The sequence below is a fragment of the Parabacteroides sp. An277 genome (assembly GCF_002159645.1).
In the GTDB taxonomy this organism is placed as follows: domain Bacteria; phylum Bacteroidota; class Bacteroidia; order Bacteroidales; family Tannerellaceae; genus Parabacteroides.
This window is the reverse complement of sequence record NZ_NFJB01000010.1, coordinates 57,672-108,342: the sequence shown is the minus strand read 5'-3', so window position 1 is coordinate 108,342 and position 50,671 is coordinate 57,672. Positions and strand designations below refer to the sequence as shown.

Sequence of the window (50,671 nt, the reverse complement as noted above, 5' to 3'; positions counted from 1 at the left end):
CCCGTCACGCCGATGGTACTGCGTAACAGTGGGAGAGTAGGTAGCCGCCGTTTTGGGAAGTGAGCCGGTTCAGCAGATTTGCTGGACCGGTTTTCCTGTTTTGGGGGGGAGAGAAAGGGCTTGCCGGGATGGATGAGAATAGCGGCTTTTGGAAGTTTGAAATGATTCGATTTTTCTTGGGTAAATACTCATAAAGTTGTATTTTTGCGACTTGCTAATGTGTTAAGAAATGGATCGGGATGCAAGTAAAATAGGACAGAAGGTACCAGAACCTACGTTACGTCGTTTGCCGTGGTATCTTGCTTTTGTAAAATTGCTGCGAGGAAAAGGCGAGACGATGGTTTCTTCTACACAAATTTCAAAAGAGATAAATGTGGATGCGAGCCAAATAGCCAAAGATTTATCGTTTGTAAATGTGGCGGGAAAAACACGTGTTGGTTATGAAATTGATGCCTTGGTCGACGAATTGAACGACTTTTTAGGTTTTACGTCTCCTCATAAAGCTTTCATATTTGGGGTAGGTAGTTTGGGTGCGGCATTGTTGCAAGATACAGGTTTGCGGCAATATGGATTGGATATTGTGGCAGGTTTTGACGTACGTGAGGATTTGGATGGAGAAAAAATAAATGGGATTCCAGTCTACCATATTCGGCATTTTCAGACTCAACAGAAACGCTGGAACGCGACCATTGGCATCCTGACGGTGCCTGTGGATAAAGCGCAAGAGGTGGCCGATGAAATAGTTGCAGGAGGAATCCGTGGATTATGGAATTTTACGCCTTTCCGTATCCGTGTTCCTGAACATATTGTCATTCAAAATACTTCCATTTATGCACATTTAGCGGTTATGTTTAATCGGTTGAATTCCATAAATCATTGAAATGAAAATAATAGCAGTAGGAATGAATTATGCGGCTCACAATAAAGAGTTGCATCATACGTTAGATTTAACAGAGCCTACGATTTTTATGAAATCCGATTCGTCTCTGTTGAAAGATGGAAAGCCGTTTTTTATTCCGGATTTTTCTTCTGAAATTCATTACGAAACGGAACTCGTAATCAAAGTAGATCGTTTGGGGAAGAATATTGCTGAACGTTTTGCTCATCGGTATTATCATGAGGTGACGGTGGGCATCGATTTCACGGCGCGCGATTGGCAGCGTCGCCTGCGTGCCCAAGGGCTCCCGTGGGAGTTGAGCAAGTCGTTCGACAATTCGGCGGTCATTGGGACGTTTATTCCTCTATCGGAGGCGGGTCATGTAAACGATTTGTCGTTCCATTTGGACTTGAACGGGAAAACGGTGCAAGAAGGTCATACGAAGGAGATGCTCTTTTCGGTCGACCAAATTGTAGCTTACGTCAGTCGTTTTTGTACGCTGAAGATTGGCGACTTGATTTATACCGGGACGCCGGCGGGCGTGGGACCTGTGCACATTGACGATCATCTGCAAGGTTATTTGGGTGACCGGAAATTGCTGGATTTCCACGTGCGGTAGGAAAACGAGCTCCTTGAAATTGCTCAAAATGTCAGTAAAAATGGCTATTTTAGAGCAAAAAGAAACGGAGAATCTCCAAAACAATCTTTATGACGTTTCTTGCATCGAGAAGCATACAAAACGATGTTTTGGTGATGTCGTACGTGAAGGACGCTTCTAAACGATGTTTTAGCTGCTTCTCGCCAGGAGAAAGCCCCAACACGACGTTTGGGCTGTTTCTCGCCTGGCGCAAGTGCCTAAACGATGTTTTAGCCGTTTCGCGCCTGAAAAAAGTACCTAAACGACGTTTGAGGCGTTTCTTGCATCGAGAAAGTTCCCCAACGGGGTTTTAGTTGCTTCTCGCCAGGAGAAGGTTCCAAAACGACGTTTGGAGCAGTTTCTGCATCGAGAAAGCCGGAAAAGATGGTAGGTAAGGTTTTATTTTGAATTGCAAGGTATGAAACGAATATGGGCTATAGTAATCGCGGTTGTTTTGTCGCTGGCCGTCGGCCGGGCGGCAAGCGAGGATTATGCAACGCATTCGGCTTTGTCGTCGGGGCGTTGGGTAAAAATCAGCGTAGATAAATCCGGCGTGTATAAGCTGACGGCTTCGGCGCTTCAGGAAATGGGATTTTCAGATATCGCGCAGGTTTCGGTACATGGCTATGGAGGCTGGATGCTGGACGAGGATTTCTCTGCAACCGGTTATCAAGACGATGTGCCCCAGGTACCGGTCTGGCGTGATGGCGAGACGATTTATTTCTATGCCAAAGGTCCGGTGAAATGGAATTATGAATATGAAGGCGACATTCGGGGCGACATGTTTGTGCATGAGAACAATCCTTACGCGACGGCGGGTTATTATTTCGTGACAGACGCGACAGAGCCCTCCTCCATGCAGGAATTGGCATCCGTAGAGGGTGCGGTACGGCAGATTACGACGTTCGACGATTACCAAGTATGGGAGACAGAAGCTGTGGCGGTGAATGAATCCGGGCGGCAGCTTTTCGGTGAGTCCTTCCAAGTCTCCAATTCGCGAAGCTTTTCTTTCTCAGTGCCTGGCGTTACAGATGACGATGCCGTTATTTCGATGCGTTTTATCGCCAATACGTCGTCTAGCCGCGAGGTGACACTTTCTACAGGCGACGCGGAGTTGCGCCTCCTCGTCCCGGCCAATAATGGAAGTACTTCCTCTTATACGAGAGCTACGGCTGCCGAGGGAGCGATGATATGGAGCGGAGAAAAGCCAGAAACGGTCAATATGGATGTGACGTATGGCGGAACGAGCGACCAAAACGTTTATTTGGATTATATTCGTTTGCAAACCAAGCGCGCGTTGCGGCTGTATGGCGCGGAGACGGCTTTCCGTAGTGTGGATGCGTTGAACAACGTCTCTCGTTTCCAGTTGGAAAATGCTTCTGAATCGACCGTGGTGTTCGATATTACGGATACGCAAGCCCCGAAGCTTGTCCGTACGACGTTGGATGGTACGACGCTCTCTTTCTCTATCTCCTCTTCTGCGTCTTTGCGTGAATTTGTAGCTTTTAATAAGAATACAATTACGAACGAACCTACTATCGTGGGGGAAATTGAAGCGCAAGACCTGCACGGTATCGAGCAACCTAATATGGTTATTATTGCGCCGAGTGCTTTTACGACGCAGGCGGAACGATTGGCTGAAGCGCATAGGCAACGAGATGATTTGCGTGTGGAGGTGGTCAGTCCGGAAGCTATCTATAATGAGTTTTCCAGTGGAACGCCTGACGCTACAGCTTATCGTCGTTTTATGAAGATGCTTTATGACCGTAGCACGGATGCTGTTCCTTTGAAATATCTCCTTCTCTTTGGCGATGGTAGTTATGATAATCGAGGTTTGACGACGGAATGGTCGCAAAACGCCTCTCTGCTTTCCAATATGCTACTGACGTACCAATCGGAAAATTCGATTTCCATTGATTCCTATACGACGGACGATTACTTCGGATTTTTGGAAGACAATAGCGGTGCGTCGATAGCGGGAAGTCGTTTGTGTATTGGCATCGGTCGTTTGCCTATCCGGACTAATGCGGAAGCTCGTGCAGCTGTCGACAAGATTATATCGTATATGGAAAATACTTTGCCAGGAAATTGGAAAAACAACGTTACCTTCGTGGCCGACGATGGTAGTAATGCCGATTTGAGTTCGTCCGACGGTCCGCAACAACACATGGAACATGCCGATGAATTGGCCGAGATTGTCAATACGAACCATCCGGAGTTCCGTGTAAATAAGCTATACTTCGATGCGTATACGAAAGACCGTACGGGAGGAAATGCTTCTTATCCAGATATAGAGGCGAATCTCCAGAAACAATTGCGGAATGGCCTGATGGTATTAAATTACATCGGTCATGGAAATACGACCAGTTGGAGCGACGAGGCAGTCATGACGCAATCTTATATTCAGCAGGCGACCTATCCTTATTTGCCTCTTTGGATTACGGCTACGTGTGATTTTACGCGCTTTGATGCCTTGGCAACCTCGGCAGGCGAATCGGTATTCTTAAATGAGACAAGCGGAGGTATTGCCCTTTTTACCACGACCCGTACGGTTTATTCAGGTCCGAATTTAGAGATTAACCGGGCGATTATCAATAATCTTTTCACTCGGAATAGCGACGGAAGACATCGGACGTTGGGCGAAATCCTCCAGAATGCGAAAACCAGTCTGGGTGGAGATTCCAATAAACTGAAGTTTATGCTTATTGGAGACCCGGCATTGCGTCTTACTTTTCCGGATTATGAAATTGCAGTAACGGAGATAAATGGCGAACCTGTCGATACACTGAACCCTCCGACCATCCAAGCGCTGGAACGTGTGACTGTTTCGGGTGAAATCCGTACACCAGAAGGAACGAAAGATACGCAATTCAACGGTACGTTACGTTCTACCATTTTTGATAGCCGGCAGACGGTTACGACGTTGGATAATTTCGGTACGGGCGAGAAATTTGAATATACTGATTATCCCAATACGCTTTATACGGGCAATGATTCGGTACGCGCCGGAGAGTTCAGCTTTACTTTTACTGTACCGAAAGACATTTCTTATTCTAATGATTTCGGAAAGATGAACTTTTATGCTTTCTCTGCGCAAGATTCTGTGGAGGCGCAAGGTTCGTTCCTCGATTTCCGCGTGGGCGGGACATCGGATACAGGGACGGACGACACGGCTGGTCCGGATATCCGCTACCTTTACCTGAATGATACGACTTTTGTAGATGGAGGAAAGGTCAACCTTACACCTTTGTTTGTAGCCTCGCTTTGGGACCAAAGCGGTATCAACATCACGGGAAGTAGTATTGGACATGATATGATGCTCATCATCGATGGGCAAGTGGCGCAGAGTTATACATTGAATGATTATTATGAGTTGACAGGTGATGATGGTTCAGGTCGTGTTGTTTTCTCCATTCCAGAACTGGAACCGGGCATACATACGGCAGAATTTAAAGTGTGGGATGTGTTAAATAATTCGACAACACGAACTTTTACGTTCGAAGCTGTTAAAGATTTGGATCCGCAACTTATCAATTTATACGCTTCGCCTTCACCCGCTCGTAGTCAAGTGACATTCTATTTGGAGCACAATTTGCCGGAGTCGCAATTGAATGTGCGCATCGAGGTGTTCGATATGGCAGGTCGTCTGCGTTGGAGCCATGAAGAGAATGGTGCTTCGGAAGCATTCGAGTCTTACCAAGTCACGTGGGATTTGATGGGAAATGGAAGCGGGCGGATGCTTCCAGGGATTTATATTTATCGTGCTTCGCTTCGCTCGGGTAATTCTAATACGGTTTCCGACGCGAAGAAAATGATTATCCTCGCACAATAAAAGACGGAAACTTCTGTTATAAATAATGATTTGTAAATAATAAGCATACACAAAAAGAAAGATGATAACGAATCGTAGTTTAAAGGCACTTGCTTGGCTTGTCGCCGGGTGGATTTCTATCAATTCAGCATGGGCGCAGACCAAGGATGGCATTGAATTTGCTCCTATCAACACGGCAGTTCCTTCGCTTTCCATTGCGCCAGATGCACGTGGCGGTGGTATGGGTGATAATGGCGTTTCTACTTTGCCGGATGTTTATTCGCAATATTGGAATCCTGCTAAATATGTATTCAATTATAGTAAGGCGGGCGTAGGGTTTTCGTATACGCCGTGGTTGCGTAAGTTGGTGAATGATGTGGCGTTGATGAACCTTTCGGGTTTCTTCAAGTTGGGAAGCGATGAGCGGCAGGCTATTGGTGCTTCACTCCGTTATTTTACCATGGGCGAGGCGACAAGTTCATTTGGAACAGGTAATGATGTGGGTTACATTGTGAACCCTTACGAAATGGCTATCGATGTAAGTTATAGCCGTATGCTTTCGGAATCTTTCTCGATGGCGGTAGCGTTGCGCTATATCCGTTCGGACCAAGGTGCCGATGCGCAAGACGAGATGGTACCAGGTAATGCTTTCTCGGCCGATATCGCCGGGTATTTGGAGAAATACATCATCATGGGTAATGCCGAGGCGTTGTGGAGTTTTGGTTTTAATGTTTCTAACATAGGTACCAAGATATCTTATGATGCGGGGACGACGAACCAATTCCTTCCAACGAAACTCTCTATTGGTACGGGTCTCCTTTACCCGCTCGACGATTATAATGAAATCGGGCTTTATGTCGATATTAGCAAATACTTGGTACCGAGCGAACCGCAACGTACGGGTTCGACCGAAGAAGACGACCAAGCCTATAATGATGCTGTGAATGAGTACAACACGATGTCTCCTATTACGGGTATTTTCAAGTCGTTTGGCGATTCTCCGCTTGGTTTCAAAGGAGAATTGCAAGAAATTATGGCTTCTATTGGATTGGAATATAGCTATAATCAACAATTTTTTGTGCGTGGCGGATATTATTATGAAAATCAGAACATGGGTAATCGCCAATACTTTTCGTTTGGTGCCGGTTTTCGCATGAGTGTTTTTCAGCTCGATGCTGCCTATTTGTTGAGTACCGTTCCGAGCAATCCATTGGATCAGACATTGCGTTTCTCCCTTTCATTCGACATGGATGGAATCAAGAACCTGTTCAGATAAGCCGAAGAAGTGGAAAATTCATCGTTATGTTTTCGAGGAAATATAACTATGTTTGCAAGGAAATATAACTATAAACGGAAAGCAAATGAAGATACGAGTAGGTTTTGGATATGATGTGCATCGCCTTGTGGCAGGGCGCGAACTTTGGTTGGGTGGTATTAAAATCGCTCATACTGAAGGATTATTGGGGCATAGCGATGCGGATGTGTTGATTCATGCGATTTGTGATGCGTTGTTGGGTGCGGCGAATATGCGCGACATTGGCTATCATTTTCCTGATACAGCGGAGGAATACGAAAACATTGATAGCAAGATATTGCTTCGGAAGACGATGGCACTTCTTCGTGGAGCAGGTTATGAATTAGGGAACATCGATGCCACGATAGCGGCCGAACGTCCGAAACTTAATCCGCATATTCCCGCGATGAAACAAACTTTGGCGTCTGTCTTGGAGGTAGGCGAGGGGGATATTTCTATTAAGGCTACCACTACCGAGCGATTAGGCTTTACGGGTCGTGAAGAAGGTATCGCGGCGTATGCGACCGTGCTGATTACACAAAATTAGGTGAATTTGTGCCGGATTTGATAGGTGTTTGCTTGCAAAAGTGATGTGTTTTTCCGAAATTTGCAAACAAAATGAAATGATACGCCTATGTGGATTACCCTTGTTATATTAGTGCTTGCTGCCATCTTCTTTGTGAATGGCAAATTACGTTCGGACGTCGTGGCGCTTTGTTCGCTAACGGCGTTGCTTATTTTTCAGATATTGACACCCGAAGAAGCGTTGTCTGGCTTCTCCAATTCGGTCGTGATTATGATGGTCGGGTTGTTTGTAGTGGGTGGAGCCATCTTTCAAACGGGCTTGGCTAAAATGATCAGTTCGTATATTTTGCGTTTTGCGGGAAATAGCGAATCGCGGCTCTTCCTTTTGGTGATATTGGTGACCTCGGCCATTGGTGCGTTTGTGAGCAATACGGGAACGGTGGCGTTGATGTTACCGATTGTAGTGAGCCTAGCTGCGAGTTCAGGGATGAATTCCAGTCGCCTCTTGATGCCTTTGGCGTTTGCCAGCAGTATGGGCGGTATGATGACGCTTATCGGTACGCCTCCCAACTTGGTGATTCAGGATGCGCTCACGTCGGCTGGCTATCCCGCGTTGTCGTTTTTCTCATTCTTGCCGGTGGGCTTGGTGTCGGTTCTCGTAGGTATTGTGGTGCTGATGCCTTTGAGCAAATGGTTCCTTTCCGGCCGGGGAAAGAAAAAAGATGCGCGGAAGAGGAGTAAATCCTTGACGCAATTGGTCAACGAATATGGCCTGTCGAGCAGCCTGTTCCGTATCCGTGTGACAGAGCATTCCGGTTTGTATGGCAAGACCATTCTTGATTTGGATATTCGCCGTAAATATGGGTTGAATATCCTCGAAGTACGTCGGGGCGATTCCTCCAAGCACCGTTTTCTCAAGACCATTACGCAGCAATTGGCTTCGGCTGATACGGTGATGGAAGAAGATGATATCCTTTATCTTTCGGGAGACTTTATGCAGGTGCGCCAATTTGCTACGGATTATGCGGCCGATATGCTCGACGAGCATGAGACGGAAGAAACGCGCGCGGCGGCCAATACGTTAGCTTTCTATGACATTGGCATCGCGGAAATCGTCTTGATGCCTACCTCCAATATCATTAACCGTACCATCAAGGAAGCCGGGTTCCGGGATAAGTTCAATGTGAACGTGCTCGGTATCCGTCGGGGGAAAGAATACTTGTTGCAGAATTTGGGAAATGAACGCGTCCATAGCAACGACGTGTTGCTCGTGCAGGGGACGTGGGCGAACATAGCCCGCCTGAGCAACGAAGGTTCGGATTGGGTGGTATTGGGGCAGCCGTTGACGGAAGCTGCGAAGGTGACGCTGGATTACAAGGCTCCCATCGCTGCCTTTATCATGCTTTTGATGATATTCCTCATGGTGACGGACTTTGTGCCTATTGCACCGGTGACGGCCGTCATCATCGCCGCTTTGTTGATGGTGTTGACGGGGTGCTTCCGCAATGTCGAAGCGGCTTATAAAACCATTAACTGGGAGAGCGTCGTCTTGATTGCGGCGATGCTCCCGATGTCGTTGGCGTTGGAAAAGACGGGTGCTTCGACCTATATATCAAACTCCTTGGTGGCCGGGTTGGGGGCGTTCGGGCCTTTTGCCTTGATGGCGGGTATCTATTTCACCACTTCGCTCATGACGATGTTTATCAGCAATACGGCGACGGCGGTCTTGTTGGCCCCGATTGCTTTGCAAAGTGCGGAGCAGATTGGCGTGAGTCCCGTCCCGTTCCTCTTTGCCGTGACGGTGGGTGCCAGCATGTGTTTCGCTTCGCCCTTTTCCACGCCGCCGAATGCGTTGGTCATGCCGGCGGGTCAGTATACCTTTATGGATTACGTGAAGGTGGGTTTGCCTTTGCAACTAATTATGGGAATTGTGATGGTGTTTGTCTTGCCTTTGCTTTTCCCCTTTTAAATAAGCAGGAAATGTATGAAAAATAACGACTGGAAGAACCGTCTGGGTGTGCTGTATTCGACGAACCCGGACTTTCAATACGAAACAAACGAAGTGCCGGAGGTGGAAACCCTTCCCAAGGCGCAACAACGTCTCCGGGTTTCGCTCGATAAGCGGAACCGGGGCGGGAAAATGGTGACGCTCGTCACGGGCTTTCAGGGTACGGCCGACGACCTTTCCGCGTTGGGTAAGATGCTCAAGGTAAAGTGCGGCGTAGGCGGCTCGGCCAAGGAGGGTGAAATCATCATCCAAGGCGATTGGCGGGAAAAAGTGTCTGAAATCTTGCGGAAGGAAGGATATACGCAGGTGAAAATCGGCTGACCGGGTGACAGAAAAATGGGACACAGGTTGGAAAATCAGCCGCAGCGCAGCAGGAAGCCGGCCAAGTGGTTGGAAAGTCTCTTGCAGCCCTGCGGGACGGTTTCCAAGTGGTTGGAAAGTCTCCTGCAGTGCTGCGCGGAGGTTTCCAAGCTGTTTGAAAGCTTGCCGCAGGGCGGCGGGAAGCCTCCCAAGCAATGGGTCGGGCTGCCGCATCGCTACGGGGCGTTTTCCAATGGGTTGGCGGGTTTCCCGTAGCGTTGAGTGAGGTTTTCCAATCTGTTTTAATAAAAGGATAAGGATATGTTGACAATCTATCGAGCATCGGCCGGGGCCGGAAAGACGCACCGTTTGACGGGCGAATATTTGCTCCTGCTCTTTAGCCAGCCGGGCGCGTACCGGCGCATCTTGGCTGTGACCTTTACGAACAAGGCGACGGACGAGATGAAGGGGCGCATTGTCGAGGAGTTGTTCAACCTTTCGTCGGGACGAAAGTCGGACTACGTGGAGCTGCTCGCGGCGCGGTATGGTTTGAATGAAGCGCAAGTGAGGGCGCAAGCGCAGCAAATATTGGTGGCGATTTTGCACGATTACTCCGCCTTCAACATCTCGACCATCGACCGCTTTTTCCAACAGACGATGCGGGCTTTTACACGCGAAATCGGCTTGCAGGGCGGATATGGCATCGAGATGGACCAGGAGTTGGTGTTGCAAGAGGCGGTAGACCGCTTGTTGGGCGATTTAGAAAAACCGGAGAACCGCGAACTCTTAGGCTGGTTGCTCCGTTTTGCCGAGGATAAAATAGAAGATAGCGGCGAGTGGCATTTGCGGAATGATATTTTGCGGCTGGGGCGCGAGGTGTTTAAGGAGAGCTATAAGCTGTTTAGCGAAGAGGTGGCGAAGGATATCCAAGACAAGCAAGCGTTGACCCAATACCGCGAACGGTTGCAGGGCTTGGTTCGCGGGGTCGAGAAAGAGGTACGCACGCTGGGCGAACGGGGCTTGGCGTTGCTGGCGGCGTATGGATTGGAACCATCGGACTTCAGCGGCGGGAGCCGTTCGCCCTTGTTCCTGTTCCAGCGTTGGGCGAAGGGCGAGATGAAGGAGCCGACCGCCACCTTTTGTAATCTGGCTGATAACGTGGAGAAGTGTTTCACGAAGAAGACCGAGCCCAGTGTGAAGGCCATCATAGGCACTCTGTTTGAGGATGGACTGAACGATTGCATCAAGGCGGTGGTGGCGCGTTTCGGGGATTTGACGGCTTACCAAACGGCCAAAGAGATTATCCGTTATTATTACACGTTGGGTATTTTGACGGATTTGTCGCGCGAGATTGCTTCCTATCGCGAGGAAAAGAACGTGATGCTGATAGCTGACACGACGGAATTGTTGCATCGGGTCATTGCCGGGAGTGATGCCCCTTTCATCTACGAGAAGACGGGAACGCGCATCGACCATTATATGATAGACGAGTTTCAAGACACGAGTAACATGCAATGGGATAACTTCCGCCCGCTGTTGGAAGAGAGTTTGGCGCACGACCGGGAGAACCTCGTGGTGGGCGACGTGAAGCAGAGCATCTACCGTTTCCGCAATTCAGACTGGAAGTTGCTCGACGAACAGCTCCCGCGTGATTTTGCTCCAGAGGAGGTGCGGGAAGAGACCTTGAAAGATAATTGGCGTAGTTGCAGGCATATTGTCGAATTCAACAATGCCCTGTTTGCCATCGCCCCTTGTCTGTTGCAGCAAATGTATAATGCGGCTTTGGAGGAATCCTCGTTGGGCGAAGAAGAGCGGACTCTGTTTGCTACGCGTATTTTGTCTGCTTATCATCAGGCTTACCAACACATCCCTAAGCCGTTCCAACAAAAAACCGGGCATGTACAAATCGATTTCATACCCCAAGAAGATACAGATTGGCGGGAAGAGGCGTTGTCCCGTTTGCCTGCGGCCTTGCAACGGTTGCAAACCAATGGATATGCGTTGAAAGATATAGCTATCCTGGTGCGTACCAATCAGGAAGGGGCTTCGGTGGCGGATTATCTGTTAAATTATAAGGAGACGCACCCGGACGATGGTTTCCGCTATGATATTATCTCTGATGAGGCATTGTATGTGAATAGTGCGTCGTCGGTTCGCTTCCTGGTTTTATTGCTAAGGCATTTGAAGAATCCGGAAGAGGAGACGTATGCGGCTATGGCTTGTTTTGCTTATCGTATCCTGATGCAAGGCAGGGATTACACCTTAAAAGAGATGCAGGCATTGAAACATTTGGCGATTTTGCCACTTTATGAAATGATGGAGGAGCTCTTTCGTCAGTTTTCTCCTTATATTCCGGCCAAAGAATCTGTTTTTGTGCAAGCGTTTTTGGATATGGCATTGGAATTCGCCCAGAAAGAGCAGGCTGATTTAGGTAACTTCCTTGCTTGGTGGGATGAATCCGGATGCCGGAAAACAATAATGACTCCCGACGGGCAAGACGCTATCCGCATCCTTACGGTACATAAATCGAAAGGATTAGGGTTTCGGGCGGTTTTGCTTCCGTTTGGTGATTGGGAAACTGACCATAAGCCTTCCAAGCCGGTCATCCTTTGGTGTCATCCGACCGAGAAGCCTTTCGACCAATTGCATTTGGTACCAGTTCGGTATAGTATGGCGTTGGGGAATACCTTTTTTGCCCGGGATTATTTCCAAGAGAAATTACATGCCTTCATCGATAACCTGAATACGCTCTACGTAGCACTGACGCGTGCGAAAGAGGAATTGATACTTTGGGCACCCCGTCCGAAGAAAGTAAAAGAAGATGGTGGATTGGATAAACTTTCTGGCATGGCGGATTTGCTTTGGTGCGCTTTGCAGCAATCTGCGTTCGATACGTCTGATGGAGAATCGTTTATCCATTTGCCTGAATTCTTTTCGTTGGAAAAGAACCATTTCGAGTTGGGAAGTGGTTGGCTTCCGGATAGGAAAGCGGAATCTTCGCCTAGAGAAGAATTATTTATAACTGAATTGCCTTCCGTTTACAACGATAATCGTTTGCATTTACGCCTGAAAGGAAAAGGGTTCTTCTTTGATAACGAACAACGTAAATATGGCACGTTGATGCACGAGGTTTTGAGCGGTATACGGGTACCGGAAGATGTGCCTGGGGCAGTTCATGGTTATCGGTTACAAGGAATTATCAACCGGGAAGAGGAGGAGTCGTTGATTGCGCGGATTCAATCCTGTCTTTTGCTTCCGGAAGTGCAGCATTGGTATGATGGGAAAGGACGCGTGCTGAATGAAGTGGATATCCTTTCGGCGAATAAAACCTCTAAACGCCCAGACCGAGTGATGATTTATGAAGACGAGGTGGTCGTATTGGACTATAAATTTGGCGAAAAGCCGCAAACGCGTTATCAATCGCAGGTGCGGAATTATATGAATTTAATCGTCCAAATGGGATATAAACAGGTCTCTGGATACTTGTGGTATGTCACATTAGGAAGGATAGAACGGGTGAATGTTTTGTGATATGCATAAAAATGAATATTTTTGCAACCTAATCATCGAACACGCAGAGAAATGAAAGTACATAGAGAAGGAACCGGTTTTTTATTGACGTTGTTTACCCTGTTTTTTATGGTAAATGTCACGTTATATCATACAGTGGGAAAGAACAATCTTTTCTATGGGATTGTTTTGGTGACCTCTGTGTTGTTCTTGTTGGTATTGAACTTCTTTCGGAGTCCTTCGCGTCGTTTTCCGTATGACTCGGAAGGATTGGTGATTGCACCGGCAGATGGGACGATTGTGGCAATTGAGGAGGTGGTGGAGCATGAAATCTTACATCGCCCGTGTTTGCAGATTTCTATCTTCATGTCCATTTTCAATGTCCATGCCAATTGGTTTCCGGTGAATGGGACGGTCAAATATGTGGCGCATCAGGATGGGCGCTTCATGGCGGCTTATTTACCGAAAAGCAGTACGGAGAATGAGCGTTCAACGATTATTATTACTACCCGTAACGGTGTGGAAGTCATGGCGCGCCAGATTGCGGGTGCCATTGCACGGCGTATTGTCACGTATGCCAAGCCGGGCGATACGTGCCATGTCGACGAGCAGATGGGATTCATTAAGTTTGGTTCACGTGTGGATGTCTATCTGCCTGTTGATTCAGAGGTTTTAGTTGAGATGGATCAGAAAGTGACGGGAAACCAGACGCCCATCGCTCGTTTAGTGAAACTTTAAAGAACCTATTTTGTAATGAAAATCTTGAAATATATTCCCAATACGATTACTTGCCTGAATTTGGCGTCGGGATGTTTGGCGATTGCGATGGCTTTGGAGGGGCATCTGCGGGGAGCTATTCTATGGATTATGATGGCTTCTGTCTTTGATTTCATGGATGGTTTAACGGCCCGTCTTTTGAAGGCTTATTCTCCTTTGGGGAAGGAGCTAGATTCGCTTTCCGACATTGTGAGCTTCGGCGTGGCGCCTGGCATGGCTCTTTATGTATTGTTCCGCCAGGCAGTAGCTGTGATGGGCGAGGGCGGAGTTATTGCGTGTTTGCCTTATCTGGCGTTTGTGATTCCGGTCTTTTCGGGTTTGCGGTTGGCGAAATTCAATCTGGATGAGCGGCAAACCACTTCTTTTATCGGGATGCCGGTACCGGCCCATGCGTTGTTTTGGGGTTCGTTGGTTTATTCCGTACAACCTTTATTGCCAGTGGGGGCGATGTGGATATTGTATGGTGGCCTTGTGTTGGCATTTCTCTCTTCTTATTTATTGGTTTCCGAGATTCCCATGTTTTCCATGAAAGTAAAGACATGGGCGTGGAAGGGCAATGAAGTGCGTTATATATTGTTGGCATGTGGTATTTTGTTTATAGTTCTCTTTGGGTTCTTAGGCATTGCGGGTACAGTCGTGCTCTATTTTATCTTGTCGTTGTTTAATAAGTAAGCTATGATTATCAAATTTCTTTTCTTTTTTGTATTTCTCTTTTTTGTGCTCATCTTTTTGTTGGGTTTCTCGGTGCTTCGAGGTATCAAGCGTCTGTTCTTTGGCAATAATCGTGCGTCGCGGAGCGGACGGATGTCGTCGGCTTCCCGTCCGAATGCTTCATCCTCTTCGACGTATGCAGAAGAAGCAGATAATGAGCCGCATGTTCATCGGCGGAAAAAGGTGTATGCCCGTCATGAAGGAGAGTATGTGGATTATGAAGAAGTGAAAGAGTAACGCCTCTTTCATCTCCGTTCTTGGAAAAAGCGTTGCATCGCTTCGGCGCATTCCGTTTCCATCACGCCTTGCCGCACGACGGTTTTCGGGTGGAGTGCTTGTGGGGCGTAGCGGGTAAATCCCCGTTTCGCGTCGGGCGCACCATAAACCACAGCGGCCAGTTGTGCCCATCCGATAGCACCGGCACACATTACGCAGGGTTCGACCGTCACATAAAGCGTGCATCCGGTCAGGTATTTAGCTCCTAATACATTCGTAGCTGCTGTAATGGCCAGCATTTCCGCATGGGCGGTTACGTCGTTCAGGCGTTCCGTCTGGTTGTGGGCCCGTGCCAAGATACGGTTATTGCACACCACGACCGCGCCGACCGGTACTTCTCCCTCTTCGGCGGCCAGTTGCGCTTCTTGGAGCGCCTGCTTCATGAAATAGGTATCGTCGTAGGGTTGTATCATCGTCTCATTTCGTTTTCGTTGAACAGTGTAGGATAGTCTTCTTCCAGTGTCCGCACGATATGTGTCAGGATGGTCTCGCGGTACCAGCGGGATTTGTTCGCAATCTTGTATCGTGCGAGGTATCGTTGCACGGTCTTATGCTCTTCGTCGTTGAGCATGAACGTGACTTTATGGACGCGCGGATGGTTCGGCTGGGCGGCCGAGTATTTCTTGGTCTGCTTCTTCATCTATCCTTTTACTTCGTGGTGCAAAGGTAGGGTTTTTAGGGGAATAAATGACAGGGAATGGCATTTATTCGCAAAAAAGATGTACTTTTGCGCCTCAATTTAAAATAGACGGATTAAATGAAGAGCAAGTTAGATTTTCATCCCAAGTTGTTTTCCGCGCTAAAGGCTTATACGAAAGCAGACTTTACGACGGACCTGATGGCGGGGATCATCGTGGGAATTGTGGCGTTGCCCTTGGCCATTGCCTTTGGCATCGCGTCGGGCGTGAGTCCGGAGAAAGGAATCGTGACGGCCATCGTGGCGGGTTTTCTCATCTCGCTTTTGGGTGGCAGCAAGGTGCAGATAGGCGGACCGACGGGCGCGTTTATCGTGATTATTTATGGTATCATCCAGGAGTATGGCGTCGAGGGGCTGATGGTGGCGACGCTCATGGCGGGCGTGTTGCTCGTGGTGCTGGGGGTATTTCGGTTGGGGACGGTGATTAAGTTCATTCCTTATCCGATTATCGTCGGGTTTACGAGCGGTATTGCGGTGACTATCTTCACGACGCAGATAGCCGATGTCTTTGGGTTGCGTTTCGGGGGAGAGGCGATTCCGGGTGATTTTATCGGGAAATGGATGCTCTATGCGCGGCATTTCGATACGGTGAACTGGTGGAACGTGGTTGTTAGCCTCTTGAGCATTGGGATTATTGCCCTCACGCCGAAGTTCTCGAAAAAGATTCCTGGCTCGTTGGTGGCGATTGTCGTGGTGACGTTGGGCGCGTATTTCCTTAAGCTCTATGGCGGCGTGACGGCAATTGATACCATCGGCGACCGTTTCAGCATCCAGTCTCAACTGCCCGGCGCTGCGGTCCCGGCCTTGGATTGGGAGGCGGTCAAGAATCTGTTTCCCGTCGCGGTGACGATTGCCGTCTTGGGCGCCATCGAATCGCTCCTCTCGGCCACGGTGGCAGACGGTGTGATTGGCGACCGCCACAACTCGAACACCGAATTGATTGCGCAGGGCGTGGCTAATATCGTCTCGCCCATCTTTGGCGGCATCCCCGCCACAGGCGCCATTGCCCGCACGATGACCAACATCAACAATGGCGGCCGTTCGCCCGTCGCCGGTATCGTCCATGCGGCGGTGTTGCTTTTGATTCTGGTTTTCCTGATGCCGTTGGCGAAATACATCCCGATGGCCTGCCTGGCGGGCGTGCTCGTGGTGGTTTCTTATAATATGAGTGGATGGCGGACGTTCAAGGCGCTCTTGCGCAATCCCAAGGCGGATGTGACGGTCTTGCTGATTACTTTCTTTCTGACGGTTATCTTCGACTTGACGGTGGCCATCGAAGTGGGCCTCCTGATTGCCTGCGTCCTCTTCATGAAGCGCGTGATGGAAACCACGGAGATTTCGGTGATTCGCGACGAGATAGACCCGAACCTCGAGTCCGACCTCGAAGTGCACGAAGAGCACCTGATGCTTCCCCGCGGCGTGGAGGTCTACGAAATCAACGGCCCCTATTTCTTCGGCATCGCGACGAAGTTTGAAGAGACCATGGCGCAGCTGGGCGACCGCCCCAAAATCCGCATCATCCGCATGCGCCGCGTCCCCTTCATCGACTCGACCGGCATCCACAACCTGACGAACCTCTGCGAGATGTCGCAAAAGGAGAAAATCCACATCATCCTTTCCGGCGTCAACGAGAAGGTGCACGCCGCCCTCCAGAAATCCGGCTTCTACGAGTTGCTTGGCGCCGAGAATATCTGCAGCAACATCAACGAGGCCGTGGCGAAGGCGCGGGAACGGATACAGCAGGTATAAAGGATACGGCGCGGGGCAATTAATAAGTAACAAGTAATAATGAAAAGCTCCGCGCCGCTGGTTTTTCGGAAAAAGCAGAAAAAGACAAAGGGGGAGTGCATCGAAATAGGAAATAGGACGCAGAAAAACGCGGACTAAAGCGCAGATAAACGCAGATTCTTTTATGGCTACGCGATATGTATCGCAAAAAATAAAAATCTGCGGTCATCTGCGCTTTTCTACAAAAATTCCCCGCCAAATACTTGCATGGTTCAATTTAATGCCTAATTTTGCGATTGGGTTCTTTCAAAGAATGAAGAAAAACGCGTCCGACAATGTCGGAAAGCCTCCCAGCCTGCCGGAGAAGGTTTCCGACAATGTCGGAAAGTCTCCCAGCTTGCCGGAGAAAGATTCCGACAATGTCGGAAAGTCTCCCAGCCTGCCGGAGAAAGATTCCGACAATGTCGGAAAGTCTCCCAGCTTGCCGGAGAAGGTTTCCGACAATGTCGGAAAGTATATAGACAAACTTTTAATCATATAATAACATGAAGAAAATAAAAGCCATAGTAAGACTGTTACAACGTAACGCCCGCAACGGCGAGCATTACCGTTTTCATGCGGACGTCATGAATATTATCACGCCGGCGCTTGCCGAGAAATACAAGATTTCGCTTATTTATTCGCCGTATGTCACGCTCTTTGGCGACGAAAAACGCATCTACAAACAGAACATGAAGTTTGATTTGACGGAGGAAATCGAGGCCAAGGACCGCATCCGCGACGAGCTTTTTATCTACCTGAAAGGCATCATCGAAGGCAACTTGCACTGCCCGATAGAGGCGAAGAAAGCGGCGGCGAAGAAGCTGGATTTCGCCCTTTCGCCCTACAAGAGTGCCAACGAATTGCCGTACGCTGAAAATACGTCGGAAATTGAAAATGCGTTGGAAGAATTGAAGTCGGAAAAATATGCGCCTTCGGTGACGGAGCTGGGGCTGGACGAGGCGGTAGCGCAGCTTGAAACGGCGAACCTGGATTTCAACGAGACGTACAAATCGCGTTCGGCGGAGAAGTTGCAGCGCAGCGAACGGGTATCGATGAAGACCTTACGCCCGCAGGTAGACGAGGCGTATGTGGCTGTCGTCAATGCGATTAACGCCCTTTATATGGCGAATGAAATCGCGACGAAGGACGAGGCTACGCGCGAGGAATTGGGTGGCATTATCGACGACGTTAACGCGTTGATTATCCAACTGGAGGAGACCTTGGGTCGACGGGGCGCGAAACCGGGCACAGACGACGAAGAGGAGCCGGAACCGGAACCCACCCCTGAACCTACGCCCGTCACTCCCGAAATCACCGCCGTCTACCAGAAAGAGGGAGGCGACCCGGAGAATCCGCACCGCATCGAGCGAGGCAAGCAAACCGGCGTGGAATATCAAGGATTTACGCTGAAGGGACAAGACGGTACGCTGGAACACGTCATCGGGCTCGTCAATGATCAGGATTACATCGAATGGATTAACCCGGAGACCATCAGCAATGTCACAGAAACCGGTTGCGAATTTACGATGGTCCCGGATTTGACGGAAGGACAATATAAAGTCCGCATTGAGACGTATGATGGCGGCAGTCCGCTGGTAGTGGAATATCCGGAGATGATTACATTGTGGTAATTGACAATGGACAATTGAGAATTGACAATTAATATGCTTGTAGGGGCGGATTGAATCCGCCCTATTTTTTTTGCCCGCCCTACGAACGGGGAAAATTGTCCATTGTCCATTGTCAATTGTCCATTATTAATTGTCCATTTGTCCATTTTTATGTAAGTTTGTAGCGCAAACGAAGCATCGTATGGACAAAGACGAGGTGAAACGAATAGATATCAGGCAAGTGTTACGGCAAAAGGCCCCGAAGGCAGCGCGGCGAATACCCGGCTTTGTGGTCGATTACCTGATCCGTATCATACACCAAGAGGAATTGAACGATATCCTGACGCGCTACCACGACCTGGACGGGGTGGACTTCATGCAGGCGCTCATCGGCTATTTCGATTTGACGCTGGAAGTACGCGGGACGATACCGACGGGCGGGCGATTTATCTTCGCCTCCAACCATCCGCTGGGCGGGCTGGACGGGATTTGCCTCTCGGCATTGATAGGACAGGCGCACGGCGGACAGATACGTTACCTGGTAAACGACCTTCTGCTCTACCTCGAAAACCTGCAGTCCATCTTCGTTCCCATCAACAAACACGGCGCACAAGGCAAGCAGCACGCGCGGCAGATAGAAGAGGCGTATGCTTCCGAGAACCAAATCATCACCTTCCCCGCCGGGCTCTGCTCGCGGCGGACGAACGGAAAGGTCGCAGATTTGGAATGGAAGAAATCCTTCATCCAGAAAGCCGTCCAATATGAGCGCGACATCGTCCCGGTCTTTTTCGACGGACAAAACTCATCCCGCTTTTACCGGCTGGCGAACCTCCGCAAAGCGTTGGGCATCCGGATGAACTACGAGATGGTATACCTGCCCGACGAGATGTTTCGCGCCAAGCACAAGACCTTTACCGTCTATTTCGGCGAACCCATCGCCTGGCAAACATTCACAGCCGAACGCAAACCGGCGGAATGGGCGGAATGGGTCAAGCAAATCGTATATCACCTAAAACAACAATAACATGGTACAAGAGGTAATCCCACCCATTGAACGCCAACTATTGAAGGCAGAGCTGACAAAAGACAAGATGCTCAGGCGGACGAACAAATCGAACAACGAAATTTATATCACGACGGCGCACGATTCGCCGAACGTCATGCGGGAAATCGGGCGGTTGCGCGAGCTGGCCTTCCGTTTTTATGGCGGAGGGACGGGACAAGCTACCGACATTGATGCCTTCGACACGATGCCCAATGCCTACCGGCAGCTCATTGTTTGGAATCCCGACGAAGAGGCCATCTTGGGCGGATATCGGTTCCTCTGCGGTTCAGACGTGCGGATGGACGACGCGGGGAAGCCGGTCTTGGCGACGTCGCATTTGTTCGACTTCTCGGATAAGTTCGTGCAAGATTACTTGCCCCGGACGGTCGAGTTAGGACGTTCGTTTGTGGCCCTCGAATACCAAGCGACGCGGAGCGGAAGCGCGCGTGGATTGTTTGTCTTGGATAACTTGTGGGACGGACTGGGAGCGCTCTCGGTAGTAGACCCGAATTTGCAATATTATTTTGGGAAAGTGACGATGTACAACACCTACAATACGGAAGCACGCGACATGATTCTCTATTTCCTCAAGCTCCATTTTGCCGATAAAGAACAACTGGTGACGCCTATCCATCCGCTCCAGACGCATGCCGACGAAGCGAAGCTGCGCGCACTTTTCCATTACGATAATTTCAAGGATAATTACAGAGTATTGAACCAAGAGGTACGGAAGTTCGGCATCAACGTCCCGCCTTTGGTGAATGCCTACATGAGCCTTTCGCCCAAAATGCGCGTCTTTGGGACGGCCATCAACCATGAATTTGGCGAAGTAGAAGAGACAGGTATCCTAATAGATATTAACGAAATCCTGGAAGAGAAAAAGAAACGGCACATTGAAACATTCTTACGCGAAGAATGCCAGTCGGCCGACCTGATTCGGCATAATTAATGCCTATTGAAACGTTCCGTTTCTGTACGAAATTCGTGAAAAAGTGCTATTTTTGTCCGGACTTATTAAAAGAAGGAATATAGTGTGGCAAAAGTAGTAGAAACTCCGTTGATGAGGCAATATTTCGAGATAAAGGCGCAACATCCCGACGCCATCTTGTTGTTTCGGGTGGGCGACTTTTACGAAATGTATGGTGATGATGCTGTCGTAGGCGCTGAAATATTGGGGATTGTTCAAACCAAGCGGGCCAATAGCGCAGGGCCAGCTATAGAAATGGCCGGTTTTCCGCACCATGCGCTGGATACCTATCTCCCGAAACTGGTACGGGCAGGCAAACGGGTGGCGATATGCGACCAGTTGGAAGACCCTAAGTTGGCCAAGAAGTTGGTGAAGCGCGGGATTACGGAATTGGTGACGCCGGGTGTTTCCATCAACGATAATATCTTAAATCATAAAGAAAATAATTTCCTCTCGTCGGTTTATTTCGAGAAAGACCGGTGTGGCATTGCTTTTCTCGATATCTCGACGGGTGAATTCTTGACGGCCGAAGGAAACGCAGATTATATGGATAAACTCCTGAACAATTTCTCTCCCAAGGAAGTGCTTGTCGAACGAAACCATAAGAAACAGTTTGAAGCCCTGTTCGGGTCGCGCTTCTTTGTGTATGAAATGGATGATTGGGTGTTTACCTCCGAAGCGGCCACGGAACGTCTTTTGAAACATTTCGAGACCAAGAACTTGAAAGGTTTTGGCGTACAACATCTGAAGCTGGGTATCGTAGCTTCGGGTGCCATCCTTTACTATTTGGACCAAACGCAACATACGCATATTTCACATATTACGTCGTTGGCACGCATCGAAGAGGAGCGTTATGTCCGCTTAGACAAATTTACCGTACGAAGTCTGGAACTGGTTTGCGCGATGAACGAAGACGGGAAAAGCCTGTTGGATGTGATTGATAAGACGATCTCACCGATGGGTTCACGTATGCTTCGCCGTTGGGTTCTTTTCCCTTTGAAGGATATCAAGCCGATAGAAGAACGTCAAAATGTGGTGGAGTATTTCTTTAAACATCCGGAAGCGAAGGCGTTGTTAGACGAACAATTGGAACAGGTGGGCGATGTGGAGCGTATTATCTCGAAAGTAGCCGTGGGCCGTGTTTCTCCACGGGAAGTAGTGCAATTGAAAGTGGCTTTACGTGCCATTGAACAAATGAAGAGTGTTTGCATGGGGAGCGACGAGCCTGTACTTTGCCGTATTGGAGAACAATTGAACGTTTGTGCTTTGATTCGGGAACGCATCGAAAAGGAAATACAGCCCGATCCACCGTCGTTGGTAAATAAAGGCGGTGTCATTGCCTCAGGCGTCAATGCCGAGTTGGACGAATTACGTGCCATCTCCTATTCCGGCAAGGATTATTTGCTCCAAATCCAACAACGGGAAATCGAACGGACGGGTATTCCTAGTTTGAAAGTGGCCTTCAATAATGTGTTTGGTTATTATATTGAGGTGCGAAATGCGCACAAAGACAAAGTGCCGGCAGAATGGATTCGGAAGCAGACATTAGTAAATGCCGAACGATATATTACGGAAGAGCTCAAAGAGTATGAGGAAAAGATATTGGGGGCAGAAGAGAAAATCCTTTCACTGGAAGCTCGATTGTTCAACGATTTAGTGTTGTGTTTGGCAGAATATATAGCACCTATTCAATGCAATGCCAACTTGATTGGCCAGTTGGATTGCCTGCTTTCTTTTGCCAAAGTAGCGGGGGAAAACAAATATATCCGTCCGCAGGTAGACGAATCGGATGTGATTGATATCAAGGCCGGACGTCATCCCGTCATCGAGAAACAAATGCCACCGGGCGAGAGTTATGTGGCGAACGATGTTTATCTGGATGAGGACAAGCAACAAATCATTATCATAACCGGTCCGAACATGGCCGGAAAGTCCGCGTTACTTCGTCAGACCGCGTTGATTGTGTTGATGGCGCAAATCGGATGTTTTGTCCCGGCGGAAAGTGCACATATCGGGATGGTAGATAAGATTTTCACACGGGTGGGTGCTTCCGACAATATTTCGGTCGGTGAATCCACGTTTATGGTCGAGATGAATGAAGCGGCCGATATCTTGAACAATATGACCTCGCGTAGTCTTGTGCTCTTTGATGAGTTAGGGCGTGGAACGAGCACCTATGATGGTATTTCCATTGCTTGGGCGATTGTGGAATATATCCATGAACATCCGCGTGCACATGCTAAGACACTTTTTGCGACGCATTATCATGAATTGAATGAAATGGAACGTTCTTTCCCGCGTATCAAGAACTATAATGTTTCGGTCAAAGAGGTGGGAAACAAAGTGATTTTCTTGCGCAAGTTGGTGCCCGGAGGTAGTGAACATAGTTTTGGTATTCATGTGGCACGCATGGCCGGAATGCCCAAAAGTATTGTAAGCCGTGCTTCGGAAATCTTGAAGGTGTTGGAGACGGAGAAGAGGCAAGAAGAGGGCATCGCCGGACAAGCCTTAAAAAAGACCGAAAAGCAAGGAGCTTACCAGTTAAGTTTCTTCCAATTGGATGATCCCATCTTGAGCCAAGTACGCGATGAAATTAAAAACTTGGATGTAAATAACCTCACTCCGATTGAGGCGTTGAATAAGTTGAATGAGATCAAAAAGATTATCAATGGAAAATAGTAGACTTCTTTCGTTGGACGTCATGCGGGGCATCACGATTGCCGGTATGATTTTGGTGAACAATCCAGGGGATTGGGCACATGTGTATGCACCGCTCGAACATGCGCATTGGAACGGTTTTACGCCGACCGATATGGTTTTCCCCTTCTTTATGTTCATGATGGGGATTTCGGCCTATTTCTCGCTTCGGAAATATGATTTCACGTGGAACAGAGCGTGCGTGTGGAAAATCGCGAAACGTACGGTGGTGATTTTCTGCATCGGTTTGGCGTTAAACGGGTTGAGCTTAGCGATGTTCGGAGGCTTGGAATGGGAGCGATGGCGTATTTTAGGCGTATTGCAACGATTGGCATTGGCGTATGGATTTGCGTCGTTGGCGGCTCTTTCTATTCCCCATAAATACTTGTTGCATACAGCGGTTTTGCTGTTAGTCGTTCATTCCGTTTTGCTTCTGGGTTCGCATAGTTTGGAACTTACGCCGGATAGCCTGGTGGCGGTGATAGACCGTGTTGTATTGGGTGAGAGTCATTTGTATCGGGATGTAATGGCAGATGGTACGGTAATTGCCTTCGATCCAGAAGGGCTTCTGGGTGTATTGAGTAGCGTAGCGCATGTGTTGATTGGCATGTGGGTCGGGAAGATGATTCTTTCCCAACGGAAAAGGCATGAAGTGATAGTTCTGAACCTGTTCGTTTTGGGTAGTCTTTTGTTGATTTGTGGCTTGTTATTGAATTACGCGATACCTGTCAATAAGAAAATCTGGAGTAGTACGTTTGTATTGGTAACGTGCGGTTTTGGTTCGCTCCTCTTGGCGCTTTTGATGTATGATATCGACATCCGGAAACGGAAAAGGTGGACGCGTTTCTTCGAAACATTTGGCGTCAATCCTCTCTACCTTTATGTACAGGCCGAGCTTTTGGCTCGTTTGATTGCTTATTGGGGTTGGGGCGACCTTGTGATGCAGGAGGTGCTGATTCCCCTGTTAGGCGATTATCCTGCCTCGTTGGCATGGGCTTTGTTGTTTGTGTTCGTCAATTGGATTCCGGGTCATTTCCTTTATAAACGACATCTATACATTAAAATATAGGAATGGAAGTAAGCGAACAGATAATCATCAGGCATCTGAAAGCGGGTGATGCGAAGGCGTGGCGTTGGCTTTATGCGCATCATTATGGCGTGCTTTGCCGGATGGCAAACGATTATCTGGGCGATCCTTTTCTGGCGGAGAGCATCGTAGAGGATGTGATTTTTCATTTCTGGGAGATTCGGGAAACGGTAGATATTCAAACTTCTTTGCGTGCCTATCTGATGCGGGCGGTGCGTAATCGTTGCTTGAATCATTTTGCTTCTAAACAAGAACAATATGAAACGAGCTTCTCGGAACTTCCGCTCGAATCTTTAGATGCTTCGCTTTTCTTCCGTACGAACGATGAACATCCGCTGGGGTGTCTTCTGGAGAAAGAATTGGAAGAACAAATCATCCGTGCGGTCGAAAGCATTCCGTCCGAATCCCGCCAGGTTTTCCGGAAGAGCCGGTACGAACGGAAAAAGAATGACGAGATTGCGGCTGAATTGGGCATTTCCGTCAATACCGTGAAATACCATATCAAACGCGCGCTCGCCATCCTGCGGGAATATCTGGGCGAATACTTGACGCTCTTTGTGGGGTTCCTCTTTTTGAACACGCACGGAGGTGGAATGGCGTGAGAAATGCCATTTCGTCGACCCGCAACGGCTTTGCATGGCTTGTAAAATGAAATTTCTTTCACGAAATGGGGTTTACACGACTTGCAAAATGGAATTTCCTCCACGAAATGGGGTTTGCACGGCTTGCAAAATGGAATTTCCTCCACGAAATGAGGTTTGCACGGCTTGCAAAATGGAATTTCCTTCACGAAATGGGGTTTGCACGGCTTGTAAAATGAAATTTCCTCCACGAAATGGCATTTTGCACGGTTTTCAAACTATTTTCTAGCTCACAGCAGGTACTTCGAAATAGAAAATGGCACATTGATAACACGAATTTAATAGATAATTACAGATTTATTTGGTTATAAATCAATTAAAAAGAATCTGCGGTCATCTGTTAAATCCGTGTTGTCAGTGTGCCATTCATTTTTAGCACCTTTTTAGCCCAACGCTTCTTTGAGAATCTCGCCCACGGTCGGGTGCGGGAAGACAAACGAGGTGATTTCTTCGGCTTTCATACCCTTTTCAATGGCGATACCGGCAATGACGATCAGTTCGGAAGCCGGATTGCCGAGCAAATGGGCTCCTATTAAGGTTCCCTCTCCGTCGAGAATTAATTTGCAGATACCGTTGCCCATCTCGTTTTCGGCTACGAAACGCCCCGAGAAGGCCATGGGGATTTTCTTCACGGTGTAAGGTGTGCCGTTGGCTTGTAACTCTTCTTCCGTCTGGCCTACGCCGGCAATTTCCGGATTGGTATACACTACGCCCGGAATGGCACGATAACTCATCGCGCGTGTTTGACCTAAAATATGGTCGATGGCCACTTCGGCTTCGCTGACAGCTGTATGCGCCAGGAGCGAGAAGGCGGTGATGTCGCCGCAAGCATAGACATTGGGAAGAGAGGTTTGCATATATTCATTTACTTTCACGCCATTTCGGAACGGCTCGACGCCGAGGTTTTCCAATCCGAATCCTTTCGTCACAGGACGACGGCCTACGCTCAGGAGGATTTTCTCCCCCTGGAGTGTCAAAGTTTCTCCATTCTTCTCTACCGATACTTCCGTTCCGTGTACGGCCGTCACTTTATGTCCTAAATAGAATTTCACGCCGCGTTTCGCATATTCGGCTTGGAGCATATCGGACAGTTCCTTGTCCATTGCGCCTAAAATCTTGTCGAGCATCTCCACGACGATGACTTCCGTCCCCATGCTGTGGAAGAAGGATGCAAACTCCATACCAATCACACCGCCACCAATAATGATCAACGATTTCGGCAATTCTTTGCTTTGCAATGCTTCGCGGCTGGTCCAATATTCCGTTTCGGCCAACCCGGGAATAGGCGGGATGACTGTCTCCGAACCTGTACAAATCAGGAGATGCCGGGCTTCATAAGTTTGCTCGCCACATGTGAGTGTAATCGTCCCGTCTTCAGTGCGTCCTTGGATAAAGGCTTCTCCCGCGACGACCTCTACGCCGCTTTCTTTCATCTTCATGCGGATGCCGGCGGTCAGTTTCTTGACGACTTTATTCTTGCGGGCGATGATTTTCGCATAATCAAAGGCTGCATTTTCTGCGCTTACAGCATATTTCGGCGCATGCTTAATCGTGTCGTACACTTTGGCCGAATACAAGAGCGTCTTCGTGGGTACGCATCCTTCGTTTAAGCAAACGCCTCCCAAAGCATTCTTTTCAAATAAAATGGTGGATAATCCACCTTTCCCCGCTTTCTCGGCAGCAGTATAACCGGCGGGGCCTCCGCCGATAATGGCTACATCGTATGTCATATTATGTTGAGTTTATAGGATTTATTAATTCCGTACTATTATCTCCGGATTAAACTTCCTGAGGCAGCGCACAAATTCCTTCTGGTCGGTGGGCGAAATCAGGAGCCAAGGTTGTTTCCCTTGATAGATAATCAGGCGGTCGAGCGAAAGCGCGTAACTGGAGACCGGCATTGCCGTCCGTTCCACAGCTGTTATCTCTTCTATTTTAATCCGTTTTTCAGGAAAGATACTGCAATGGGCGATGAGGTAACCGTCCGCTGTGATGCGGTACCAGGTGTTGAGCAGCATGTGGATAGCCAGCATCAACCCCAACAACAAGGCAATCATGACAAACACCGGACTGTGTCGTACGAACACGGCTACCGTACAAATGGCCAAGATTCCCAATCCTACGTGGTATATCCAGCCTACTTTTGATTTAAATTCTCTATTTATTTCCATTTTATTTCGATTTGGGGCGAAGTTACAAAAACTTATTCATCGATATCCTATATGGGGCGATAAAGATTTTATATTTGACATGTATCGTTTCATTTCCTATTTTTGTCCAACAGTTAATCATTAAAGAATATGAGATTTGAACTTATGGGAACGATTCATTTGAACAAAGAAAGTTTTGCGGCTCGTGTGTCCGACGTATTAGAAAGCGGTCAGTGGAAATATTTGGGCGACAAACCTGCCATTATCGATTTTTTTGCCACGTGGTGCGGACCGTGCCAGGCATTGGCGCCGACGCTCGACGCTGCGGCCGAACGGTTTGCAGATCAAATTTATGTCTATAAGGTGGATGTGGACGAGGAGCCGGAATTGGCTTCGCTTTTCAATATTCGTTCTATCCCAACGTTGCTTTTCGTCCCGATGCAAGGAAAGCCGAAAATCAATGTAGGTTTGATGTCGAAATCGGACATCGATTTCGCAGTGAAGAACGTCTTACTGCAAAAGTAAATATTAGATTTATCTCTTCGTTCTTTTTCCTTGATGAAAAAGAACCAAAAAATCAAGGCTTACACTCCAGCGGCTACAAATCGCGGTGCGGAGCGGAAATCTCGGAAAAACTCGCCTTCAGCTCAAACAACCGAGATTTCTTTTCGCTCCGTCTCGGAATTTGCTTTTACGCCGCTTCCGTTAGGCCAATCCAATTGACAATCAACAATTGACAATTGTCAATTGTCCATTGAACCGGTCTCTGTCTGGTGGGCGTGAAGCGAGCGAGCGGAACGAAGCGGCGCGAATAGCGGAGTGCAGAAAGCGAGTAGCCCAGCAGACGCAGCCTTGAACTTTTGGTTCTTTTCTTTCAAGAGAAAAGAACAGAAAATAATCTATTAATGCAAATGAGTATGAATGGTTCATACTATAAACTGCAGCATGTTGTTTATGTTTAGGCGGCAGATTTTAGAATTCCAGGTGCCCTTATTACATTATAATAATAGTTGAAATCCACGGCGTGGAATGCGGAAATGACGGTGTGGATGATGGGATTTATAACGATAATCGAGAAAGTTCATGAATGTGGAGTGGGGATTCTTTCCCCATTAACTTAAAAACCTGATGCCTTGCGTTAATTATGCATATATCCTGCGGAAAAGATGAACTATAATGGCAGCGAATTTGTCTTATTTACGTCTGAAGAGATAAAGTTTCAAATTAGAATGAGTATGACAATGAAAAGGATTTTTTTAATAGGAATAGCCCTGTTCCTTAGTTTAAGTTATGTAGCCGCACAAAATGTGGCTTCGGAAAGGGCAAAAGTGAAAGAACAAATGCGGGTAGAACAGGCGGCTCTTGATTCTGTCTATTTTGAACAAGCGCAAAAGGCCATTGAAGCGCGTCAGTTTGTGTTGGAAGCCGATCGTGTTATGTTTAAATACGGGACGACGGCCTATGTGAATCCCAACACGAATTTCGTTGCGATGGAGGGCGATAAGGCAACTGTGCAGGTAGCTTTCAATATTCCGGTAGGCGGGCCAAACGGTTTGGGCGGTATTACGTTGGACGGAAATGTGACTAACTTTAAGCAGAAGGTCGGTAAGCGTGGGACGCTGTACATTTCCTTTCATGTGACGGGAACGGGTATCTCGGCGGATATTGATATCTCGCTTCCGCAAGGAAGTAGTACGGCGCAGCTGTCTATTCGCCCGACTTTCAATTCAAACGAGTTGCAATTAAGCGGACATGTCTTGCCTTTGTCACATAGTAATGTGTTTAAAGGTTCAGCGCTATAAAATAAAGAAAGGAAAATGACAATGAAAAAGATTGGAATGTATGCCATGCTCGCAGGGGTAGCCTTGCTGAGCAGTTGCGAGAAAGACCCGGATCTTGGCGAGATGGATGGCGATTTTGTAGTCTATACGCAATACGACGCGGAGACGGACTTCGCGAATGCGTCGACTTATTATTTGCCGGACAGTATTCTGACGGCCGGACAGGGAATGCAAGCCGCGTATTGGTCGGATGAGAACGCCGACGCGCTCCTCGCGCAAGTGGAACGCACAATGGACGACCGGGGCTATACGCGCAGCACGGAGAAAAGGGATGCCGACTTGGGCATCCAGGTGACTTACTTGGAGAATACGGTGAATATGGTCGGTTTCACGGGCGGTTATTGGGATGGCTGGTGGGATCCGTACTATTGGGGACCCTATTGGGGTGGCGGATGGTATTATCCTTTCCCAATTACGTATCAATACAATACGGGAAATATCGTCCTTGAGATGGTAGACTTGCGTACGGCCGATAACGAGGCAAACGCGTCTCGCCTGCCAATCGTTTGGTTGGCCAGTAGCGAGGGTATGATTGCCGGGAATACGCGCGTCGACATGATGTTGGTGCAACGAGCCATTGCGCAATCCTTTAATCAATCGCCTTATATTAACCGCCATATAAATGAAGGAGAATAACGAGATGAAAAAGATACTGTATAGTTTGATGATAGTGTGTTGTTTGGGAATCAGTGTGAAAGGAGAGGCCCGTTCGTTTGCTGATGATTTGAGTTTCAGCCTCGACTGGCAGATGAATGCGCCCATTGGGACGGATTTCGCCAACAAGATAAGTGGTTGGGGCATGAACCTCGATGCCGGTTATGAGATTACACCGGAATGGACGGCCGGATTGTTTGCTTCATTCCATACGAACCATCGCTACGTGGGACGCGAGACGATTTCACTTTCGCCCACGGAAGCCTTAACGACCGATCAGCAGCATTCTGCCTTCCAAGTGCCATTTGGCGCCTTCGGTCGTTATTATTTATATGATAATGGTTATGTTCGTCCGTATGTAGGCGGGAAAATAGGTGCGATGTATGCACAAAATACAACTTATCTCAATACGACGGGCTACTACGAACGTCCGTGGGGATTTTATGTCTCGCCGGAAGTCGGTATGAACATTAATCCAAAGCGATACCATCGCTATGGATTCCATATCGCCGTCTACTACAGCTATGCCACGAACCAGACGAATCTCTTAAATTACGAAGAGAACGGACGTAACAACCTTGGTTTCCGTGTGGGCATTTGCTTCTGATGAATACGAGAATATCAAAGATGGGGAGAAGGAAAAATTCCCCATCTTTTTTGTCTCGTATTTTTTAGATTATCCTATATAATAATTAACAGCCAAGTAAAGATACTCGCGATGAGTGGTTTCATCCGTTTCGAATTGGATTTTATCTTCGCGGGCAAGCCAACCGATGGCTGCGTTGAGGTCGCGGTCGTGCAATCCGGAGCGTGCTTTCAACTCGTTGTATTCCCAGCGCTCTTGTTGGCTGAGCAGGTTCCAAAGGATGCCGGCGTTCATGCCGATAGTTTGTTTATTCATACGCATTATCCGATATAAAAGTTAAGTTCAATGTATAAAATCTCATGGTCGCCGACGCGCGTGGACTCGAATTGAATCTTACCTTCGCTGGCGAGCCATCCCATGGCGGCATTTAGGTCACGGTCGGACAATTTGCATGCCTCCTTTATTTCTTGGTATTCCCATTTCCGGTTCTCTCCATGAAGGAGTTTCCAGATTTTATCTGCGCTATCTTTAATACTCTGTACATTCATAATTAGCACGATTAAAAAACGAAAACGTTATTCTTCTCATGTGGTAAATTCCTTTACCGTCGGCAAAAATAGGGAATATTCCTTTTTTAAGCTATTTAATTTCGATGAAAATTTGCCTGTTGTCTCCTTTTTTGCCATCTTTACGGCATTTTAGTAGATAATGGAACGTTTTATGTCAAATTTTGTAACTTCTGCAAAGATAGATTTTGAGACGTTGACCCGCTTAAAACAAGGTGACGTCCATGCATTCGAGGTGATATTCTGGGAATATAATCCGCGGGTATATCATTTCGTCTATTCATTATTATGCGACAAACTATTGGCGGAAGACTTGACGCAGACGGTTTTCCTCAAGATTTGGGAGCGGCGAGAAATGATTGATCCCGCGCAACCTTTCGAGGCGTATCTTTTCACGATTGCACGACATTTGGCGTATAAAGAAAGCGAACGGATGCTTGTCGCGTCGCTTTCTGACTTAGCCGAAGCCGCTTCGTTTACCGACGAAGTTGCGTTAGAAGACAAATTGGAGGCTGACTCGTTGCGTGAATATATTCAGCAATTAGTAGATAGATTGCCTGTAGCGCGTCGGGAAATATTTCGTCTAAGCCGTGAAGAACATCTTTCGCATAAAGAGATTGCCGAGCGGTTACATATTTCGGAAAAGACAGTTGAGACGCAGCTCTATCGCGCGCTCCGTTTTTTACGGGAGGAGTTACACAAAAGTTCTTTCCTCGTTCTTATCCTTTTGTATGGCGCGATGGGAAAATGGAATTGAAAAACAGATTTGTTAAACTATAGAGTAAAAATAGGAATGAAAAGGATTTTGATGTTATTATGCTTCGTCGCTTGTGTGGGGCTGGCGAAAGCAGGAGGAGAGAAAGAGTTTACGGTGTTGCAATGGAACATTTGGCAAGAAGGAACGGTTGTACCCGGCGGTTATGAGGCTATTGTGGATGAAATCGTCCGCCTGAAGCCGGATTTCGTAACCTTGAGCGAAGTGCGTAATTACCATGACACCAATTTTACGGCTCGGCTTACGGCTTCACTTAAAGCACGGGGTGAGACGTATTATTCGTTTTATTCGTATGATTCGGGGTTATTGAGTCGCTATCCTATTACGGATTCTACTACTGTTTTTCCTGAAAAGGATGACCATGGGAGCATTTACCGGATGCTGACGGAAGTCCACGGGCGGAAAGTTGCGGTTTATACAGCGCATCTCGATTACCTGAACGATGCTTATTATAATGTACGAGGTTATGACGGTTCGACGTGGGAGGAAATCCCTATTCCAACAAGCGTCGAAGAGGTACTGAAGGTGAACGATGCTTCCCTCCGCGATGATGCCATCCGTCTCTTTATCGAAGCTGCCCAGAAGGACCGTGAGGCAGGTTATGTTGTGATTTTAGGAGGCGACTTCAATGAGCCTTCGCACTTGGATTGGACGGAAGAGACGAAAGACCTTTATGCGCATAATGGGTTAGTCATCCCTTGGACCGTGACGACGCTTTTAGAGAAAGCCGGTTTCATAGATACTTACCGTACGCTTTATCCCAATCCGGTGACACATCCGGGCATCACGTTTCCCGACGATAATCCAGCCAAGGAAATCGAACGTCTTACATGGACTCCTAAATCTGATGAGCGCGAACGCATTGATTATATCTTTTATGCGCCATACGAAGGTTTGCGTTTAAAGGATGCCATTATCTTCGGACATGAAGGAAGCATTGCCTATAGCAAGCGCGTGCCCAGCGAGACGCAAGATAAGTTTCTCCTTCCCTTAGGCGTTTGGCCTACAGACCATAAAGGCTTGTTAGTCACATTTGCGTGGGAATAATCACGAATGAGTAGCTATGCGGGAAAAGCCGAGTGAGGCGAAATCTTTCAGTTTCACCGGACTTTCCCCGTTTGGGCTTTCTCTTTTTTGTAAATAAGGATAGCCACGCGGTCGATGTGTTGCTTCAATCCGCAATCCAAGATGTGTTCATAATCGACAATGTCTACAAAATAAGGAATCAGGGAACCGTCGAACACCGCCCAAAGTGCTGCCACGTCGTTGTCATTAATCTCTTTACCCCGTACGGCAATATCGATATCCGATCCGGTGTAATAAGTTCCTTTTGCCCGTGAGCCGAAAACAAAAGCCTCTTCGATATGGAGAAAACATCCCAGGAGGCGGCGAATCTCTTCGATGGTGTCTTCGGTCAACCCGGTGTCGCTGAGTTTTCTTTTTCTGCGTCCAGCCATTCTGTAAGTTGTTTAAATAGTGAATAGTATTTGTCTAAAATATTTATCACCACGGTATTTGCTATTTCCTCGTAATAGGAATGGGACATCATGTTACGGTCGTTCAACGCTTTGAGCCATAGTTTCCCGTCTTGAAGATATCCGCATTGGAACGCCTTCCGAAGCGTATACTTCGGCGTAGGCGTATGGATTCCTTCGCTTTCCATATAATCTTTTAATGTGTTCCATGCCAATTCAAACGTATATTCAAACGTTTGGATGAGCCCGGCACGTAGCAAGAAATGGTCTGGCTCGTTTCGTACGATTTCGGTGGCTTCGGTTAGCCGATTGAAAGCCCGCTTGTACGTCTCGAATCGTTGCCGCCAACGTTCGTCCAACTCTTGGGCGACTTCTTCTTCCATTAGTTCTACCATTCTCCGTTTATTTTATGTTTCATGCTTGCAAATGTACAAAACAAGATGGCATTTGGGCAGGTTTTTTGCGAATATTTGGTGCATTGACTTTACAAAATGGCTAAGAAAACGGGAAAAGCCGCCCGAAAAATCTTTTTCATTCCGGCGAGAATTCTTTTTTAAATGGTTGGAAATTCTTTACGTATCGACGATATTTCTTTATCTTCAGGCTAAAGATATACAAATATCGTCGATATTTATATAAACATCGTCGATATTTGAAGATTTAATAGGAAAGAAAGGAACTTTTCATGCCTATGGAGGGAAGTTTTCCCAGGCAGATGTTTAAGTTTGGACGGGGAGGAGAGGGAAAGGAAGTTTATATGTTAAAGTGTTTAAAAAAAGAAGGACATTGTAAGGGATTTGTTTTCTTTCTGGATATACATTATAAAAGCATGGAAAAACAGGATAGACATATTGACGTATTGGAGCGTTTTATGCAAGGCGCTACTACGATTGAAGAAGAGCAAGAGCTTTTGACGTGGCTTCGAGAACCTTCTTCGGCGGGGGTTTTAGCTATCTATTACCAACAAAAGTGGGAAGTAAGTCAGCAGAAAGAACTGGAAGCGGAGGTACAATGCCGTATGTTTCTGCATATAAAGGAGCAGATGGGGTACGAGGAGCACCCGAAAGCGAAACGCATTTCGTTCCGGTCTTTCAGAGGCACATGGCGTTATGTGGCAGCTATGCTCGTAGGTTTATTGGCGGGATTGACTGTATATTGGGCTGCTTTCCCCCAACAGACGAGAGAAGAAGATTTTATTGTCTCGGCAGAACGAGGGCAACGGGCCAATATTACACTTCCGGATGGTACGCGGGTGTGGCTTAATTCGCATACGGAATTACGTTATGGCACGGAATATGGACACAAGGAACGCCTGGTGGAATTGGAAGGGGAAGCCTACTTCGAAGTGGCAAAAGATAAGAATCGGCGTTTTGTGGTACGGGCCGGAGACTTAGAGGTTGAGGCATTAGGTACGAGTTTCGACGTGAAAGCCTATAAAGAAGACAAGACATGGGTAGCCACGCTCCTCGAAGGGAAAGTGCGTACCCGCATTGCCGGGCAAGAAGCTATCTTAAAACCCGACCAACAAGCCGTGTATAATAAGGAAGAAGGCTCATTGCAAATTACGCGCCCGGATAATGCTGCCTATACCTGCATGTGGCGCGACGGAGAATTGGCCTTTTCGGGTGAAACTTTGGAAGAAATCGCCGTCATGTTCAAACGCCTTTATAACGTAGAAGTAAGGTTCGAGGCGGAAGACATCAAATCGTATCGTTTCTCAGGTGTGATAAAAAACAATAGTTTAGAGAATGTCATCGAATTAATAAGCCTCACGGCGCCGATTACTTATCAGGCGAAAAGAGATACGATTATACTAAGTACAAGAAGATAACAGAATTATTAACATCAAATACCAAGAAAAAATGAGTAGGATAAAACATGTAGTAGTTAAAAGTGGCTTGGGATTAGCTTTATTCCTTTCCTCAGGATTCGGGATTTGGGCTCAGATTACATTAAATGAGCGTAACAAATCAGTACGTGAAATTATTAAATCGATTGAAGAAGTAAGTGATTATCGCTTCTTCTACAACGATAACTTATCTGATTTAGATAAACGTATTTCTATTACCGCTAATGAAGAAAATATTGAAGTCGTTTTGACAAGAATAACAAAACAAACCAATATTATCTATACCATTAAAGATAATCATCAAGTGGTATTGTCTAATCGTCCAAACGAAAAACCCGCACAAACGCAACAAGAATCCCGTAAAGTGATAGGGCAGATTCTGGATAATACAGGTATGCCTATTATTGGTGCAAACGTCATTGTAAAAGGGACGACAACTGGTACAGTATCCGATCTGAACGGACATTTCTCTATAAATGCAGAAAGCAATTCCGTTTTAGAAATTTCCTACATTGGATATATAACACAAGAAATAAAAATAGGCAACCAGAAAAATATCAATATCACTTTAAAAGAAGATTCTGAACAATTGGATGAATTAGTTGTAATTGGTTATGGCACGATGAAAAAGAAAGACTTAACCGGTGCAGTTGCCTCCGTTAAAATGGACGATACTCCTGTTTCTACAATCTCTACCGTTAGCCATGCATTAGCAGGAAAAGCTGCAGGTTTACAAGTTAGTACCATTAGTGCACAACCTGGAGGACAATCAACATTCCGCATTCGAGGTGCGGCTTCTTCTGATAGAGCAGGAAATGACCCATTAATCATTATCGACGGTTTTCCTGTTAATGATACAGGTAGTTTAGGTAGTGGGAATAAATACTCTGATGGAAATAAAGATAATATTTTAGGCTCTATCAATCCGAATGATATCGCCTCCATCGAGGTCTTAAAAGATGCAAGCTCTACCGCCATTTATGGTGCACGTGCAGGAAACGGTGTGATTATCGTAACTACCAAACGAGGCAAAACAGGAGCTGCCAAAGTATCCTATTCCGGCTCTGCTGCAGTTCAAGACATTGCCAAATCATATGAAATGTTAGATGCTTCAAGTTTCATGCAAGCTACTAATAATTATTTCAAAGAACTTTGGCTTCATGACAATAAAATAGGTATTTATGGAGGAGTATCTCTGAATAACCCATCTCTGCCTATATTAACATTACCCTATACAGATGCTCAAATTGCAAATCCAACAATTGATACCAATTGGTTCGATGAGATTTCACGCTTAGGTTTTCAAACATCACACAACTTATCTATTTCTGGAGGAACAGAAAACACTAAATATTTAGTATCAGGAAATTATTTCAAACAAGATGGTGTCATCAAGAATAATGGAATGGAACGTTATTCATTGCGAGCAAACTTAGACCAAACATTAAGCAAATATGTGAAAATGGGTATCAACCTAAATATATCACGTAATGATTACGATAACGTCCCTTTAGGAGCTGGACAACATGAAAATGCCAGTATATTAGTTTCTGCAGCACAATTCAATCCAACTCTACCAGTAAGAAATGAAAACGGAGATTATACAATGAATACAGATGCTTCATTCTTGCCTAATCCTGTTTCTTTATTAGATATTACAGATAAAACAAGAAAAGAACGTTTCTTAGGTAATGTCTTCTTTGAAATACGTCCAATAAAAGATTTAATGATTAAAGCAAACTTCGGAATTGACCGTAATTATCAAAAGCGCAAACAATATATGCCGACTACAACCCTTTATGGACAACGCGAGAATGGTTCGGCTTATATTTCTCAAGCAGACAATTCCGATTACTTAATGGAATTAACCGCCAATTACCTCAAAACATTTGGTGAACATGATCTTAATATCTTAGCTGGACATTCTTATCAAAGATTCGATTATGAAATGTTAGCGGGCGGAAATAACAACTTTCTAACAGATGGATTTTTATATAACAATTTAGGAGCCGGAAATGCGCCAAAACCAACTGTAGGTTCGAGTGCGACTATTTCACGCATGGCCTCTTTCTTTGGGCGCATCAACTATTCATACAAAGATCGCTATTTATTGACCGCCACAATTCGTGCCGATGGTTCATCTAATTTTGCAGATGGACACCGTTGGGGTATTTTTCCATCCGTAGCACTTGGCTGGCGATTTACAGAAGAAGAATTCTTACAACCTTTAAAGAATATATTATCGTATGGTAAACTACGTGTTAGTTATGGTGAAACAGGAAATTCGAATGTTGGTGATGTAGCTTATAGCTATTATCAAGTCGGCGTTAATAATATATTCAACAATACTGTAGTAAATGGCGTTTATCTTAGCCAATTAGGTAATGATTTAGTAACTTGGGAAACTTCTAAAGAATGGAATATTGGTTTAGATTTCGGTTTTTTAGATAATCGAATCAATGTAACAACAGAATACTACCACAAAGTAATATCTGATTTATTGGATACACAAAAAATACCTTCTTATAATGAAGTCAATAGTATTATAGCAAATATTGGTAAAACACAAAGCCAAGGTTTTGAATTGACTATTAATACAAGCAATATACGTACAAAAGATTTTGAATGGACTTCGGATTTAACTTTCTCATTATATCGAGATAAATGGAAAGAACGTAGTCCAAGTTGGACACCGTATGCATATAGTATATATGACGGTTGGATTCGTTACTATGCTGGATATGTTTCTGATGGATTAGTACAACCAAATGAAGAAATTCCTCATATGCCAGGAGCATTACCTGGACAAGTAAAAATTAAAGACCTTAATGGTTATGTTTATAATGAAGATGGCTCCATCAAAGTAGATGGACACGGCATTCCGTTGAAAACCGGACAACCTGATGGCAAATTAGACGATGCCGATAAAGTTATTTACGGTTCTGCCGACCCTGGTTATCTCTTCGGTTTCAATAACACATTGCGTTGGAAGAACTTCGACTTCAACATCTATTTTTATGGCCAATTTGATAAACTTTCAGCAGGTAGTTACAAGAAACAATGGATTAGCAATAACGTAAACGACTTACGTCGTGGATATAATCAACCGACTTCTGTATGGGATGTTTATTCATCAGATAATCCTAATGGTACACTTCCAAGCTATTTCCAAAAAGAAAGTGCTTACGGAACTGGAGATTATTATTACGAAAAAACTTGGTTCATCCGTTGCCGGAATATTACATTAGGCTACAATATTCCTGTTAAAACAGATAAACACATCTTATCGAATTTCCGTGTGTATTTTGATGTAAATAATCCATTTATTATCACTCCATACACAGGCCTTGACCCAGAAACAGATGTATCGAGTTCTGCAAGTTCTCCATCACAATTACAATACGCTTATCCCAATGTACGTACATATAGTATTGGTTTAGATATTACATTTTAATTAGTCATAAAGATTACAGTTATGAAGAAATTATTATATGCAGCTTTATGCTGCTTGGCATTAGCCTCGTGTACAAACTTAGAATCGGAAAGATATGATGCTATTAATCCTGATTTCTTTCCTATAAATGAAGATGATGCGGAAGCTCTTGTTGTAGGTGGCGTATATGCTGCTTTTCGTAGCTCCAGTGGTGTATTCTATTGTGCGTATGGAGTACAAATTATCGGAGATATGACAACGGACCTAGCTTCTTGTTGTTGGGTTAACGACAGTTGGATTCCTTTAACAACTCATAATTGGACACCCAATCATAATTATGCAACAAGAAATTATCTTGATTATTACAAATACATCGGCACTATGATTTTAACACTAGATAGAATATCGAACGTGGACATGCCTGAAAGTTCAAAAGCCTTATTACAAGCCGAAACACATTTAGGTATGGGATGGTTAGCTTATTTATTGTATGATTTCTATGGCCCTATTCCACTTCCTACCTTGGAGAATTTAAAGAATCCATTGGACGAAGTGATTGTGCCTCGTGCTACAGAAGAAGAAATGCAGCAATTTATTGAAGGAAATCTGTTACAATCTTTAGAAGGATTGCCAACCCGTACATCAGAATATGGTCGCTTCGACAAGGGCTTGGCTTATACGGTCTTGATGAAGTATTACATGCACGAGAAGAATTGGGCGAAAGCGGAAGAATGCGGACGTGAATTAATGAAATCGGAATATGGTTACGGATTGATGAATCGTTATGCCGACATCTTCACATTAGAAAATGAAGGAAATAAGGAGATTATCTGGGCTGCTACTTGCCAACGAGGAACTGCATTACAATTATGGCACGACCACGTTTTACCGGGCAATTATCCGACAACGAACATGGCTATCCAAAAGTGGGATGGTTATAAAGTTCCATGGCCTTTCTATCATACGTTTGAAGAAGGCGACGACCGCCTTTCAGTCTTGGTGGGCGAATATGTGGGAACCGACGGAGCCATCTTCAATGAGGAAACGGATATTGCGAAACATGGAAATACCTATTCAGGTGCTGTTCCTGTGAAATATGGCGAAGACCCGGAATCGACCGGAGACGGAAGCCAGATAGACTTGGTCGTTTACCGTTATGCCGATGTCTTAACGCTCCTTTCTGAAGCCATTGTGCGCAATAGTGGAACTGTCACTTCCGAGGCATTGGATTTGTTGAATCGAGTTCGCACGCGCGCCAAATTGCCTGCTTACACAATGGCCGACATCAGCGGTGTGGATGATTTCTTGCAGAAGAATCTCGACGAACGCGGGCATGAACTTTGGTTTGAAGGCGTCCGCCGCTCCGACCTGATTCGTTATGACCAATTCATCGAAAACGCACGACGGCGCGGAAGTACGACTACAAAGGATGAATTCGTCCTCTTTCCGCTGCCGCAATCGGTCATTAACGAAGGAAAAGGCATTATTATCCAGAATCCGGGATATTAATTAGCAGAAAGTTATCTTTAAACAAATAATGGCACGCAGATAACGCAGATTTAATGAACAACCACCGATTCTATTTTATAAATTTGCCACTGAATAAATCGGTGAAAATCTATTTAATTTGTGTTCTCTGTGTGCTATATGCCAAATTATAAAACGAAATGATGAAAACGATAACACGATTTTGCATATTGGCAGGCATTCTCCTCGGATTCTCGGCTTGCGCCTCCGAAGGAATGCAATACAAAGATTTCCACGGCATTTATGCCGATTCGCCACATGGAAAAGAGGGACTTTATAATCCGGAGCGGGGCTTCCGGCTGGAGGTCGCTTTGGATGTGGCAAACAAGAATTATCTTTGGGATGCAAAGAACTATCCGGACATTACTTCCTACTTGGAAGAGCAATCTGCACTGTACGCAACGGACAGTGTTTCGCTCGTGCAAACCTATTTCTACCTGACCGATTTGGTGGGGGAAAAAATATCGCCAGAAAATTTCCAAACTATGGCAATTTTCTTCGAAAAACTCCGAGAATTGGGGAAGAAAGCCGTACTTCGTTTTGCTTATGAAACGGCTTTCATGGGACGTGCGCCCAAAGGCCCGACGAAAGAGGACATTCTGCGCCATGCCGAGCAGTTGAAACCCTTCTTGGAGGCGAACCGCGACGTGATTCAAGTCGTGCAGGCTGGCATGATTGGGGCTTGGGGCGAATGGCACAGTTCGGTGCACGGATTGGAGCAATCCGACGAGACGAAACGGGAAATTTTGGAAGCTATACTCCAGATGACGCCCGAAGGACGCTATGTGCAAGTGCGCGTGCCCACTTATAAAAACCTGCTGGCGGCGGATTCGGGGAAATATCGGCATATTTCGTTTCACGATGATTTCATTGTCATCCAGCCGCATCCATGGGACGGGGAAATGTCGGAAGGAACGCCGGCATTCGAGCAAATTGTGCGCGAATCACCCTTTCTTCCAGTCGATGGAGAATTGCCTTGGGGCACATGGAGCGTGAATCAAGACCCCGACAATCCAGGAAAAGGTTGGCTCATCGACGGTCCACAAACGGCACGCCGCCTTTTCCTCCAACATTACACCTCGCTCAGCGCGATTCACAATTATAAAGAAAAAGGAGTAAGCGATAAATACTCGATGATGCAATGGAAAAAGACGCCCATCAGCAAGGATTTCCTCACGAAGAACAAGATGCCTATCTCTGATGGCTACTTCGAGAACCAAGACGGGAGCGCGGCCGAACGGAATGCCTTCGATTATATCCGCGACCATTTAGGCTATCGCATTGAACTGCAAGAACTCTCCTGTCCTAAGCGATGGAAAGCGGGAAAAGAGAATCCGATTGAGCTGACATTGATAAATCGCGGCTTTTCGACGCTTTTCAATGATCACGAAGTACATTTTGTCCTGATTGATGAAACAGGAAAGGTGGCAAAAATCTTGCCGACAAGCACACGCGTGAACGATTGGCAGCCATATGCGCCAGGCGATTCTACTTGCACGCCTTTGCTGCATCGCATCCAGGCAACTTGGGCTTTACCTCCGGACATGAAGCCCGGCACTTATCGCTTGGGATTATGGATTCCAGACGGCTCCATGCGCTTAAATATGAATCCCCGCTTCGCCATCCGCTGTGCAAACGGCAATGTGGACTGGTGGATTTCGAAAGATGGAAAATTCGGCGTGAATATCCTGACAACTGTGGAGATTTGACTTATCTTTGCATACATAATCAATATTGAACCCAACATGAAACACTTGAAATGTATGCTTGCCGGGGCTATGTTAGGAATTGCTCCGGCATTGACAGCCCAAATATCCATCGAACAATCCGGATGGAAATGGGAAATCGGTGAAGATGGCTGTGCGGAACGCTTAATCTTCCAACCTAAGAAGAATGCAGACACGATTCCTTTCTTCCAAGAGGGAAATCATGCCGGACCTTCCTTTTACCTGAAAACGGAAGGGAATGAACGCCGCGCTGCTTGGCATCCTGACGGATATGCTTCCTATGTGGGCGAAATCGATGGCATCCAATGCCGGCTGACTTATACGGATTATAACGGGAAGCCGGCGATTCGCGTCCGGATAAAGAATGCTTCCCACACGAAATTCCAACCTCAGAAGGCGGGGCTCAAACTGGGCATCGACACTTACATGGACCAATATCCGCAATGGTTCGGAAAGTATTTCCCCACCTTGATGCGCAACGAGAAGACGCATTTCTATGGCTATATGCAGACGCCTGGCGGGCAAATATTGGCATTGGCGTCGCCCGACCCGATTGCTTCGTGGAGCGTGGATTACAATTTAGGCTATCAAGACCCGGCGCCTTATTGGTTTTACGGGCATCGAATCGAATCGCTGAACCTGGATTTGATGAATGCCTTGCCGCTGCCCGACCGCCATCCGCAGCATCTCTATGAATTGGCGCAAGACGAAACGCGCGAGTGGACAATCGTCTTCTTGCCCATTCCTCAAATCGAGAAACTGGAGGAAACGATTGCGGCTTCGGTCGATATTCCGTTGTTTGATATCGGACAAACCTCCTATAAAGCCGGAGAAGAGGCCGCTTGCCTGCTCTATGCGCACCATCCACAAGTCCGCATCACGGATAGCGAGGGGAAAGAGATTCAGGCAGAAGTCTCTCCGGCCGGAAAAGGGTGTTATCAGATACGCACCCGGCTGGAAAATCCGGGGCTTTATACCTTGACGGCCCATTCGGACGGCAAACAGGCGGAAGCCATCCTGACTGTCCACCAGCCCTGGCAATGGGTCATGAAACGCGCACGGGAAAACGCCTGGCGTTTCCATCAAAAGCCCACTTCACACGCCGAAAGTTGGTATGGATTCTATTCCGCGTTCCTCGCGGCGCGCTATTTCCCCGACAAAGAATTGGATAAGAAGTTGGATGATTACTTTGAGCTGCTTTATACCCAATTGCATGACTCCATAAAAGTGGAACCGCTCTATTATGCCACCCGAATCCAGAACACTTCCACGACGATTGGCATGTTAGTGGACCGCTTCGAGGCGAAAGGTGACGTGAACGACCTCGAACGCGCCGCGCGATTGGGCGATTGGCTTATCCGCTCCGCGCAACGCGAAGATGGTGCTTACTGCAATCATGGGACAATCTACACAAGCGTCATCTATGTGGCTAAAAGCATGTTGGAACTGGCCTTGGCTGAACGGAATTTGGCTCCGGGCGACAAAGTGTGGGACGAACGTGCCAAGCGGCATTACGATTCCGCCAAGCGTGCCATCGACCAGCTTGTCTCTGCCCAAGGAAACTTCCAGACCGAAGGCGAACACACCTTCGAAGACGGCATGATTTCCTGCTCGGCGTTGCAAATAGGAATGCTGGCCATCTTGGAAAAAGACCCTGCGGCTAAGAAACGCTATACGGAGGCGATGCTTTCCATCTTAGACAGCCATGCTTGCCTGACGCAATTGCGTGTCCCCGATGCCCGGCGCAGACAAGGGACGATGCGCTTCTGGGAAGCGCAATATGACGTGCAAATGCTGCCAAACATGTTCAATTCGCCCCATGGCTGGAGCGCATGGCGTGCTTATGTCACCTATTATGCTTACCTGCTGACCGGAGATGAAAAATGGCTGCTCCAAACATACAATGCAATGGGTGCTTTTTCTAATCTGATTGACTCATCGGGCAAGCTGCGCTGGGCATTTGTGGTGGATCCTTATCTGGAAGTGGAACAGGCTTGCTCTGCCGATACACAGGTGGATTTCTCGACACCCAGCTTCGGAAATCCACATCCCAAGCTTTACGACACACGCCATTTCATCATCGGCGAAGAGTATGTGAACATGATTAGCGACTGGCAAACCGTTAATACGCAAGATAACGACGTACATGAAGTATTCAAATGCTTGGGCGAAACTTTCTTGACGAACGCATTCATTGTCGAGCGGGCAGACGGAAGCATTGTCGAATACAATTGCCAAGTCCGGCAGCAAGGAAACGAAATAACCGTCACGCCCGACGAGCCTCAAATCACGAATTTGCATGTGAACCTGCGCCGCGCCCATGCTGTCCGCTTCAAGTCGGCAAAAGGAACCAAAATGCAGGAATTGCCTGCCGGATATATGAACTTTTTAAATGACAAGCAATGAAATTCTTTTATCTATTAACCTGTCTTTTCATGACAACGATTGCTTATGCCTCCTCGCCTATCCAAGGTTTGTTGGAGCGCATTGACAAAGGAGCTTCCGAGAAGTTTATCATCGAGAAAAAGAGCTCGGATACCGATTTCTTCGAACTGGACCAAAAGGACAATAAGGTGGTGATTCGCGGAAATAATTACGTGAGTATCGCTACAGGACTGAATTGGTATCTTAAATACTATGCAGGGATTCATCTCTCGTGGAATGGCATGAAGGCGAAGTTGCCCGACGTGTTGCCGCCCGTCAAACAACCGGAACGCCACAAGACGGAACTTCCTTACCGTTATGATTTCAACTATTGCACCTATTCCTACACGATGGCGTTCTGGGATTGGGAACGCTGGGAACAGGAAATAGACTGGATGGCGTTGCATGGAATCAACCTTCCGCTGGCGATTGTGGGGACAGACGTGGTTTGGTATCATGTCCTCCAAAAGTTGGGATACGGGAAAGAGGAAATCAACGCCTTCATCGCCGGAGCGGGATTTCAAGCTTGGTGGCTGATGAACAACCTCGAAGGCTGGGGCGGACCTAATCCGGACAGCTGGTACGAACAACGCGCCGAGTTACAAAAGAAAATCCTGAAGCGGATGCGCGAATTTGGAATCCAGCCTGTCCTTCCGGGTTATTCGGGCATGGTTCCGCATAATGCGAAGGAAAAGTTAGGCTTGAATGTCTCCGATCCGGGAAAGTGGAACGGCTATCCGCGTCCGGCATTCCTTTTGCCCACCGATGCCCGGTTCCAAGAAATCGCTTCCCTCTATTATAAGGAAATGAACCGCCTCTATGGCAAAGCCAACTTTTACAGCATGGACCCGTTCCACGAAGGAGGTAGCGTGGACGGCGTAGATCTCGACGCCGCCGGGAAAGCCATCATGCAAGCGATGAAAAAGAACAATCCGCAGGCGGTCTGGGTCGCAATGGCTTGGCAACGCTGCCCGCATTCGCAGATGATTCAGAACCTTCAGGCGGGCGATATGCTTATTCTCGACCTCTTTTCCGAGAGCCGTCCACAATGGGGTGACCCAAACTCTTCATGGTTTCGCCCCAATGGCTTCGGGCAACACGATTGGCTCTATTGCATGTTGCTCAATTACGGCGGAAACGTGGGGCTGCATGGCAAAATGCAACATGTCATCGACGAATTCTACAAGGCGAAGGCGAGCGATTTCAGCAAAACTCTGCGTGGCGTGGGCATGACGCCGGAGGGAATCGAAAATAACCCGGTGATGTTTGAGCTGCTCACCGAGCTGCCTTGGCGTTCGTCTCACTTCCAGAAGGATGAATGGTTGCAAGGATACGTCCGGGCGCGCTACGGTAAATCCGTCCCGGCATTGCAAGAGGCTTGGTTGCTCTTAAGCAATTCTATTTACAACTGTCCGGCGGCATCTACGCAACAAGGGACGCACGAGTCTATCTTCTGTGCGCGTCCTTCGGCACATCCGTATCAGGTTTCGAGCTGGTCGGAAATGGCGGACTATTACAATCCGGACGATGTCATCCGTGCTGCGCGTTTGATGCTGTCCGTCGCTAAGGATTTTGAAGGGAACAACAACTTCGAATACGACCTTGTGGATATTCTCCGTCAGGCCATTGCTGAAAAAGGAAGGCTTGTGGGCAAGGTGATTGAAGCGGCTTATGACGCGCACGATGCGGCGTTGTATGCTTCGGCGTCTACTCGTTTTCTTCAATTGATTTTGCTCCAGGATGAACTTTTAGGAACACGTCCGGAATTTACTGTAGGAAGATGGTTGAATCGCGCTCGTGCTTTGGGAAAAACAGAGGCGGAGAAAGCGCTCTACGAATGGAACGCGCGCGTGCAAATCACTACATGGGGTAATCGCTTGGCGGCAGACGACGGTGGACTGCGCGACTATGCCCACCGTGAGTGGAACGGTCTGCTGAAGGATTTCTATTATATGCGCTGGAAGATCTGGTTTGAGGCGCGTTTGCGGGAACTTAAAGAAGGTACCCCAGTGTCTATTGATTTCTATGCTTTGGAAGAGCCTTGGACGAAGCAACAAAACTCTTATGCGGAGTCGAATCCCCAAGCTCCGGTGGTCGACACGGCCTTGCGCATAGCTGCTGAGGCTCTCGACTAATTGCAGACGTTCGATTTTTTCCGTATGTTTGCATCGTTTTTGAAAAGAAGGAACGATGGAATATCTGACACATACATTATCGAATGGCTTGCGGATGGTGCATTTGCCGTTGGTTTCTCCGGTAGGATACTGTGGTTTTGCGATTCAAGCCGGTACGCGCGACGAAGAGTCTACCGAGCATGGATTGGCTCATTTCGTGGAACACATGATCTTTAAGGGAACCGACAGGCACCGCGCTAATTATATTCTGAACCGGATGGAAATGGTTGGAGGCGAACTGAACGCCTATACCACCAAAGAGGAAACCTTTGTCTACTCCGTCTTCATGTCCGAGCATTTTCGCCGGGCATTGGATTTGTTGGCCGAGTTGGTCTTTCATTCTATTTTTCCAGAGGAGCAGATTGCCCGAGAGACGGATGTCATTCTCGATGAAATCCATTCGTACGAGGATTCGCCTTCCGAGTTGATTTTCGATGAGTTCGAGAATCTGCTCTTCGAAGGTCATGCGTTGGGGCATAATATCTTGGGCGACGAACAGAGTCTCCAAACCTTCCATACGGAGAGTGGCAAGAGCTTTTTGAATCGTTTTTATACGCCATCGAATATGGTGTTTTTCTCCATGGGAAATATTCCATTTACCAAGATAGTTACGTGGGCGGAACAGGCACTGGGGGATATCGAGCCTCGGCAACCTCAGCTGAAACGAATGCCTCCTTCAGAGCTTACGCCGCGTAGGCTTTCGATGGAAAAAGATACGCATCAGGCGCATGTCATGATAGGGTGTCGGGGATTCGATATGCACGACGACCGCCGCATCTCTCTTTTCTTGCTTAATAATTTGTTGGGAGGTCCGGGCATGAACAACCGCCTTAACCTCTCGCTGCGGGAGCATAATGGATTAGTATATAACGTGGAGTCGAATATCACTTCGTATACCGATACGGGTATCTTTAGCATTTATTTTGGAACAGACCCTAAGAACTTGCGTCGCGCTATGGATTTGGTACGCCGGGAACTGGATAAGTTGTGTGTCTCTCCGCTTTCCGAGCGGCAGCTATTGGCCGTGAAGCGGCAGGCTATGGGGCAATTGGGCGTCTCGGGGGATAACAAAGAGGGTTTGTTTCTCAATTTGGGGAAGAGCTATCTCCACTACAATCGCTTTGATTCGCTGGAAGAGGTCTTTGCGCAAATCAATGCTGTTTCAGCGGCCGAAATGCAGGCGATGGCCTGCGCGCTTTTCGCGCCTGAACATCTGTTTACTTTGATTTACGAAGGGTAGGGAGAAGTTCCTTCCAATGTGTGCCGGTCAGGCGCGTAAACGAGGCGAGCGAAGTCAGACACATGGCTACGTAGGCGATGCTGGTGCTTACAGCCGCTCCGACGATGCTCCATTCCCGGATGAGGAAAATGCCTGCCGCCAGCAATACCGATAGGCCTACGATAGAGGATAAAGCACTATATTTTACGTGCCCGCTGGCGATAAGGTATTGCGACAAAATCGTATGGCATCCGAATGCGACCATCCCAATCGCCAGCCCGCGAATCACGGCAGTAATCCCTTCGAATTCTTCGCTAAAGAGGATTTTTGTATAGAAAGGTTCCGGTATGCAGACGATGATTGTCACCAAGAGAAACGTTCCAGTGAACGTCACGCGCAGCAGGTGTAATGTCTTTTGCTTTTGTTCCGCATGGGTCGTAGCTCGTGCGACGGAGCTATTGGCCAGAAATCCTAATGCGCGGCTGATGTTCCAAACGCTCTCTGCCACTTTCGTGCCGCTATCCAGCAGCCCGACGCCGCCCCATCCTGTAAACTGCCGAATCAGGAAGTGATTGATGCGGGTAGTCAGGACCTCTGCCGCATTGTCAATCGTCGCCCAGAGTCCGTAGCGCAGCATCTTTCCCCAAAGTGCCCGGTCTATCCAGCGGCCGGAGGTAGGGGTGGGTGCCATCCGCAGCATCCAGAAGCTTGCCAGCGTCGCCGTCAAATAGGAGAGGAACAGGGCGTTCAAGAAGGAACTGACCTCTTTCCAACCGGCTAAATAATAGAATAGGCAGGCAAAGGGTAGAATCAAGCCGCCTTGCAATAGGTAGGTCCAATTGAAGCCTTGAATCTGATCCCATGCCAGCAGCCTTCGTGTATTCACATTCGCAACCGAGCCCAGCAGCGAGAGCAAGAGGAGGTATGGCCAATAGATGGATGGGAAGAGGGAGAGACAGGCAAAGAATCCAGCACCCAGCAGAGTCCCCGCCACGGACCACCCATACGCCAGTAGCAAAACCGGGCGTTGAGGCGAGTGACTTAAAAAGTATACCAACGTGCTTCCTGTAAACAGGGAGTTAAAGGTAATGATTAGGTTGACAGCCGCCGTTATCAGTCCGATTTCTCCTACCTGTTGTAGCCCCAGGGCTTTGGCGTTGATGATAACCATCACCAAGTTCGCAAATGCTACCAAATAGCGGGCGCCTACTGTGCTGAAGATTTTTTGCCACATGTTACAATTTCATTCCATCCAACAACCGTACGTATAACTCAATGGCTTCCCGGATTTCCGGCAACCGGATATATTCGTCTGCCGAATGGGAGCGAGCCGAATCGCCCGGACCGATTTTAATCGATGGCACCGGGATTAATGCTTGGTCACTGAGGGTAGGAGAGCCAAACGGTTCCAATCCCAGCAGTTCCGTGCGCTGCAAGAAGGGATGCGAAGCGTCGAGTTGCGAGGCATTCAACCGGAAACTCCGTGCCGTGACTTCGCTCCGGACGGCCGCGCATATCTCGTCATACAATTCGCGATTGCTGTAACAGCCATTCGAACGGACATCTACTACAAAACTACAACGGTCTGGCACCACATTATGTTGTGTCCCGGCCTGGATAACGGTCACGCTCATTTTGACCGGACCTAAATAGGGATTCTCTCGTTCAAAACGATGGGTGCGGAACCACTCGATGTCTGGCAAAGCTTGATAGATGGCATTAATCCCTTCGTTTCGCGCGGCGTGTCCTGCCTTTCCATGCGACACGCAGTCCAATACCATCAGCCCTTTCTCCGCCACAGCCGGACGCATACCGGTCGGTTCGCCTACGACGGCAAACGTAATCGGCGGCAACATTGGCAGCACGCTTTCAATGCCATTCTTGCCCGATACCTCTTCTTCGGCCGAGGCCAGGAAAATGAGGTTGTACGGTTGTTCGCCTTTTTGCGTGAGCAAACAAAAGGCCGCATACAGGCTTACCACGCTCGCGCCCGCATCATTGCTGCCCAGCCCGAAGAGAAGGTCGTCTTCCGTCTCCTCCGGTTGAAAAGGGTCGCGCGTCCAGCCAGAAACGGGTTTTACGGTATCAATATGCGAATTGAATAGAATTGTGGGGCGACTCGGGTCGAACAGGTCAGACATCATCCAAAGATTATTTCCAAAGCGGCGCACCGTGTGCCCGTCCTGTTTCCAGGCTGCTTCCAGGAAATCGGCTACCGCTGTCTCTTCCCGGCTAAAAGAAGGGCGGGAAATCATGCCTTTCAGCAGGTCAATTGCTCGATAATACATAACTACTGTTTCGTTTATATTGTCAATAAAAAATTTTTATGTGCGCACCCTTCGCTATAAGTGGATTTTATCAAACGACTCCATTTGTTACTATACGCTAACAATCGTTTTTAAAATCTTTTCTTATCGAAGTCTTCGGAAGGAATCAATTTTCAAAAGAATTCCTTTCGAAGCGAACGATATTACTAACATCCGTTAAAAATCACTTTCGCACCGTTCGCTCGGAATCCCGCTGCGTTGGAAATGCTTTCGCACCGTTCGCTTGCAATCCTTTTTAAAAAGATTTACTAGCGAACACTGCGCTCAGACTTCCCTTTAAAAAGTAGACCTTTCGCACGCTTCGCTCGCAAATCTTTTTAAAAACTCCTCCGAGCGCAGCGTGCGAAAGTATTTCCGCCAGAAAAAAAGTCCTTTCGCACCGTTCGCACGCATTTCTGCTTTAAAAATACTCCTTTCGCAGCGTTCGCCAGGAATTCCGTTTAAAAACGATTCTTTGCGAAGCTTTCGACGCCATTTTCGGCAGCCCGCGATTCCTGGCGAAGCCTTCGGAAGCTATCTTTTTCCGGTGGGATAGCTTCCGAAGGCTTCGTTACCTTTCCCAGTCTGTGGGGAAAGGAGGTGAAAAGGGAAATGGGTGTCGCGGCGGATTATCATCCATGCCGACGGATGAGCAGGATGTCTGCGTCGTCGCGGTCTCGTTTCAACTGCTGCTTGAGTGCTTCGAGGGTGTCGAATTTCGTATT

Annotated in this window: 43 protein-coding genes (1 of these 43 running past the window's edge); 32 read left to right on the top strand and 11 right to left on the bottom strand. The window is 47.3% G+C overall.

From position 1 onward, the window contains the following. Window positions 1-229 precede the first annotated feature (229 nt). The 11 genes from B5F77_RS05820 (at window position 230) to B5F77_RS05765 (ending at window position 14,687) form a co-directional block, all read left to right on the top strand. Complete coding sequence (locus B5F77_RS05820; RefSeq protein ID WP_087328877.1) at window positions 230-880, top strand: redox-sensing transcriptional repressor Rex; 651 nt, start codon at window positions 230-232, stop codon at window positions 878-880. A 1-nt stretch (window position 881) separates the two neighbouring features. Beyond that, a complete protein-coding gene (locus tag B5F77_RS05815; RefSeq protein WP_087328875.1) occupies window positions 882-1,496 on the top strand; it encodes a fumarylacetoacetate hydrolase family protein in 615 nt (204 codons plus the stop codon). 436 nt (window positions 1,497-1,932) lie between these two features. Further along, entirely contained in the window at window positions 1,933-5,346 is a 3,414-nt protein-coding gene (gene porU / locus B5F77_RS05810; RefSeq protein ID WP_087328873.1) for a type IX secretion system sortase PorU, read from the top strand. A gap of 61 nt (window positions 5,347-5,407) precedes the next feature. Then, the gene (porV, locus tag B5F77_RS05805; RefSeq protein WP_087880205.1) at window positions 5,408-6,601 is read left to right on the top strand and encodes a type IX secretion system outer membrane channel protein PorV; all 1,194 of its coding nucleotides are present in this window, start codon (window positions 5,408-5,410) and stop codon (window positions 6,599-6,601) included. A gap of 85 nt (window positions 6,602-6,686) precedes the next feature. Beyond that, the gene (ispF, locus tag B5F77_RS05800; RefSeq protein ID WP_087328871.1) at window positions 6,687-7,166 is read left to right on the top strand and encodes a 2-C-methyl-D-erythritol 2,4-cyclodiphosphate synthase; all 480 of its coding nucleotides are present in this window, start codon (window positions 6,687-6,689) and stop codon (window positions 7,164-7,166) included. A gap of 87 nt (window positions 7,167-7,253) precedes the next feature. Then, a complete protein-coding gene (locus B5F77_RS05795; protein ID WP_087328869.1) occupies window positions 7,254-9,113 on the top strand; it encodes an SLC13 family permease in 1,860 nt (619 codons plus the stop codon). Window positions 9,114-9,128: 15 nt separating this feature from the next. Continuing rightward, a complete protein-coding gene (locus tag B5F77_RS05790) occupies window positions 9,129-9,473 on the top strand; it encodes a translation initiation factor (protein ID WP_087328867.1) in 345 nt (114 codons plus the stop codon). Between the two features lie 300 nt (window positions 9,474-9,773). Continuing rightward, the gene (locus tag B5F77_RS05780; RefSeq protein ID WP_087328863.1) at window positions 9,774-12,983 is read left to right on the top strand and encodes a UvrD-helicase domain-containing protein; all 3,210 of its coding nucleotides are present in this window, start codon (window positions 9,774-9,776) and stop codon (window positions 12,981-12,983) included. Between the two features lie 51 nt (window positions 12,984-13,034). After that, window positions 13,035-13,700 (top strand): phosphatidylserine decarboxylase family protein, encoded by a 666-nt coding sequence (locus B5F77_RS05775; protein ID WP_087328861.1) that lies wholly within the window; start codon window positions 13,035-13,037, stop codon window positions 13,698-13,700. Between the two features lie 15 nt (window positions 13,701-13,715). After that, window positions 13,716-14,411: a CDP-diacylglycerol--serine O-phosphatidyltransferase gene (gene pssA, locus B5F77_RS05770; RefSeq protein WP_087328859.1), complete on the top strand. Its 696-nt coding sequence runs from the start codon at window positions 13,716-13,718 to the stop codon at window positions 14,409-14,411. Between the two features lie 3 nt (window positions 14,412-14,414). Beyond that, window positions 14,415-14,687 (top strand): DUF4834 family protein, encoded by a 273-nt coding sequence (locus B5F77_RS05765; RefSeq protein ID WP_239445746.1) that lies wholly within the window; start codon window positions 14,415-14,417, stop codon window positions 14,685-14,687. Between the two features lie 8 nt (window positions 14,688-14,695). Here B5F77_RS05765 and B5F77_RS05760 read toward each other — a convergent pair whose 3' ends face one another. Both B5F77_RS05760 and B5F77_RS05755 read right to left on the bottom strand, forming a co-directional pair. After that, the gene (locus tag B5F77_RS05760; RefSeq protein WP_087328857.1) at window positions 14,696-15,139 is read right to left on the bottom strand and encodes a nucleoside deaminase; all 444 of its coding nucleotides are present in this window, start codon (window positions 15,137-15,139) and stop codon (window positions 14,696-14,698) included. Continuing rightward, the gene (locus tag B5F77_RS05755; protein ID WP_087328855.1) at window positions 15,136-15,366 is read right to left on the bottom strand and encodes a hypothetical protein; all 231 of its coding nucleotides are present in this window, start codon (window positions 15,364-15,366) and stop codon (window positions 15,136-15,138) included. The genes B5F77_RS05760 and B5F77_RS05755 overlap by 4 nt, the downstream gene beginning before the upstream one ends. A 117-nt stretch (window positions 15,367-15,483) precedes the next feature. Between B5F77_RS05755 and B5F77_RS05750 the strand changes: the two genes are divergently transcribed. The 8 genes from B5F77_RS05750 to B5F77_RS05715 all read left to right on the top strand — a co-directional run bounded on the left by B5F77_RS05750 (window position 15,484) and on the right by B5F77_RS05715 (window position 25,201). Further along, on the top strand, window positions 15,484-17,172 hold the full coding sequence (locus B5F77_RS05750) for a SulP family inorganic anion transporter (RefSeq protein ID WP_087328853.1): 1,689 nt from the start codon (window positions 15,484-15,486) through the stop codon (window positions 17,170-17,172). A gap of 292 nt (window positions 17,173-17,464) precedes the next feature. Continuing rightward, complete coding sequence (locus B5F77_RS05745) at window positions 17,465-17,692, top strand: hypothetical protein (protein ID WP_087328851.1); 228 nt, start codon at window positions 17,465-17,467, stop codon at window positions 17,690-17,692. 4 nt (window positions 17,693-17,696) lie between these two features. Next, a complete protein-coding gene (locus tag B5F77_RS05740; protein ID WP_087328849.1) occupies window positions 17,697-18,824 on the top strand; it encodes a DUF6261 family protein in 1,128 nt (375 codons plus the stop codon). Between the two features lie 181 nt (window positions 18,825-19,005). After that, complete coding sequence (locus B5F77_RS05735) at window positions 19,006-19,827, top strand: 1-acyl-sn-glycerol-3-phosphate acyltransferase (protein WP_087328847.1); 822 nt, start codon at window positions 19,006-19,008, stop codon at window positions 19,825-19,827. A gap of 1 nt (window position 19,828) precedes the next feature. Next, on the top strand, window positions 19,829-20,797 hold the full coding sequence (locus B5F77_RS05730) for a GNAT family N-acetyltransferase (protein ID WP_087328845.1): 969 nt from the start codon (window positions 19,829-19,831) through the stop codon (window positions 20,795-20,797). Between the two features lie 84 nt (window positions 20,798-20,881). Then, window positions 20,882-23,494, top strand: coding sequence for a DNA mismatch repair protein MutS (gene mutS, locus B5F77_RS05725; protein ID WP_087328843.1), 2,613 nt, complete (start codon window positions 20,882-20,884; stop codon window positions 23,492-23,494). Then, the gene (locus tag B5F77_RS05720; RefSeq protein ID WP_087328841.1) at window positions 23,484-24,581 is read left to right on the top strand and encodes a DUF5009 domain-containing protein; all 1,098 of its coding nucleotides are present in this window, start codon (window positions 23,484-23,486) and stop codon (window positions 24,579-24,581) included. Before mutS ends, B5F77_RS05720 begins: the two co-directional genes overlap by 11 nt. A gap of 2 nt (window positions 24,582-24,583) precedes the next feature. Next, window positions 24,584-25,201 (top strand): RNA polymerase sigma-70 factor, encoded by a 618-nt coding sequence (locus B5F77_RS05715; RefSeq protein WP_087328839.1) that lies wholly within the window; start codon window positions 24,584-24,586, stop codon window positions 25,199-25,201. Between the two features lie 422 nt (window positions 25,202-25,623). Here B5F77_RS05715 and lpdA read toward each other — a convergent pair whose 3' ends face one another. After that, the gene (gene lpdA / locus B5F77_RS05710) at window positions 25,624-26,970 is read right to left on the bottom strand and encodes a dihydrolipoyl dehydrogenase (protein WP_087328837.1); all 1,347 of its coding nucleotides are present in this window, start codon (window positions 26,968-26,970) and stop codon (window positions 25,624-25,626) included. Window positions 26,971-26,994: 24 nt separating this feature from the next. Continuing rightward, the gene (locus tag B5F77_RS05705) at window positions 26,995-27,411 is read right to left on the bottom strand and encodes a PH domain-containing protein (protein ID WP_239445745.1); all 417 of its coding nucleotides are present in this window, start codon (window positions 27,409-27,411) and stop codon (window positions 26,995-26,997) included. Window positions 27,412-27,540: 129 nt separating this feature from the next. Here B5F77_RS05705 and B5F77_RS05700 point away from each other — a divergent pair, with 129 nt between their 5' ends. The 4 genes from B5F77_RS05700 to B5F77_RS05685 all read left to right on the top strand — a co-directional run bounded on the left by B5F77_RS05700 (window position 27,541) and on the right by B5F77_RS05685 (window position 30,492). Then, window positions 27,541-27,915 (top strand): thioredoxin domain-containing protein, encoded by a 375-nt coding sequence (locus B5F77_RS05700; RefSeq protein ID WP_239445744.1) that lies wholly within the window; start codon window positions 27,541-27,543, stop codon window positions 27,913-27,915. Window positions 27,916-28,631: 716 nt separating this feature from the next. Further along, entirely contained in the window at window positions 28,632-29,192 is a 561-nt protein-coding gene (locus B5F77_RS05695; protein ID WP_087328900.1) for a DUF4251 domain-containing protein, read from the top strand. A gap of 21 nt (window positions 29,193-29,213) precedes the next feature. Continuing rightward, window positions 29,214-29,867 carry a DUF4136 domain-containing protein gene (locus tag B5F77_RS05690; protein WP_087328898.1) on the top strand — a complete coding sequence of 218 codons (654 nt, stop codon included), beginning with the start codon at window positions 29,214-29,216 and terminating at the stop codon, window positions 29,865-29,867. Then, entirely contained in the window at window positions 29,854-30,492 is a 639-nt protein-coding gene (locus B5F77_RS05685) for an outer membrane beta-barrel protein (protein ID WP_239445743.1), read from the top strand. Before B5F77_RS05690 ends, B5F77_RS05685 begins: the two co-directional genes overlap by 14 nt. Window positions 30,493-30,561: 69 nt before the next feature. Here the strand turns inward: B5F77_RS05685 and B5F77_RS05680 are convergent, their stop codons facing one another. Beyond that, entirely contained in the window at window positions 30,562-30,786 is a 225-nt protein-coding gene (locus B5F77_RS05680) for a winged helix-turn-helix domain-containing protein (RefSeq protein ID WP_087328894.1), read from the bottom strand. 5 nt (window positions 30,787-30,791) lie between these two features. Further along, window positions 30,792-31,019, bottom strand: coding sequence for a winged helix-turn-helix domain-containing protein (locus B5F77_RS05675; protein WP_087328835.1), 228 nt, complete (start codon window positions 31,017-31,019; stop codon window positions 30,792-30,794). A 172-nt stretch (window positions 31,020-31,191) separates the two neighbouring features. Between B5F77_RS05675 and B5F77_RS05670 the strand changes: the two genes are divergently transcribed. Continuing rightward, on the top strand, window positions 31,192-31,794 hold the full coding sequence (locus tag B5F77_RS05670; RefSeq protein ID WP_087328892.1) for an RNA polymerase sigma-70 factor: 603 nt from the start codon (window positions 31,192-31,194) through the stop codon (window positions 31,792-31,794). 36 nt (window positions 31,795-31,830) lie between these two features. Continuing rightward, window positions 31,831-32,859, top strand: coding sequence for an endonuclease/exonuclease/phosphatase family protein (locus B5F77_RS05665; protein WP_087328833.1), 1,029 nt, complete (start codon window positions 31,831-31,833; stop codon window positions 32,857-32,859). 53 nt (window positions 32,860-32,912) lie between these two features. Here the strand turns inward: B5F77_RS05665 and B5F77_RS05660 are convergent, their stop codons facing one another. Both B5F77_RS05660 and B5F77_RS05655 read right to left on the bottom strand, forming a co-directional pair. Beyond that, on the bottom strand, window positions 32,913-33,269 hold the full coding sequence (locus B5F77_RS05660; protein WP_087328831.1) for a nucleotidyltransferase domain-containing protein: 357 nt from the start codon (window positions 33,267-33,269) through the stop codon (window positions 32,913-32,915). Beyond that, a complete protein-coding gene (locus B5F77_RS05655) occupies window positions 33,227-33,682 on the bottom strand; it encodes a nucleotidyltransferase substrate binding protein (RefSeq protein ID WP_239445742.1) in 456 nt (151 codons plus the stop codon). Before B5F77_RS05655 ends, B5F77_RS05660 begins: the two co-directional genes overlap by 43 nt. 434 nt (window positions 33,683-34,116) lie before the next feature. Between B5F77_RS05655 and B5F77_RS05650 the strand changes: the two genes are divergently transcribed. From B5F77_RS05650 to B5F77_RS05620, 7 genes are all read left to right on the top strand, one after another. Continuing rightward, window positions 34,117-35,118 (top strand): FecR domain-containing protein, encoded by a 1,002-nt coding sequence (locus tag B5F77_RS05650; protein WP_087328888.1) that lies wholly within the window; start codon window positions 34,117-34,119, stop codon window positions 35,116-35,118. Window positions 35,119-35,149: 31 nt separating this feature from the next. Beyond that, window positions 35,150-38,590: a TonB-dependent receptor gene (locus tag B5F77_RS05645; RefSeq protein ID WP_087328829.1), complete on the top strand. Its 3,441-nt coding sequence runs from the start codon at window positions 35,150-35,152 to the stop codon at window positions 38,588-38,590. Between the two features lie 21 nt (window positions 38,591-38,611). Then, window positions 38,612-40,078, top strand: coding sequence for a RagB/SusD family nutrient uptake outer membrane protein (locus tag B5F77_RS05640; protein ID WP_087328827.1), 1,467 nt, complete (start codon window positions 38,612-38,614; stop codon window positions 40,076-40,078). Between the two features lie 233 nt (window positions 40,079-40,311). Next, window positions 40,312-41,805, top strand: a complete 1,494-nt coding sequence (locus tag B5F77_RS05635; protein WP_239445748.1) for a DUF4874 domain-containing protein — start codon at window positions 40,312-40,314, stop codon at window positions 41,803-41,805. A gap of 36 nt (window positions 41,806-41,841) precedes the next feature. After that, window positions 41,842-44,229, top strand: coding sequence for a hypothetical protein (locus B5F77_RS05630; RefSeq protein WP_087328825.1), 2,388 nt, complete (start codon window positions 41,842-41,844; stop codon window positions 44,227-44,229). Continuing rightward, window positions 44,226-46,382, top strand: coding sequence for an alpha-N-acetylglucosaminidase (locus B5F77_RS05625; RefSeq protein WP_087328822.1), 2,157 nt, complete (start codon window positions 44,226-44,228; stop codon window positions 46,380-46,382). The genes B5F77_RS05630 and B5F77_RS05625 overlap by 4 nt, the downstream gene beginning before the upstream one ends. A 55-nt stretch (window positions 46,383-46,437) precedes the next feature. Next, a complete protein-coding gene (locus B5F77_RS05620; RefSeq protein WP_087328820.1) occupies window positions 46,438-47,661 on the top strand; it encodes a pitrilysin family protein in 1,224 nt (407 codons plus the stop codon). Here B5F77_RS05620 and B5F77_RS05615 read toward each other — a convergent pair. The 3 genes from B5F77_RS05615 to B5F77_RS05600 form a co-directional block, all read right to left on the bottom strand. Further along, entirely contained in the window at window positions 47,639-48,874 is a 1,236-nt protein-coding gene (locus tag B5F77_RS05615; RefSeq protein WP_087328818.1) for a polysaccharide biosynthesis C-terminal domain-containing protein, read from the bottom strand. The two genes, B5F77_RS05620 and B5F77_RS05615, sit on opposite strands and share 23 nt — an antisense overlap. Before the next feature lies 1 nt (window position 48,875). Further along, window positions 48,876-49,928: a M20 family metallo-hydrolase gene (locus B5F77_RS05610; RefSeq protein WP_087328816.1), complete on the bottom strand. Its 1,053-nt coding sequence runs from the start codon at window positions 49,926-49,928 to the stop codon at window positions 48,876-48,878. A gap of 650 nt (window positions 49,929-50,578) precedes the next feature. Next, window positions 50,579-50,671, bottom strand: the final stretch of a protein-coding gene (locus tag B5F77_RS05600) for a bifunctional riboflavin kinase/FAD synthetase (RefSeq protein ID WP_087328811.1). 852 nt of this gene lie beyond the right edge of the window; the window shows 93 of its 945 coding nt (coding positions 853-945); the start codon falls outside the window, past its right edge; its stop codon occupies window positions 50,579-50,581.

Coding starts and splice junctions, on each gene's coding strand:
- B5F77_RS05755 (WP_087328855.1), bottom strand. CDS start 15,366: ATGAAGAAGCAGACCAAGAAATACTCGGCCGCCCAGCCGAACCATCCG.
- B5F77_RS05740 (WP_087328849.1), top strand. CDS start 17,697: ATGAAGAAAATAAAAGCCATAGTAAGACTGTTACAACGTAACGCCCGC.
- B5F77_RS05790 (WP_087328867.1), top strand. CDS start 9,129: ATGAAAAATAACGACTGGAAGAACCGTCTGGGTGTGCTGTATTCGACG.
- B5F77_RS05665 (WP_087328833.1), top strand. CDS start 31,831: ATGAAAAGGATTTTGATGTTATTATGCTTCGTCGCTTGTGTGGGGCTG.
- B5F77_RS05735 (WP_087328847.1), top strand. CDS start 19,006: ATGGACAAAGACGAGGTGAAACGAATAGATATCAGGCAAGTGTTACGG.
- porU (WP_087328873.1), top strand. CDS start 1,933: ATGAAACGAATATGGGCTATAGTAATCGCGGTTGTTTTGTCGCTGGCC.
- B5F77_RS05690 (WP_087328898.1), top strand. CDS start 29,214: ATGAAAAAGATTGGAATGTATGCCATGCTCGCAGGGGTAGCCTTGCTG.
- B5F77_RS05635 (WP_239445748.1), top strand. CDS start 40,312: ATGCAATACAAAGATTTCCACGGCATTTATGCCGATTCGCCACATGGA.
- B5F77_RS05650 (WP_087328888.1), top strand. CDS start 34,117: ATGGAAAAACAGGATAGACATATTGACGTATTGGAGCGTTTTATGCAA.
- B5F77_RS05720 (WP_087328841.1), top strand. CDS start 23,484: ATGGAAAATAGTAGACTTCTTTCGTTGGACGTCATGCGGGGCATCACG.
- B5F77_RS05695 (WP_087328900.1), top strand. CDS start 28,632: ATGAAAAGGATTTTTTTAATAGGAATAGCCCTGTTCCTTAGTTTAAGT.
- B5F77_RS05780 (WP_087328863.1), top strand. CDS start 9,774: ATGTTGACAATCTATCGAGCATCGGCCGGGGCCGGAAAGACGCACCGT.
- B5F77_RS05795 (WP_087328869.1), top strand. CDS start 7,254: ATGTGGATTACCCTTGTTATATTAGTGCTTGCTGCCATCTTCTTTGTG.
- B5F77_RS05730 (WP_087328845.1), top strand. CDS start 19,829: ATGGTACAAGAGGTAATCCCACCCATTGAACGCCAACTATTGAAGGCA.
- B5F77_RS05640 (WP_087328827.1), top strand. CDS start 38,612: ATGAAGAAATTATTATATGCAGCTTTATGCTGCTTGGCATTAGCCTCG.
- ispF (WP_087328871.1), top strand. CDS start 6,687: ATGAAGATACGAGTAGGTTTTGGATATGATGTGCATCGCCTTGTGGCA.
- B5F77_RS05820 (WP_087328877.1), top strand. CDS start 230: ATGGATCGGGATGCAAGTAAAATAGGACAGAAGGTACCAGAACCTACG.
- B5F77_RS05750 (WP_087328853.1), top strand. CDS start 15,484: ATGAAGAGCAAGTTAGATTTTCATCCCAAGTTGTTTTCCGCGCTAAAG.
- B5F77_RS05670 (WP_087328892.1), top strand. CDS start 31,192: ATGTCAAATTTTGTAACTTCTGCAAAGATAGATTTTGAGACGTTGACC.
- B5F77_RS05760 (WP_087328857.1), bottom strand. CDS start 15,139: ATGATACAACCCTACGACGATACCTATTTCATGAAGCAGGCGCTCCAA.
- B5F77_RS05645 (WP_087328829.1), top strand. CDS start 35,150: ATGAGTAGGATAAAACATGTAGTAGTTAAAAGTGGCTTGGGATTAGCT.
- B5F77_RS05610 (WP_087328816.1), bottom strand. CDS start 49,928: ATGTATTATCGAGCAATTGACCTGCTGAAAGGCATGATTTCCCGCCCT.
- B5F77_RS05705 (WP_239445745.1), bottom strand. CDS start 27,411: ATGGAAATAAATAGAGAATTTAAATCAAAAGTAGGCTGGATATACCAC.
- B5F77_RS05660 (WP_087328831.1), bottom strand. CDS start 33,269: ATGGCTGGACGCAGAAAAAGAAAACTCAGCGACACCGGGTTGACCGAA.
- lpdA (WP_087328837.1), bottom strand. CDS start 26,970: ATGACATACGATGTAGCCATTATCGGCGGAGGCCCCGCCGGTTATACT.
- pssA (WP_087328859.1), top strand. CDS start 13,716: ATGAAAATCTTGAAATATATTCCCAATACGATTACTTGCCTGAATTTG.
- B5F77_RS05765 (WP_239445746.1), top strand. CDS start 14,415: ATGATTATCAAATTTCTTTTCTTTTTTGTATTTCTCTTTTTTGTGCTC.
- B5F77_RS05625 (WP_087328822.1), top strand. CDS start 44,226: ATGAAATTCTTTTATCTATTAACCTGTCTTTTCATGACAACGATTGCT.
- B5F77_RS05775 (WP_087328861.1), top strand. CDS start 13,035: ATGAAAGTACATAGAGAAGGAACCGGTTTTTTATTGACGTTGTTTACC.
- B5F77_RS05615 (WP_087328818.1), bottom strand. CDS start 48,874: ATGTGGCAAAAAATCTTCAGCACAGTAGGCGCCCGCTATTTGGTAGCA.
- B5F77_RS05715 (WP_087328839.1), top strand. CDS start 24,584: ATGGAAGTAAGCGAACAGATAATCATCAGGCATCTGAAAGCGGGTGAT.
- B5F77_RS05630 (WP_087328825.1), top strand. CDS start 41,842: ATGAAACACTTGAAATGTATGCTTGCCGGGGCTATGTTAGGAATTGCT.
- B5F77_RS05700 (WP_239445744.1), top strand. CDS start 27,541: ATGAGATTTGAACTTATGGGAACGATTCATTTGAACAAAGAAAGTTTT.
- B5F77_RS05745 (WP_087328851.1), top strand. CDS start 17,465: ATGAAGAAAAACGCGTCCGACAATGTCGGAAAGCCTCCCAGCCTGCCG.
- B5F77_RS05680 (WP_087328894.1), bottom strand. CDS start 30,786: ATGAATAAACAAACTATCGGCATGAACGCCGGCATCCTTTGGAACCTG.
- porV (WP_087880205.1), top strand. CDS start 5,408: ATGATAACGAATCGTAGTTTAAAGGCACTTGCTTGGCTTGTCGCCGGG.
- B5F77_RS05620 (WP_087328820.1), top strand. CDS start 46,438: ATGGAATATCTGACACATACATTATCGAATGGCTTGCGGATGGTGCAT.
- B5F77_RS05815 (WP_087328875.1), top strand. CDS start 882: ATGAAAATAATAGCAGTAGGAATGAATTATGCGGCTCACAATAAAGAG.
- B5F77_RS05655 (WP_239445742.1), bottom strand. CDS start 33,682: ATGGTAGAACTAATGGAAGAAGAAGTCGCCCAAGAGTTGGACGAACGT.
- B5F77_RS05685 (WP_239445743.1), top strand. CDS start 29,854: ATGAAGGAGAATAACGAGATGAAAAAGATACTGTATAGTTTGATGATA.
- B5F77_RS05675 (WP_087328835.1), bottom strand. CDS start 31,019: ATGAATGTACAGAGTATTAAAGATAGCGCAGATAAAATCTGGAAACTC.